Genomic DNA, 51,680 nt, shown 5'->3' on the forward strand with positions numbered 1-51,680 from the left:
GCGGCGGACATCAACCGGGTTCCGCTGCAGGTGCTGCAGAACCGCCCGCAGTTCGACCAGTTCCTGTCCGATCAGGTGGCGGCCCGAAACCTCAGCGAAGCCGTGGTTCTGGACAGTTCGCAGCGGGTGATTGCCCGCTCCAACCTCAGCTTTGTGCTGGATTTTGACCGCCTGCCACCCGCCATGATCGGCGAGGCCGCGCTGAACGATGTGGTCATTTCAACCAATGAATCTGACGACCGGGTCCGGGCCCTTGTGCGGCTGGACCGGCTGTTTGACGGGTATCTTTATGTGGGCCGCTATATTGAACCGCGAGTTCTGGAGCATCTGGAACGGACCCGCAAGGCCCACGCGGAATATCAGGACCTGAAAGAGCAGGGGCTGGGCATCCAGATCCAGTTTGCGGCCATCTTCATCCTTGTGTCCCTGATGGTGGTGCTGGCGGCGGTCTGGTTTGGCCTTGCCATTTCCTCCCGTCTGGTGGCACCGATTGAGGGGTTGGTCAACGCGGCGGAACGCATTCGCGACGGTGACCTGAAGGTCAAGGTCGATGAAAGTCAGGCCTATGACGAAATGGGCACCCTGACGCGGGCGTTCAACCAGATGACCGGTGAATTGGAAGCCCAGCAACAGGAACTGGTCAAGACCAACCGCCAGCTTGATGAGCGCCGCCGCTTCACGGAAACGGTTCTCTCCGGCGTGACAGCAGGGGTGATCGGTCTGGACAGGGACGGTATTGTGACCCTGCCAAACCGGACGGCATCGAAACTTCTGGAACGGCCGGAACATGAACTGACCGGCCAAAAACTTGAAGATACGTTTCCGCAATTTTCGGAAATTTTCCAAGAGGTTAGGGAGCGCCCCTACCGGATTGCACAAAGTCAAATTCACCTGAATACCGCCGCGACGGTTCGCCATCTTCTGGTCCGTGTGGCGGCGGAAATCTCCGAGGAAGGGGTGCAGGGCTACGTGGTGACCATGGACGAAATCACCGAACTGGTCTCGGCCCAACGCATGGCCGCGTGGGGTGATATTGCCCGCCGGATCGCCCATGAAATCAAGAACCCGCTGACCCCGATCCAGCTTTCTGCGGAACGGATCAAGCGGAAATATGGCAAGGAAATCACCTCCGATATCGATACCTTCCACAAATGTACGGATACCATTATCCGGCAGGTGGGCGACATCGGCCAGATGGTGGACGAATTTTCCTCCTTTGCCCGGATGCCCGCGCCCGACTTCAAGGCAGAGGTTCCGTCCTCGCTTCTGGAAGAGGCGGTTTTCCTGCAAAAGGTGGCCCATCCTGAAATTGAGTATGTGATCGAGGAGCCGCTGAGCCGGGCCGTCTGCCAGATTGATGCGCCGCAGGTTAACCGTGTTTTTACCAATCTGCTGCAAAACAGCGCCGATGCCATTCAGGGCCGGGAAGGCGATCCCGCCGCCCTTGCGCCCGGAAAGATCATCGTGCGGGCGACAACAGTCAAGGACCAACTGGTCATCGAGGTGGTGGACAATGGCCGTGGCCTGCCCACGGAAGACCGCAACCGCCTGACGGAACCCTATGTGACGCATCGGGAAAAAGGCACGGGGCTGGGTCTGGCCATCGTCAACAAGATCATGGAAGAACATGGCGGCACGCTCGCCCTGTTCGATGTCGAGGAGGGGACCGGCGCCCGGGCGCAGGTCTCGTTCGTAACTTTGGACAACAACTTGGAAACTGGGGTGGGGTAAGCCATGTCTGCGGACATTCTGATAGTGGATGACGAAGCCGATATCCGGGACCTGATTGCAGGGGTTCTGGAAGATGAAGGCTATGAAACACGCGAGGCCGCCAACAGCGACGAATGCCTTGCCGCCGTTTCGAACCGCTGCCCGAACCTGATCGTCCTGGACATCTGGTTACGGGGCAGTCGTCTGGACGGCATCGAGATTTTGCAGGAAATCAAGAAAATCGCGCCAACCGTGCCGGTGATCATGATTTCCGGCCACGGGAATATTGAGACCGCGGTCAACACGATCAAGCTGGGCGCCTATGATTTCATCGAGAAACCCTTCAAGGCGGATCGCCTGATGCAGGTGGTGGAACGGGCGTTGGAGGCAGACCGCCTGAAACGGGAAAACCATGAACTGCGCACCAAGGGCGGAGAGGTGACCAGCGAACTGGTCTACCGGTCCAATGCCATGCAGCAACTGGAACAGGCCATCATGCGGGTGGCCCCCACCAACAGCCGGGTCATGATCACCGGGCCGTCCGGGTCCGGCAAGGAAATCGTCGCCCGGATGATCCACGCCCATTCCCACCGCGCCAACGGCCCGTTTGTGGTGCTGAACGCGGCGACCATGGCGCCCGATCTTCTGGAAATCCAGCTTTTCGGGGTCGAGGAAGGGCGCATGATCTCCAACAAGGGTAACCGGCGCGGCCTTTTGGAACAGGCCCATGGCGGCACCATCTTTCTGGATGAAGTGGTGGACATGCCGCTGGAAACACAGGGGAAAATCCTGCGGGTTCTGGTTGATCAGTCGTTCCAGCGGGTCGGCGGCAGCGAAAAGGTCAAGGTGGATGTGCGCGTCACCTCGTCCTCCAGCCACGATCTGCAGGCGGCCATGGAAAGCGGGCGCCTGCGCGAGGATCTTTTCCACCGCTTGAGTGTGGTGCCGCTGTCCGTACCGCCGCTGAAAGATCGGCCCGAGGATATTGCGCCCCTTGCCCGGTTTTTCATTGAAAGGTTCGCCAAAAGCACGGGCCTCTCCGTCCGCAAGATAACCGAGGATGCCATCGCCACGCTTCAGGCCTCGATGTGGCCGGGCAACGTGCGGCAACTGAAAAACGTTATCGAACAGATCATGATTCTGGCGACCGGGGATCGGGATGCGCCCATCACGGCGGACATGATCCCGTCCGAGGCCAGCCTTGCCAGTTCCGTTCTGACCGGCAAGAAGGATCAGACAGAAATCATGGCCCTTCCACTGCGGGAGGCGCGAGAAAGATTTGAAAAGGAGTATCTGGAGGCGCAGGTTAACCGTTTTGGTGGTAATATCTCCAGAACAGCCTCTTTTGTGGGGATGGAACGGTCAGCCTTGCACCGAAAACTTAAATCTCTTGGCGTTCACAATGGAGAACGTGCTAAAGAGCAGGGCTGAAACAACGTCCAGACAAACCGGGGTGGGGGCCCCTGACAACGATGAAAGTAATTGTTTGCGGAGCCGGGCAGGTTGGATCGAACATCGCGCGTCAATTGGCCCGCGAGAACAATGATGTAACCATCATTGACAACAATGCCGATCTGGTTCGGAAAATCGGTGAGGAACTTGACGTTCAGGCCATGGTTGGCCACGCCTCTCACCCGGAAGTCCTTGAGGCTGCGGGCGCAGGTGATGCCGACATGCTGATTGCCGTCACCTATAGTGACGAGGTCAACATGGTTGCCTGTCAGGTGGCCCATTCCCTGTTCGACTTGCCGAAAAAGGTGGCCCGTATCCGGGCACAGCAATATCTGTCCCCCCTCTGGGCCGATCTCTACAGCCGGGAAAACCTGCCGATTGACGTGATCATCTCCCCGGAAGTGGAGGTGGCGCAGGCAATCTCCCGCCGCCTGAAAGTGCCGGGGGCGTTTGATACGGTGTCCTTTGCCAATGGCAAGGTTCAGGTCATCGGTGTGCGGCTGGATGAAAGCTGCCCGATCGTCAATACGGCCCTGCGGCAGTTGACTGAACTGTTCCCCAACCTGAATATCTTTGTGGTCGGCATCTATCGCAACGGCAAGATGATTGTACCAAGCGGCGACGACCAGATGTATCCGGGGGACGAGGTCTATTTCGCCGCCGATGCCAGTCACGTGGCCCGCGCCATGCCGCTGTTCGGTCACGAGGAACAGGAAGCACGCAGCATCATCATTGTCGGCGGGGGCAATATTGGCCTGCATCTGGCAAAATCGATCGAGGAGGAGATGAAGAATGTCTCCCTCAAGATGATCGAGTGGAACCGGGAGCGGGCCGAGTTCATCTCGGAACAACTGGACGGCACCGTTGTGCTTCACGGTGATGCCCTTGACCCTGAAATCCTGAACGAGGCCAACGTCAACCGGGCCGAGACAATCGTGGCCCTGACCAATGATGACGAGGTCAACATCCTGTCCTCGCTGCTGGCCAAGGGGCTTGGCAGTGAAACCGCCATCACGCTGATCAACAACCCGGTCTTTTCCGGCCTGATGACATCGCTTGGCGTGGATGTGGTGGTTGATCCGCGGGCGACCACGGTATCGGAAATCCTCCGCCATGTGCGCCGGGGCCGTATTCGCGGCCTGCATTCCTTCAAGGACGGCGCCGCCGAAGTGGTGGAAGGCGAGGCCCTTGAAACCTCCAAGCTGGTAGGCAAGCCGCTGAAGGATGTGCGCATGCCAAAAGGCACCATCATCGGGGCCATCCTGCGGGACGACAAGGTTCTTATTCCCCGCGGCGACACCATCATTTCCCCCAATGACCGGGTTGTGATCTTCGCGCTCAGCAATGCCGTGCGCAAGGTCGAGGAAATGTTCTCCGTCAGCCTGGAATTCTTCTGATCCCATGCTGTTTTCGCCTGTCATGACCATCCTGGGATGGTGCCTGTCCATGCTAGCCGCCCTGATGGTCGTGCCCGGCCTTCTGTCGCTGGCAGAGCAGGGGGTAGGGACTGCCTCGGCGTTTTTCGGGGCGGCCATCATCACCATGTTTCTGGGGATCGGCCTGATTTTTGCGACCCGCATGGAAACCACAAGCCTTGGACGCCGGGAAACCTTTCTGGCGGCCATCCTTGTCTGGACCATTGTGCCGGGATTTGCCGCCCTGCCATTTATCCTGAGCGGTGCGCTGCCGGACTTCATCAACGCCTATTTCGAAGCCCTGTCCGGCTTTACCACCAACGGGGCGTCGGTCATGGGCAACCTGCCGGACCAGCCGAAATCAATTTTGCTGTGGCGCAGCCTGACCCAGTGGGTTGGCGGTTTCGCCATCATCATTTTTGTGTCCTCGCTGGCCTCCACCTTCAACATGCCTGGCAATAACCCGCTGAACCGCGCCATCGCCAAAAGCTCGCGGCGGCGACTGTCCCGCCGGGTCCGGGATGCGGTACTGTCCCTGCTTCGGATTTATGCCCTGTTGACGGCCATCTGTTTTGCCCTGTTATGGCTGTCCGGCATGCCGTTCTTTCATGCTCTTTGCTATGCGTTCAGCACCATCTCCACGGGGGGCTTCATGGTGACCCCGGTCGAGGCGGCGGAATTCGGCAACCGGTTCACGGAAACGGTCCTGATCATTTTCATGGTGATCGGTGCCATCAACTTCACCCTGCACTGGTCCTATTTCAACGGCAACCGCCGGTCCTATTTCACCAACCCGGAATACCGCTATCTAATGCTGGTTGTGGTGTTCGGCAGTCTGGGGCTGTTCATGCTGCTGAGTGTGGAAACGGACATGAGTGCGCTCGACAGTATCCGCATCGCCATTTTCAACACGGTTTCGGCCCTGACCACAACGGGATATACGCTGCCGCCCCTGTCCGAAAGCGGCGAGATTTACTGGCCGGTGGGCATTCTGTTCGCGCTGCTGTTCCTCATGACCATCGGCGGCTCCTCCTGTTCGACTGCCGGGGGCGTCAAGCTGATGCGGGTTCTGCTGCTGTTCAAGCAATCCGGGGCGGAAATCAAGCGCCTCAGCTTTCCAAACGGGGTCATTGTCCTGAAATATGGCGATATTTCCCTGACCCGTGAACATATCCTGTCCGCATGGGGCTTTTTTACGGTCTATTGCTTCACCATTGTTATTGTTGCCAGTGGTCTTGCCCTGTATGACCTGAACTTTCAGGCAGCCCTTTCGCTGGCTGTCAGTAACATCGCCAATGCCGGCGCGGTGATCGATCCGACGCTGACCGGCCTCAATTCCAGTGGAATGGATTTTACCTCATATGGCAGCTTGCCTGATGGGGCAAAACTACTACTATGTATCGCTATGCTCGTGGGACGGCTTGAGTTTTTTGCCATCCTGTCACTTTTCAATCCCGCCCTGTGGCGCCGCTAAAGGTAAGGCAATGTCCAGAATTGCGTATGTAAATGGCCAGTATGTTCCGCACCAGCATGCCTGTGTGCATATCGAGGATCGGGGCTATCAGTTCGCCGATGGCGTTTATGAGGTGGTTCCCATTGTCGGCGGCAAGCTGATTGACGAAAAAGGACATCTGGACCGTCTCTGGCGCAGCATGAACGAGTTGAAGATGGACGCGCCCATGAAGCGCCGCCCCATGCAACTGGTCATGGCCGAGGTGATCCGCCGCAATGGCATTGAAAACGGCCTGATCTATATGCAGGTGACCCGAGGGGTTGCACCGCGGGACCATCCGTTCCCCAAAAACGCTCAGCCTGCCCTTGTCATGACGGCCAAGCGCCTGTCCATGGAAAAGGCCGCCCAGAAAGCCGAAAAAGGGGTCACCGTCATTACGGTGCCGGATATTCGCTGGCAGCGCTGCGACATCAAGTCCGTTTCCTTGCTGCCCAACATTCTGGCCAAGCAGGAAGCGGTCGAGAAGGGGGCCTATGAAGCCTTCCAGTTCGATGGCGAGGGCAATATCACCGAAGGCAGTTCAACCAACGCCTGGATCATCGATCAGGACGGAACGCTGATCACCCGCCCGACCAGCAACTCCATCCTTGCCGGCATTACTCGTGCCGCGCTGATCGAATTGCTGAAAGAAAAGGGCATCAAGCTGGAACTGCGGTCCTTTACAGTCGATGAATTGCGCAATGCGCGGGAAGTTTTCCTGACCAGCAGTTCATCTTATGTGCAACCTGTGGTACAAGTTGACGACAAGGTTATCGGGAATGGCAAGCCGGGGAGCGTCTCTCTGGAACTGCGAACGATTTTCAAGGACTATATGGACCGTTAGGGGGCCGGGGCACCGCTAATTCAGTAAAGTCGAAAGTTGTTTTTTGAAAAAACCGGACTTTATTGTATTATTGGCGCTAAAAGGCTTGTGTTTTCTGTAGTAAGTCCTTATTTGAGGGGAACTTTTTTGCCTTTCGGTGAAAAAGCCTTATTTGTTAAGCTACAGTTGGCTCAATATAGTCAAAACAACAGGAATAAAGAAGAAAGAGATTGCCAAATGGCCTCTGAGAAATCGCAGAACGTACAGGACGTCTTCCTGAACAAAGTTCGCAAAGATAAAGTTCCAGTGACAGTATTTCTTGTCAATGGTGTAAAACTTCAGGGATCAATCAGTTGGTTTGACAACTTCAGTGTGCTTTTGCGCCGCGATGGCCACGAGCAACTGGTATACAAGCATGCCATTTCGACGGTTATGCCAACTGTTGCAGTCCAACTCTTTGATCCGTCTGCCCAGTAAAGCAGACGGCATTCATTTAAAGAGCCAGAACACCTGAATATGGACAATGATAATGAGCGCGCATCTCCGCGTTCTGGGGACAGGGCACTTGTCCTGCACCCGTTTATTAAAAAAAGCGATAAATTAAAAATACGGGACCCTGAGGGATGCCTGGCTGAAGCTGTGTCTCTGACCGCAGCCATCGAGCTGGATGTAGTCCATTCCGAAGTGGTCCCTTTATCGTCCCCCAAGCCGGGCAAGCTGTTTGGCGAGGGAAGGCTGGATGACTTCGCCCACTTTGTTGAGCAGAACGAAATTCAAGTCGTCGTGATCGACGGACCTGTAACGCCGGTCCAGCAGCGCAATCTTGAAAAAAGACTGCAAACCAAGGTCATCGACCGGACCGGTCTGATCCTTGAAATTTTCGGGGATCGCGCCCAGACCCGTGAAGGCGTGCTTCAGGTGGAACTGGCGCATCTCTCCTATCAGCGGACCCGTCTGGTTCGTTCCTGGACCCACCTTGAACGTCAGCGCGGTGCGCTCGGCTTTGTTGGTGGTCCCGGCGAATCCCAGCTTGAAATCGACCGCCGCCTGATTGACGAGCGGATCACCAAGATCAAGCGCCAGCTTGAAACCGTCGTCCGTACCCGCGAATTGCACCGCTCAAAGCGGAAAAAGGTCCCGTATCCCATTGTTGCCCTTGTCGGCTATACCAACGCCGGGAAATCGACCCTGTTCAACCGTCTGACCCAATCGGACGTGTTCGCCAAGGACCTGTTGTTTGCGACCCTTGACCCGACCATGCGCAAGATCGACCTACCGGGCGGGCAGACCGTTATCCTGTCCGATACGGTGGGGTTCATTTCTGACTTGCCGACCGAACTGGTCGCCGCCTTCCGCGCCACACTGGAAGAGGTGCTTGAGGCGGACCTGATTGTGCATGTGCGCGATATCACCCATCCTGACAGCGAGGCCCAGAAAAAAGACGTCTTTGATGTCATGGAACGGCTGGGGGTCGATGTGGATGATACGGACCATTATCTGGAAGTCCTGAACAAGATTGATCTTGCCGACCCGGAAACTGCGGCCTTTTTCAAGAACGAGGCTGACCGCAAGGAAGAACTGGTGGTCATGTCCGCCGTCACCGGGGAGGGGGTTCCCACCTTTCTGGCCGCGGTTGAGGAAAAGCTGACCAAGAACCAGAAGGTCCTTCGGGTTTCCGTCCCCGTGGAAGATGGTGCCACCGTTTCCTGGATTTACCGGAACGGCACCGTTCTCACACGGAAAGACGAGGAGGATGCCGTAATTCTGGAGGTCAAGTTCGCCCCGGAGAAACTGGGTCGGCTGGAAAAACTCCCCCTCGATATCCTGTGATCAGGTTTCTTCCTTTTTAACCTGATCCCAAAGGTTGTCCATTTCCTGAAGGCTGCTTTCGGAAGGGGTTTTGCCGCGCGCCCTCAGTTTGCTTTCCACGCCCTTGAAGCGGCGGGTAAATTTGTGATTTGCCTGCCGCAGAACTGTTTCCGGCTCCAAATTCAGGTGGCGACCAAGATTGGCCATCACGAACATCAGGTCCCCATATTCCTCTGCCACCCGGGCAGGCCCGCCGTCCTGCTTCACTTCCTCTTTCAACTCATCCAGTTCTTCGTGAATCTTGTCAAAAACCGGTTCGATATCGGGCCAGTCAAAACCGACGCGGGCGGCCCGGTTCTGCAATTTCACGGCACGGGTCAGGGCGGGCAGGGTGATCGCAACCCCATCCAGGGCGGAAACCGTCTCATGGTTGTTATTCTCGGCCTTCTGGCGACGTTCTTCCGCTTTTGTCTCCTCCCACGCGACAACTTGCGCATCGGCGCTTTCGATATCCTTGCTGCCAAAAACATGGGGGTGGCGACTGATCATCTTGTCACTAATGGCCGTGATCACGTCATTGAAATCGAAATGGCCTTCCTCTCGCGCCATTTGGGCGTAGAACACCACCTGAAACATCAGGTCGCCCAGTTCTGATTTCAGCTCCTCCATATCCTGTTCATGGATCGCTTCCGCCACCTCATAGGCTTCCTCGATCGTATGCGGGGCGATGGTCGCGTAACTTTGCTCAAGATCCCACGGGCAGCCCCCGTCCGGATCGCGCAGTCTGGCCATGATTTCAAGCAGTCGATCAATGGGGGCAGGAGCATTTTCGGACACAATATCAATCCCTTGAATACATCAGAATGGAACGGTGAGGGGGGCAGTGTACCCCTGTCTGCAATCTTCCGCAAAGGTAAGTTCCGAAATCACCTTTTCTCTTGAAAAGCCGACATGCCACCTCAGTTAGAATATTTTAAAGTAGAAAAGTTGGTTGTTTGTAATGAATAAGGAAAACAAGAAATTTATTGAGGACCCCCTCAAGTTCATGGAAGAGAATATCGTCCTTCTAGAGAGCTCCAGAGGAATGGGATGCTATAATTTCACTCTGGTCCGGGATGAAAGCTATAAAGGTTTTGATATTGTCCCCGGTAAAAAGAAAAAAAGGAAACGGGACGTTTACTTCTTGAAACTCTGCGGCCCAGCAAAAAATGAGGAACAAAAGGAAGACCAGTCAGACAATTCCCCATTGATCCGGGCCTACTGGCACCCGGAAGATATCTGCGAAGGCCGCCCCTCCATTATGGACCTAGGCCAACAAGAGCAAGACGCTGACATTTATTTCACGGTGACATTAAACGGTTGTTCCATGGCCTATAGCCCGTGGCATCCCCCGAAACTCCTGCATATCAATACAGCGAAATCGGAATATGTCCACAAAGCGGCTTTCAAGGTATTCGGGGGACACCCCTATGTCGGCTTGCTCTATCCAGCAGGTGACTATGCGTTGGTCGTAGACGAGAAAACCCAGCCTGAGCCAGATAATATGATTTTCTTTGGTCTGAAAAACAAGAAAGACGGCCTCTGGCGCTTTTATAGACACGGTCTGGACATCCGTGATGACAAGACAGTCAACCGCTTATACTACAATAGGTTAATCGATAGCTGCGAGCATCTGTATCCCTCCTTACCGGACAAAATTTAGGGAGGTTCCCCATGACTGGAAAACTGAACAAGGAATTTAACAGAGATCCGCTCGCCTTTTTCAGACGGTATATCGTCACTCCTTCAACCTGTTTGGACACTGCAGAATCAGGACTGATTGAGGTTTCAGCGGTACAGATGAAAAAGAAACGCTTAGGAACAAAGAACAAAAAGGAGAAGGTGCTGGCCGTTCATCACCCTGCCGGTCTATCTCCTGAAGTCAAGCGGGTTACTTTACTAACCCTTTATGACAACTCCCACGAACCTTTACCGGAAACGGTTCGAAAAAAGAGAAGGTCGAATCCGATTGAGGCCTATTGGCTTCCCTATCGGGAAAATCGCGTCACAGAAACAATCTTGGGGCCAAGGGCTGACTTCTTCATATCCAGCACACTGACTGGCTGCGAGATTTGTATCGGCCACGGTCGCAATCCCAAGGTCTTGCATATTCCACCGCTACGGGGAGGTGCCCAAAGGATAGAGGAAATAAAGAACGAAGCCTTCCCAAATGGGTATAGCGCTCAAGTCGGCCTTCCTAACAACGAAAGCGAGGAATTCGTGTTCGGCATACGGGAACCGGATTTTGGAGATTGGACCTTTTACAAACAAGTGTTCAAGATCAATATCGGCACATATGCCCCACTAGGCAGTGCTGGAAAATATGCCCAAAAGCGGATGCAATTCGTGAGGCAAGGGATCCAAGAAATTACCAGACAAATGCCTCAATAAATCGGTTATCATGGCCGTATGACTGAAACGGATTCCCATACAGCTAACACAGGAAAACCCCGAAAGGAGCGCCAGCCCCGAGAGATCAGTAACGGCTGGTTGCGGGATCAGGCGCTCCGTTATCTCAACCGTTTTGCGGCCACAACCCGGAAGCTGGAACAGCATCTTTTGCGGAAATCCGCTCCGGCGATGGAGCATTTCAGCCTGGACCCGGAAACCGTTCGGGACATGATCCGCACTGAAATTGGCAAACTTGAAACGGCCGGCATCCTCAATGATCGGGATTACGCCAACAGCAAGGCCCGCAGTATGGCCCGGCAAGGGAAATCTGACCTCCAGATCCGCCTGAAATTGTCGTCTCTCGGATTTGAAGAGCCAGAGGTCGAGACCGTCATGACCCATCTGCGAGAAGAGGAGGGGCACAGCAACCGCATTGCCGCCGCCAAATATATTCGCAAGCGTCGTTTTGGGGCCTTTCGCACGAACCTGAACGCCGAGGACCGGCTAGAAAAAGAGAAAGCCTCGCTGGTCAGGAACGGCTTTCCGTTCACGCTGGCTGAACAACTCCTGCAGGCCAGCAAGGACGAGCTGGAGGATATTATCTATTCCTCAAACAGTTTTTAAATCAATAACTTGGGCAGAAAGTCTGAACCAGAACAAAAACCCTTCCTCAGAGCGAGCAGAAGGACATAAGGCCGATCACAGGTTCACGAGCGGCCTGAAAATCAGGGTCCATATAGCGGTGATCAAAAGCGGGCGTGACCTTACGACCAAAGAAAACAATCTTGTAGCACATTGCAGAACGGCCAACGCCATAAGCGGCGTCACATGGACTTATAGGGAACGACATTTGGGGAAGACGGCGCAGATATTAGGGATTGAACGCATATAAGGGATGGAAAAGAAACAATGGGGACACAGACTAAAACCCATGAGGCGATAATATAAAAGGGCCTCTCTGTCTGTCTCCATTTTTGCGCATAATTTAGATTATGACAAAAATAAATATCATAAACCGCAGAACACAAGGGTTTTTCCAAACATTATGGAAAATGGTTCGGTTTTGCGCAAAACTGGAAACCACCATTCTGTCATTGGCCAATCATACCGGGACAGCGCCATGTGCCGTCCCGGTGCGATTGTTTTCCTTATTCCTGCACGAAGCCGGCCCAACCGGACATGTAGGTAATAAAATCAGGACCAAGCCCTTCCTTGGCAAGATAGTCTTTCGAGACCGGCAGGCTTGTTGACGCAAAGTCCGGGTCTGCCTGTATTCGGTTCGGGAAATCATGATGCAGGATCGCGGCACGCCCGATCAGCACATAATCGGCCCCGTTTTCAAGGCACTGCCGGGCATCTTCACCGGTCATGATCTTTCCGGCGACGCCCAGATGGACATTGCCCCGGTCCAGTTCCGTGAAATATGACATCAGTGACCGGCCCTGGAATTCTTCTTCCTCCGGTTCTTTTCGGACATCCCACAAGGACATATCCAGAAAATCGATTTTACCTTCCTTCATCAGCCGTTGGGATACCTCAATGACCTCGCCGAGTTTCATGCCGAACCGTTCCGGCGACAACCGGACCCCCAGAATGAAATCCTTGCCGCAGCGCTCCCGGATGCCATCGATGATATCGAAAATGGGCCGCGCCCGGTTTTCAAGGCTACCGCCGAAGCGATCGGTTCTCTGGTTGATTTCCGGGCTCAGGAACTGGCACAGAATATACCCGTGGGCGCCGTGAATCTCGACCCCGTCAAAGCCGGCCTTTTCCGACCGCACTGCGGCGGCAATGAAATCCTCGATCAGTTGTTCCGTTTCCGCCGTTGTCAGGCCCCGGGCATTATGTTTTTCAACATCGGACGCCGAAACCGGCTGCCCGCCAATCAGGTCTTCCGGGGATCGCATACCGGCGTGATGCAATTGCACCATGGCAAGGCTATCGTTTTTCTTGATCCCTTCGGCCAGTCGCTGCAGGCCTTCCAGATGATCATCGGAAAACACACCCAGTTGCCCCGGAAATCCCTGACCATTGGGCTGCACATGAGCAGCGCAGGTCATCGTCAGGCCAAAACCACCTTCCGCCCGCATGGTCAGCCATTTATATTCATCTTCCGACAAGCGGCCGTCTTTATGGCTTTGGGTATTGGTCAGCGGCGCCAGCATGAAGCGGTTTTTCATGGCGGGTCCACGGGTGAAGGTCATTTCATCAAAAAGACTTAGCATCCAATTATTCTTTCTTTCATTTTACTGATCTGTTTAGGCTCGGCCTACACATGTAGGTCATTCCCGAAGCCGTTCAAATCTTCGCTCCCAATTGTCCCGGCTTTTGTGATCACGGCCACGAAGGTGCCGGATCACCGGTTGCATCCCCAGGCTCTTCTTTGCCATTGAAAGCCCTTGGTTTAAACATTAGACTTAAAAAAAACAGAAAAACAACCGAGTTTGTCCCGTTATGCTTTCAGGCCCCACACACAAGTTCTTTCAGTCACCGGATATTCGCATTTCCTATTATGAATGGGGAAATCCGTCCGACCAGACCGTCCTTCTGGTGCATGCCACCGGGATGCATGCCCGTTGCTGGGACAAAACCATTGCGGCCCTGAAAGGCGCTTATCACATCATCGCCGTGGATCAACGCGGCCATGGATTGAGCGACAAACCCGGCCCCATCTATGACTGGAGCCTGCCCGCAGAGGACATTTCCGCCCTTGTGCTGGGGTTGGACCTGAACCATGTGATTGCCGTGGGTCATTCCATGGGCGGACACTGCCTGACCCAAGTCGTTCACCGGAACCCGGACCGGTTTGACAGGCTGATCCTTGTTGATCCGGTTATTTTCGACCCTGATTTCTATCGGGACGCCCCTGCCCTTGAAACGCTGGACGCAACCGATCATCCCATCGCCCGCCGGCGCAATGAATGGCAGGACTGGCAGCAGATGTTTGATGCCTTCAAGAACCGTCACCCATATGACAAGTGGCGGCCGGAAGTCCTTGAAGATTATTGTAAATATGGGCTTCTGCCCATCGCCGGGTCGGACCGGTTTGAACTGGCCTGCCCGCCGTTTATTGAGGCATCCGTCTATACGGGGCACCGTACGGTGAATGTGAACACACTGGTCCGGGACATCTCCCTCCCCGTGCTTGTCCTTCGGGCCCAGAGCAGAAAAGAAGAGGAGAATGGCAAGATGGATTTTGCCGTCTCCCCCACCTGCCCCGCGCTTGCCAGCCGGTTCCCGAATGCAACGGACATTCATCTTTCTGAAATGACCCACTTCATCCCCATGGAAGACCCGGAACGCATGGCCGCCTATATCGACGGTCTGGAAGGCTGAGTTGGACCTTTTTACATTTTCCTGATTTACTGGGGGTTCGGGGCCTTTGAAATAACCATACGGAACGGAAAGGAAATCACCCCATGACCGTTGATATCGGCCTGACCCATGTGGCCCTTGCGGCCACTCATCTGGACGACAGTATCCGTTTCTATCACAAATATGCCCGAATGCAGGTCATCCATCAGCGGACCGACCCCGTAAGTGGCCACCGGGTTGTCTGGCTGTCCGACAGGACACGTCCCTTTGTCCTTGTGCTGATCGAGGCGGAAAGCCCCGAACCTGTCCTGACCCCGTTTGCCCATCTGGGGGTCGGATGCGCCACCCGCAGGGAGGTCGATCAACTGGCCGAGGAAGCCCGGAAAGACGGCATCCTGATCCGCGAACCGGTCGATGAAGGATATCCCGTCGGCTATTATATATTCGTGAAAGACCCTAACGGGCATTCCCTTGAACTGTCTTACGGGCAGGAAGTGGGACTGGCCGTTGAGGAAGCCAACTGATCCCCCTCACCCCCTTTTTCAACACAGCAATGCAAAGATCACGAAACCATGATACACTCTCCATGATTGAGGGAGATGTCTGGTCATGCTTACACCACTTCAAAAAAAGACAGCGCAAGCAATCGTCAACCTGTTCGAAACGGGGGCCGTTTCCGGTGACTATGGCCACGTCACCGTTGCCAGCGGGGATGCAGGGCATCTCAGCTATGGCCGCTCGCAGGTCACGCTGGCCAGTGGCAATCTCTGTTCGCTGATTGAAAACTACATACAGACAGCGAACTGTGCTTATGGATCTGCTTTCGAGAAATACCATAAGCCATTGGAAAAAAAAGACTTTGCGCTTGATTTTGATGAGGGGTTCAGGGCCCTGCTCCGACAAGCAGGGACCGATCCCGTCATGCAGGCCGTTCAGGACCGGTTCTTTGATGAGGCCTTTTGGCGCCCTGCCCTCAGATCCGCGGATTATATCTCGGCCACAACCGCGCTTGGGGTGGCCATCATCTATGACAGTCGGATCCACGGCAACTGGCATGCCTTGCGGGATCAGGTGATCGAGACCAGCGGGTCGCTTGAAAGCATGGGCGAGGAGGCGTGGTTTGCCTCCTATGTGGCGCATCGCCGCAACTGGCTTGCCACCCACAGCAACGACCTGTTGCAAAAAACCGTGTACAGAATGGAGAGTTTCCGGGACCTGATTATGGACGAGAACTGGTCCCTTGCCCTGCCCCTTCATATACGGGGCGTCAAACTCAGCGAGGATTTATTGTCCGAAGTCGCCTAGGCGGCATCGCCGGGTTCGGGCCAGCCGCCAGCCACCAGCACGGCTTACTTCCCCGTCAGGTCCAGCTTCATACCCACATGAGAGGGTTCAAAGCCCAGTTTCTCGTAAAAACGGTGTGCGTCTTCCCGGGTTTTGTCGGTTGTCAGTTGGACAAGGCCGCACCCGGCCTGTTTCGCCAACCTGATGGCATATTTTATCATATGCCGCCCCACCCCGGCGGACCGGCAATCAGAGGCGATCCTGACCCCTTCGATCTGGCAGCGGGTCATGCCCTTGCGGGACAGGCCGGCAATCATGGTCACCTGCATACATCCCAAAATCTGCCCGTCTTCCTCGGCAATGTAATAATCATTCCCTTCCTGACGTTCCATTTTCGCAAAGGCATCCCGATAGAAAAGGGCCAAAGGCTCCGTCGCGGTTTCCCGCTGAGCCCCCAACGGATCATCTGCCAACAGGCGGACAATCCCCAGAATATCCTGTTCCCTTGCTTTTCTAATCGTTATTTTTTCGCTTAACATCAGACAGTTATAACCATTCCATCATAGGCGGGCTCAACCCCGTCCGGCAGTTCCCGTTTCAGGGTTTGATAATCCAGATCCACATGCATATTGGTCAGGATCGCCCGGCGGGGTTTCAACCGCTCGATCCATTTCAGGGCCGTTTCCACATTCACATGGGTTGGATGCGGTTTATAGCGCATGGCATCCACAATCCATGTATCGATGCCTTCCAGAATTTCAAACCCCCGATCGTCCAGATTGACCAGATCGTTGGAATAGCCGATATCGCCCATGCGGAATCCCAGACTGTGGATGGAGCCATGATCCTGACGGAACGGGATGAAATCGATGTTGCCGACGCTGAACGGCCCCTCAATCCAGTGGGGTTTCAGGATCGCCGGATAGGGACTGCCATCCAGTTGCTTAAAACAGTAATCAAACCGGTCCATCAGCACATTCAGGGTGGCGTCATCCCCCCATACATCCATGCGGCGGCGATTGCGAATGGTCAGGACCCGGATTTCATCAATACCGTGGCACTGGTCCGCATGTTCGTGGGTCCAAACGACCCCGTCCAGATCGGTAACTCCCGCATCCAGAAGCTGTTCACGAATATCCGGTGAGGTATCAATCAGAACCTGTGTCCCCTTGTCCTCTACCAGAATGCTGCAGCGGCGACGGCGGTTCTTCGGCTCGTTCGGATCGCAGGCGCCCCATTCATTGCCGATCCGCGGAACCCCACCAGAGGTCCCGCACCCAAGAATTGTTACTTTCATCAGTCTTCCCGCCGAATTTTGTCAAACAAGGTAAAGAAATTGCGGGTGGTCACCTCGGCAACTTCGTCTGCGCTCACGTCTTTCAGGTCCGCAACCCGGGCCGCCGTATGGGCCACGAAAGACGGCTCGTTGGTTTTGCCCCGATTGGGGACCGGCGCCAGATAGGGACTGTCCGTTTCCACCAGAAGCCGGTCCAGCGGAATGCGGCGCACATGATCCCGAAGTTCATCCGCCGCCTTGAAGGTGACAATCCCGGATATGGAAATTGAAAATCCAATTTCCATTGATTTTTCAGCAACTTCCCAGCCAGAACTAAAGCAATGAATAAGCCCTTTGAACGGGCCTTTCTTGTATTCTTCGGTCAGGATATCAATGGTATCCTGATCCGCATTCCGGGTATGAACAATCAGCGGAAGGCCGGTTTTGCGGGCGGCTTCGATATGAATTCGGAAGGATCGTTTCTGCACATCCCGCGGGGCATGTTCATAAAAATAATCAAGACCGGTTTCCCCGATCCCGACCACACGCGGATGGTCCGCCAGCGACACCAGTTTTTCAACCGTCACATCGGCGCCCTCGACCTCTGCCTCATGGGGGTGAATGCCGACAGAACAATGAATATTGCTGTATGTCTCGGCGATGGAACGAACCGCTTCAAATTCCCTCAGCTTGGTGCCGATCGTCAGCATATGTCCCACACCGGCCAGTTCGGCCCGGCGGACAACATCATCCAGTTGTGAGGATAATTGTTCGAAATTAAGATGACAATGGCTGTCAACCAGCATAACTAACCTACTGTAATAACTTTAATTTTCACCGAACTGAATTGAGGAAAAGATTGAGAACGATCTGCTTCCGGTCCAGATTGATACTATCGGCTCTCTCAATCAGATGATTTGACTTCTCCCAGATTTCAACCCAGAAATCAACCGGTCGCTGCCCGGCAAGGTTTTCCATCACGGCCTGCTCCCCCTCAATCAGGGATACGCCGTGAAAACCAACGGACACGCTTCGGACCATTCTGGCCAGCCACCACGGGAACAATTCACAGACAATCCGGTAAGTCCCTTCCCCTTCCTTGCGGCCCGCCAGATCGGCCAGCCCGTGCAATCGGTCAGGATCAAATCGCGGATACCGCCCGAACAGGTCAAGTATGGCCCGGAAGACATCCAGCCCACCGGATTGCATCAGGCTGATGGCCTTCCCGGGGCTGCCTTCCGCCAGATTGGCCAGCATGGCGATATCCTGATCGGATGCCTGAATGCCATTGGCCCGGATGACCTCAGCCACCTCGGTCTCGCGTAAGGGTTTCAGGGGCATCATCCGGCACCGCGACCGGATGGTCTGAAGCAGGCCCGCCGGGGTATGGGACAGCAGAAAGAAGACGGTCCGCACCGGCGGCTCTTCCAGAATTTTCAAAAAGGCGTTGGCCGCCGCGATATTCATGTCATCGACGCAATCGACAATCACCACGCGCCAGCCCCCGTCCGAAGCCGTCAGCCCGAAAAAATTCCCGAGCTTGCGCACATCGTCCACCCGGATGACCGAGAAATACTTGCTGGTCTTGCTGTCATACCGGCGCCGCAGAACGGTCAACCCCGGATGGGCGTCCGCACGGATCTGGGCCAGTGTGGTGCTATCTTCCGCCACATCCAGACTGTCCGGCGGGCCAAACAGTCCGCCGCCGCCATCGCCCTGGGACAACAGGAACTTGGCCGCGCGATAGGCAAAGGTCGCCTTGCCGACACCCTTGGGACCCGTAACCAGCCAGGCATGATGAAACCGCCCACTGTTAAAACTGTCCAGAAATTCCTTTTCTGCCCCGGCATGCCCGATAAGGCGGCCCCCTTCCCGTGGATGGGCAAAGCCTTCAAGGCAATCTATGGGGGCGACCTCACTCACAATGAGAACCGCTCAATCAAGACCTGCTGCATGGCGGCCTGAATGTCCTCGACACTCTGTTCCGCATTGATAACAACACAGCGATGCTTATAGAGCTCGGCAAGGGTCAGGAACCCTTGCCGCAGGCGCTCATGAAAAGACAGGTCCATTTTCTCGAACCGGTCTTCATTATGGGCGCGTCCCTGCGTCCGCCCAATGCCCGTCGCCGGATCGATATCCAGAACGAAGGTGAGGTCAGGTTCAAACGATCCAACCGCGAATTCATGAATGGGCTTTACGGCGTCAAGGCCAAGCTGATTGCCAAACCCCTGATAGGCCAGCGTAGAGTCGGCAAATCGGTCGCAAATCACCCATTGCCCTGCCTCCAGAGCCGGCCAGATGGTCAGGCGCAGGTTATTCCGCCGCGACGCATAGAAAAGCAGGGTCTCCCCCACCGCATCCCAGCGATCCGGCTCCCCGGTCAGCAGCAATTCACGAATTTCATTGGCGCCCGGCGCCCCGCCCGGTTCGCGGGTCATGACGGGATCAATACTACGGGATTTCAGAAATTCCTGCAGCAGGGCGGCTTGGGTGGATTTCCCCGTGCCATCCCCGCCTTCAAGGGTAATGAACATGCCGGTTGATACTTCGGACTTCCCCATGTGGGTTCCTGACACTCAGAATTAATTGGCGGAAGCGCCGAACAGAACATACTTGATGGCCGATGTCACCCGCCGGAACATACCCGGACGCTCGATATTCTCGGTGGCCACCAGCGGCACTTCGATAGAGTCCATATCCGGGGCCGAAATCACAAGCCGCGCCACCGGCGTTCCCTGCAGGATCGGCGCCGGGATCGGCTCATTATACACCAGCTTGACCTGCATGGAGCGACGATCCTTGCGGGACATGGTCACTGTCAGGTCCTTTTCCACGGCCAAAGGCACCAGATCCTTGGCCCCAAGCCAGACGCGGGCTTCTGCCACTTCCTGACCGGCGGTGAACAATTCATAATTGCCGAACTCGCGGAAGCCCCATTCCAGAAGGCGTTCGGCTTCGCGACCACGGGACTTGGCGTTTTCCAGTCCGTTGACAACCAAAATCAACCGCCGTCCGTCCCGCTCGGCAGACCCGACCAATCCGTAACCGGACTCTTCCGTATGACCGGTCTTCAGGCCATCCCCGCCGCCATTGTCATAGAGAAGCGGGTTGCGGTTGCCCTGCTTGATCTTTCCGTATTTGAAGCTTTTCTCGGCAAAAATCTCGTAATAATCCGGGAAGTTGCGGATGATATATTCCGCAAGTTCGGCCAGTTCATGGGGCGTCATCAGGTGGTTGGGGTCCGGCCAACCGGTGGCGTTGGCAAAGGTGCTTTGCTCCAGCCCGATAGTGCGAGCATGTTCCGTCATGTTCCGGGCGAATTCCTCTTCCGATCCGGCAAGGGCTTCGGCCACCACGATACAGGCATCGTTCCCGGACTGGACAATGATGCCCCGCAACAGGTCAGATACGCTAACGCGCGAGTTTACCTCGACAAACATCTTGGAGCCGCCCTTGCGCCAGGCCCTTTCACTGACCGGGAAGGTATCATCCAGCTTCAGGGAGCCTTCCTTCAGGCGCTCAAACACCATGGTCGCCGTCATCAGCTTGCTCATGGACGCGGGCGGCATCAATTCATTGCCCTTCTTGTCCAACAGGACCGCGCCAGTTTCCATATCGACCAGATAGGCCTGCTTCGCTGCTGTCTCAATCGCGTGGGCATAGGGCGCGGTAAAGGCGGCCGAAACCACAACAGGAATGACAAGCGCCAGCCGCTTCAGTGAACCAACGGAAATCGGTTTATTCTTTAAAATCATAATCTTTTCTATCTCTATCGACAGATATACTTAAAATAAAGGGTTTGTATGGGTTCCTAATGCCCAAACTTGCCCGAATTGTGGCAGTCTTGCAGGCATTATTCAACCCGTCACTCAATAACGATCCGGGCCTCTGTATGTCCGGAATTCAGCAGCCTTGCCAGCAACTGGTCGGCGTCGGCCACATTATCAACGGGACCGATACGAACCCGGTAAAAATCCTGCCCGTTGACAAGCACCTGCGTTACCTTGGTCGCCGCAAGGGAGGACAGGCGTGCGCTCAATTTGTTGGCGTTGTCAAAATCAACAAAGGCACCGGCCTGAATGAAAATTTCAGTCGGCTGAACCGGAGCGACTTCAAGACTGTTCACACCGGTGGCCGGCGGGGCAACGGCGGCGGTGTCCCCTTGCGGGGCGGGCAAGGCCTCAACGGCCGTGCCGGATTGTGTGGCCGGGGGTGTTTGTGCGGCCCGTCCCGGCGGCGGGTTCAGGCTGGCGGTCTGCACCTCCCCCATGGGCGCGGCGGTTACGTTTCTTTTTTCTTCCGCGCTTGTCTCGGTCTTGGCAATGAAGCGGGTGTCATTTCCGCCCGGATTGGCCATTTCCACACGTACCTTGGCCGTCCCTTTCTGGATGATCCCCAAAAGCTGGGCCGAGCGACGGGACAGATCGATAATCCGGCCATGGACAAACGGGCCGCGATCGTTGACCGTCACAACAATCGAGCGGCCATTTTCAAGGTTCGTCACCCGAACGTCCGTTGGCATGGGCAGCGTCTTGTGCGCAGCAGTCAGTTGGTTCATGTCATAAACGGCGCCATTGGCGGTCCGCCGACCATGAAACGGCTCTCCATACCACGAGGCGATCCCCGTTTCCGAATACCCCGGATCCTCTTTCGGGTAGTACCAGATATTGTCCACCTGATAGGGCTTCCCGACCTTGTGCCGGCCCCGGTTCACCGTACCGCTCCCCTCTGATCCGCTCATGTCCTTGACCTCTGAGGCGGCATGACTCAGCAGGCTGACTTCGGCACAGCCCGTAAGAAGAGAGGCTCCGGACACAATCAGGAGCGGAAGAAGAACATTTTTCATGGTTTTCCCTGTCACGTCAGTAGCCCGCAATGCGATCTGCCAGATGCCCGACGGACATGGCGAAATAGGTGGAACGGTTCCATTTCAGGATGGTGCGGTAGTTATTATAGATGAGGAATGTCTGGCCGTTGCCGCCTTTCGGCTGCACCAGTGATCCCATAAGCTGGCGGGTCGGAAGATCACGGCCATCGGCCCGGCGCACACCAATTTCCTGCCATTCGGCCATGGGCTTTTCCACATCCAGACTGACAAGGGATGTATCGAAACCGGCGGGAAGGCTAACCTCCCGCCCCCAGGTCTGATCCCCTTTCCAGCCGGAACGGGACAGGTAGTTGGCAGCCGATGCAAAGACATCGGGCTTGGTGGTCCAGATGTCGCGGCGGCCATCGCCATCATGATCAACGGCAAAATTGATGAAGCTGGACGGCATGAACTGGGCCTGCCCCATGGCACCGGCCCACGATCCCTTCATATTGTCGGGGGTGATGTGGCGCTCTTCAAGAATTTGCAGCGCCAGCAAAAGCTCTTTTCGGAAATAGTCGGCCCGCCGGTCATCATAGGCAAGGGTGGACAGGGCCTCCGGCACATGGAAACCGCCGGTATATTTACCGAACCGGGTTTCCACCCCCCACAGGGCCACGATGAAGCGCGGCTGAACACCGTATTTTGCGCCCACTTCCTCAAGAACGGCGCGGTGCGCCTGCAACTGCTTGCGGCCCTGATCAACCAGGGACTGTGGCAGGCGGGTTTCCATATACTGCTGGAAGGTCTGGGTGACTTCCGGCTGTTTCCGGTCCAGTGAAACAACCTTTTTCCGGAATTTGATGTCCTTCAGGGCGCCATCAAGTATCTCGTCGCTGATTCCTTTTTCCCGAGCCTCCTGCCGCAATTCCAGCAACCACTCATCGAAGCTCTTTTTCTCGGCCATGGCAGCGGTCGCACCCGACATTACCATCATGCCTGCGACACCGGACAATAAGAGCTTTTTAGTAAAATTCAGCATACGCGCCCCCTCACAAAACCATACCCTTTCCTTTTGCCACAGAGGGCCTTGCGGCGCAACGGTCTGGACCAGCAAAAAAAGAACAGGGAAAGCCGTTTTACGACTTTATTTTCAATCTAGCCTATTGACAGGACGGAAAGGGAACTTTAAACGGTCTCCCCAGCACAAGGAAACGATCCTTTGTGCCCGGGCAATGATCCATTGCCCCTTGCGGAGGGATGGCTGAGCGGTTTAAAGCGGCGGTCTTGAAAACCGTTGTAGGGCAACCTACCGGGGGTTCGAATCCCTCTCCCTCCGCCACCTTATACTTCCTGAACAAAGTCAACCCATACCCCAGCAACCTGCGTTGCGCGTAATCGGCCGCATGGTTTTCGCCTTCCCTTGCCAGCGCCTTCCCGTTATATTTATTGTTTACTAATATAAATAAACATCTGGGGGTTGATGATGAAAATAACGGCCTTTCTCTTTCTGCTTTCCGCCCTCCTCCCCGCCTCAGCCACGGCCGCAACCATGACCTTCAGCGGCCTGACCAGCGAACATGACGTGTGGACCGAAGACGGGATCACCGCAACCGGATTGGATGGTGCCACCGCCAGCGTGCTGCGGGGTGAAGTCGGTCACCTTGATGACGGCTCCACCCAGTTTGCCACCACCATCGAATTCACCATGGCCGGTGATTTTTCGGCGAACGCCTTCGATCTTATTCCCTTGGGTCAGTCGGCCATTGACTGCAACCCGGACCTTCGAAGCTGCGCCTTTCCCTTCACAGATGCGGTGTGGGACAATGTGGTTGTTGAAGGCTGGAAAGACGGTGTTCTTGTAGCCTCCGACAGTTTTTGGATGGGGGAAACAGCCAGCACCTACAGCTTCGACAGCAGCTTTTCCCTGCTGGATACCCTTCTGATAAAGAACCTTCGCCTGCCGGAAGGGGCGGATTTCTATTGCCTTATTGATTACTGCTCCCACTTCAATATCGACAATGTCCAACTGACGGTAGTACCACTTCCCGCCGCCCTGCCCCTGTTTGCCTCTGGCGCGGTTGGGTTATGGGTCTTTCTTTTCCGCCGAGGGCGAAAGCGGAAAAACACACCCATTTGACCTAGATCAACTTAAAATTGGGATAATTCCCTTTTTTAATAATTTAACAACCGCGCAATGCTAGCATTCCGATCAAGTAATAATAATGAAAATTGATTTTGCGATATGTTGAATTGTAGCAGGGCTAGGGGTCGCATGAGGGGCAACATTGAGTCGCTGACCGAGTTCGTTTTGGGGGAAACGTCGGAGTGGGTCTGGGAAACGGGAGAGGATCATCAGATCATCTTCTCCAACCACAGGCTGGAGCCATTTCTGGGCTCATCCTATGAGGATGTGTCTGGCACCAACCTTATTACCATCCTCGACACCCTCAGCGAAAACGGTGAGAGTGTTAACACCATCCGGGCCCATATGAACGGGCACCGGACCTTTTCCGGTATTTCCGTTACCCTGACGCCCGGCAACGGGGACAGGATTGTCCTGACCCTATGCGGCGACCCGAAATTTGACGGCACCACCTTCCAGGGCTTTGTCGGCATCGGGAAATGGGTTATCGAACAGGGGTTTCAAAAGGTCTGCCGCCCGAACCTTGAAAAATTGTTCACAGCGGTGGAGCATTCCCCCAACAGCATCCTGATCACCGACCGGGCCGGCATTATTGAGTATGTCAATCCGGGCTTCGAAAGCATCACCGGCTATACCCGCGAGGAAGTGTACGGCAAGACCCCCCGTGTCCTCAAATCCGGCCTGACAGAGCGCAATACCTATACCAAGATGTGGGGCGATATTCTGGCCGGGCGCAGTTGGAAGGGAACGGTCTGCAACCGCAAGAAAAACGGCGAGATTTACTGGAGCGAGGAAACCGTCTCCCCCGTTCGGGACGAAACCGGCCATATCTCCCATTTCATTGCCATTCAGCAGGATGTGACAGAGCGGGTCCGAACCCAGCTTGAACTTCGTCTCAGCGAGGAAAAATTCAAGGATTATTCCGAGGTCGCCTCCGACTGGTACTGGGCCATTGACGAGGACTACCGGTTCACCGAACTGTCGGACTCGGTGGCCAGTTATTCCGGTCTCAACATGTATGAAATGCTGGGCCGCACCCGGTTTGACAACATTTCCGAACCGGAGGATATGGAAAAATGGCAACGGCACCTTGACGACCTGAGAGCCAAGCGACCGTTCAGAAACTTTCAGTATACCTTTATACGCCCCGATGGAGAGCGCCGCCTGTGGCAGATTTCCGGCAAGCCGATCTTTGACGAGGATGGGAATTTCAAGGGGTACCGAGGGGTTGGCCGGGATGTGACAAAACAGAAATCCCTGGAGGAACAGCTTCACCAATCCCAGAAAATGGAGGTCGTCGGCCAATTGGCGGGCGGCTTTGCCCATGACTTCAACAATCTGCTGGCGATCATTAGCGGCAATACGGAACTGATGCTGGAATCCCTGTCCAACGGACAGCCCATCGACGCTGACAAGCTGCAGAAGATCATGGAGGTGGTCGACAAGGGAACCGCCCTGACCCAGCAGATCCTGGCCTTTTCCCGGAAACAGATGCTGCTTCCCGACTATACCAATATCGGTGAGCATATTACGCATATGCAGGACATGCTGAAAAGCAGTCTGGGAGAAGGCATTGACCTGCAAATTCAGGACAACGCACACGACCGCCGCTGTTTTGTCGATCCCAACCAGCTTGCCAGTGCCATCCTCAACGCGGTTATCAATGCCCGCGACGCCATGCGGGGAACAGGCACCCTTCACCTTCGTGTTGACGTTCAGGACGTCCCCTTCCCCTCTCCCTACCCGGAAGTGAGGCCCGGCAGCTATATCGTCCTGTCCATTCAGGATACGGGCGACGGGATTGAGGAAGACCATATGAGCAAGGTGATTGAGCCCTTCTTCACCACCAAGGAGCCCGGCAAGGGAACCGGTCTTGGCCTCAGCATGATTTTCGGCTTCGCCAAGCAGTCCGGCGGCGGGATCACACTGGAAAGCAGCAAGGGGGTTGGAACCACCCTCAGCATCTATCTGCCCTGCCAGCCGGTCGAGGAAGAGCTGAACTGGCCGGACTAGAAAAGAATTTCTGACTTTGAAATGGGAAACGGCCCGTAAGCGGTAAGCGGACCTAGATCAGGTTCAGATGGTTTGCGATATTCACCGCTTGTGTGCGGTTTTTCGCTTTCAGGTCCCGCATCAGGCTTGCCATATGCGCCTTGACCGTACCGGGCGCGATATTCAACTCCCGCGCAATCGCCTTGTTTGATTTTCCTTTTGCAAGGGCTTTCAACACATCCAGTTGCCGGCCGGTCAGTCGGGGGGACCAGCCGGTCCCGGCCCCAAAATCTTCTGTTTCCGGGGTGTCTCCATATAATCTCAGATATTCCGGGTGCAGATGCGGCGGATAATACTGTCCCCCGGCCCGCACCATATTGATCGCGGCAATCACGATTTCCTTGCGGGACTGTTTTTCGATAAAACCGGAGAATTTCAACTCGAACGCCAGATAGAGGCATTGCTGGGACGTATTCAGGGACACCCCGATGACCGGGATTGTCTCTGCCAGTTCACGCAGGCGGGCACGGGCCTCCATATCGTCTTTTGAAATATCATCGATATCCACCAGCACAAGATCAAAGGCAACCTCGTCCATAAAGGTTAACCCCTGCTCAACGGTTTCCGCCCCGAAAACAAGGCTGTCCGTGTAGGCTTCCTGCAACAGCAGTTTAAAGCCACTTCGGCAAATCTCAATCTGATCGATGACCAGCACGCGCATATTCAAAACTGCCCAACTTGTTACAATAAAGTTACGTAACGATACGATAACATATTTTTTGTCACAAACTGTTTGAAATCAACATAAATATTATGGGCTAAGACATATTGTCGCACCCACCCATTTCTCCTATAACCTATTGCCATAATTGTTAAAATTTTCTTTCAAATTTATGTGATTTCTATTTCGGGCCACGAAGTTCCCCTTTTTCTCGCCGCCCTAAAAAACTCGCTTTTTCAGCCCCTTCCGCTGCTAAAATACCCGTCTCGCCTGTGTTGAGCCTCACGCCCCGCCAATCCCGACCCGGAACGAAAAGACCTATTCATCTGTTGTTTTCATGGGGGATACGGCTATGATCTCGGATCAAAATTTCAGATATTCCAAAATTCAACAGGGGTTCACACATGAACAAACGTTCCCTCCTTCTTGCTGCAGTCCTGACAATGGCCGCCTCGCCGGCGCTGGCCCATACAGCGGTTGGCCACACATCCGGCCTGATGTCCGGTTTCACCCATCCCATTGGCGGGCTGGATCACATCCTGGCCATGGTTGCGGTTGGTATTCTGGCCATCCAGCTTGGCGGCAAGTCCCTGTGGACGGTTCCGGCGGCCTTTGTCGGCATGATGATCGTTGGTGGCCTTCTGGGGATTAGCGGCTTGGCCCTTCCGTTCGTGGAACTGGGAATTGCAGGCTCTGTTGTAATCCTCGGCTTTGTTGTGGCACTGGGCCGCAAAATGCCCATGGCGGCGGCCATGACCCTCGTTGGTGCCCTTGCCATCTTCCACGGTCACGCCCACGGTACGGAAATGCCGGTTGATGCAAACGGTATCGGGTATGGCCTTGGCTTTGCGGCGGCAACGGTCCTGCTGCATCTGGCCGGTATTGTTCTTGGCAAGGCCGCCGGGCGCGCCAGTGCGGCTTACGCCCCGCTTGCTGTTCGGGTTGCCGGTGGCTTTATTGGCGGCATGGGTCTTTCCCTGCTCGCTGCATAAAAGCGAATACATTGATTTTCACGGGGCGGCAGGCAGTTGTCGCCCCGTTTTTTTTTGCGGGCCTTATCCCGACCTTCCCGCACCCGGCCCTTTCAGGGGCTTGTCAGTCCTTCCCATCTTCCGATAAACAATCCCTTGGCCGCCACGGACAGGAGTTGAGTTATCATGAGCAAAATCGGCATCATTATTGGCAGTGTCCGGGACAAGTCCCAGTCTGCCCGCATCGCCCATCACATTCAGGACCGCCTTGCCCGGCAGCCGGAGCAACCGGAAACCGTACTCTTTTCCCTGAAAGACCTTGCCCTTCCCCTGTGGAGCGAAGAAAAATGGCAGGCCGACAGCCCCCTGTCCCGCGATTGGGCCCCGGTATCCGCTTCACTGGCACGCTGTGACGGCTTTGTTTTTGTGGTTCCCGAATGGGCCGGTATGGCACCGCCCCATCTCAAGAATTTCCTGCTGATGTGTGATCAGGGGGAACTGGCCCACAAGCCCTGCCAGTTGATCGGGGTCAGCGCCGGTATGGGCGGGGCCTATCCTGTCGCCGAACTCAGGATGAGCGGCTACAAGAACAATTTCCTCATGTGGTTGCCCGACCACATGATCCTGAGGCAGGTCAACGACCTGTTCACCAGTGATCCGGCCACCCCGCTGGATGATCGCCTGAACCAGCGGCTGGATTATTGCCTGCGCTTCCTGACGGAAACCGCCCGGGCCCTGACCCCGGTGCGGCAGACATGTCAGGACCTCAGCACCTACAAAAACGGCATGTAGGCCGGGACCAACCAAAAACCAATCTTGCCGGGGCCGAAAGCCTTTCCGCCCCGGCCCCGCTCTTTTCTAGGCGGTACGGGCGCCCTGCCCTTTCAGGCTTTCCTTGTCGAACCCGGCCAGTTTTTTTATAGGCCGTCGCCACATCTTCCAGAACCTCCGGTGCGATACAGGTATGGCGGTCCCCGCATTGCCCGCCGCATGTATCACGAACCATCTGCATGACCTTTTCCGGTCCGGTTTCCCGGTTCGCAAGCTGGATCTTTTTCGTGGGTTCAAGCCGGACCGCCTCATATTCCGCCAGCACCTCCGGCACATCCAGACCCGACGCCATCAGTTCTGTAAAAGTCATGGCATCCAGAACCCCTTGCGACACACCGTTGGACCCGTTGGGATACATGGCGTGGGCCGCATCCCCCATCAACGTCACCCGGCCAAACGTCCATTTCGGGATCGGGTTCCGGTCGATCATGGGGAAGCGATGCACGGACAGGGCATTCTGGAACAGGGCGTGAATATCCAGCCACCCCAGGTTCCAGTCCTTGAAGGCGTCCGCGAATTCCTCCAGCCCGCCGGTCTGGTTCCAGTCGGCCTGATGGGCGTTCAGGTCGGATGGAATGCGGCGCTCTGCAATCCAGTTGATATAGGTCAGCCCCCGCCGGGCACTTTCCGCCCGAATGGGATAGGCCACCAGCTTCACATCGTTGTGGCCCGCCATGAACATGGATCGCCCATCCAGATAGGGCGGCATTTCGGTCACCCCGCGCCACAGCATCTGGCCGGAATAATGGGGCGGCCCTTCATCGGGATAGAAAATCCGGCGTAACCGCGAATTGATGCCGTCAGCCCCCACCAGAAAATCGGCTGTGACACTGCCCTGCGGACGGTCCCCGGCGTGGTTGGTGAAAAAGGCCGTCACCTGATCCGCGTTCTGTTCAAACCGGTCAAGGCGCCAGTCGGTGACAACCGCATCCTCGCCAAGGCGCTCTTTCACCGCGTTCAGCAGGATCATGTGAAAATCGCCGCGATGGATGGAAAATTGCGGAACCTCATATCCCGCTTCAATCCCTCTTGGCTCTTTCCAGATTTCCTTGCCGTCCTCGCTGTAATATCCAAGGCTGGATGTGCGGATGGCAACCTTGTCCAATTCCGCCATCAGCCCAAGCCGGGCCAGATTGCGAACCGAATGGGGCAACAGGTTGATCCCGACCCCGAGCGGCTTTATCTCCGGCACGGTCTCGAACACTCGCACCTTTATTCCCTGCTCATGCAGGGCAAGGGCCAGTGTCAGGCCAACCAGTCCCCCGCCTGCAATAATCCCTTCAGGCATATTCCCCCCTTCTGTCAGTCAATACCGACCGCGCGGCGGGCAGGCTGCCAGCACCCTTTTCCTTGTTTTTTTCTGGGTGCCAGCATCCCGCCCTGACATGTCTTTTGCGCGGTCTTTGATTTAAAATCCGGTGGCGACCAAACCGTCATCCACCTCAATCATGCTGCCGTTCATGAAATCCGAACCCGGCCCGGCCAACAGCAGCAAGGCCCCGTCCAGATCTTCCGGCTGGCCGACCCGGCGGCCCGGCAAACGGGCGATCAGGCGCTTGCCCGGTTCCGTTTCCCAGTATTCGCGGTTAATGTTGGTGACGATATATCCGGGATTGATGCCGTTCACATGAATCTTGTATCGGCCCCATTCATCGGCAAGCGCACGGGTCATATGCTGCACCGCCGCCTTGGACATGCAATAGGCGATATTCTGCTTCAGGACCCGCGATGCCGCGACCGAGGCAATATTGATCATTTTTCCGCCGTGCCCGTGACGGATCATGCTTTGCGCCACGGCCTGTGCCACGAAAAAAGCGCCCTTGGCGTTGGTGTCCATAACCGCGTCGAAATCCTCTTCCGAGATTTTCTCGGACGGGCTCAGGCGGCTGATCCCGGAATTGTTGACCAAAATATTGATCGGCCCCAATTCGGTTTCCGCCACATTGACCGCTTCGCTGATGCTGCTGACATCCGTCACATCCATGCGAACCGGCAAGGCGCGCCCGTCAAATCCCTCGATCTCGCGGGCCAGTTCCTCCAGCTTGTCCGTGCTTCTGGCGGCAAGGGACACTTTCGCCCCGGCCCGCGCCAGTGTCAGCGCGAATTGCCATCCCAGACCGGACGAAGCCCCGGTTACCAAAGCATGTTTTCCTTCCAAAAAGGTCGGTGTTGTCAAAATCTTTCTCCCAAACAGATATTACTTTTTGCGATTATGATCTTCTTCTCAGCCTTCGAAATCAAGCGGTTAAAAATCAATTCTTCGATCAGGCATGAAACGCGGCGGCCCGCCTTGAAACAATTGACCGGTGTGTAATTAAAATTTTAATAAAATCATGAAATAACACCCCTTCCAAACGCCCATGGGAGCGCATCATGCCGGTTTCCGCCTCTATCCAGATCATTTCCAACCACCCGGAAGAACGCCTGATCCGGCTTCTTGCAGACGCCGGTCACAAGGCCCATCCCATTGCGCCCGACACAGTTTCAGGGGACATGGTGGCGGATTTTCCGGACAAGCCGGATGTGTTGTTCTTCTGCCCAAGCGAGGCGGAAGACCTCTCCCTTCCCCCGGCCCTTGCCGCCGATTGTCCGCCCCTGATTACGATCGGCGGTACCACCCTTGATGAGCAGGCTCATTCCCTGCCACGCAATTTCACGGATATCGAACTTCTGGAACGTCTGTCCTCCCTCCTCCGCCTGCAAACAATGAAAGAGGAATTTACCCGGCGCAAGCGCACCCTTGGCCAATACGGACTGAAGGAAACCGCCCTTGATCTTCCCGACCGGGAAATGGGCAAGGCAAGGATATTGCTGATCGGGGATCGGGCGGACCTGCTGGGGGATATTCTGCTGCGGCTGGAAAACAAGGCCCAGCCCCATATTTGCCGGATTGCCGCCACCGCCCCCCAGCAACTTCGCGAGAACCATTTCGACGGCGTTGTCATTCTGGGGGTGGCGCCCGGTGACAGTCACTTGCGACTGGTCAATGATTTGCGGGCCGACAGCCGGCTGTTCTCGTTGCCGGTGGTGTTTGTGCTGGAACATGAAAGCAACCGCGAGGCGGCCTATGTTCACGGGGCGTCTGACGCGGTAGTCACCCCAAATGAAATGGACAGCCTGTTCCCAAGGCTTTCCCTGCATATCCAGCTTTCCCGCTATCGCCGGACCCTTCAAACCCTACTTCGGATTGCCACACCGCTACGGGTGGCGGATGGGCCTTCGGGCCTTTATTCCTTTGGTTTCATGCAGGCCCATCTTGGCCGCATGATCAAGGACCACAAGGCGCGCAACCGATATCTGTCCGTCGCCAGCCTGCATCTGTCTAATCTGGACGACTTGAATACCGCATACGGATACCCGGCGGGCGATCAGGTTCTGCGGCAAACCGGGTCCCTCCTTTCCACCCTTCTGCGGGGCGAGGATTTCTGCTGCCGTCATTCCGGGGGGCGGTTCATCATTGCCATGCCCCACACCATGGAACAATCGGCCCGGACGGCGCTGGACCGGATTTGCAGTGTGGCCCGGCACACGGAATTCTCGGTGTTTGGACATGACGGCCCGGTTCTGCCCATTTTCACGCCGGGACTGGCCGAAATGAAGCCGGATGACACCCTTGAAAGCCTGCTGGAACGCAGCCTGCCCCCCCTTTCCGCCAGCCGGGATGCCGCAGAATGATCATGCGCTGCCCAAACCCCGGACTTGTCTCATGATCAATCGCCGCTTATCTTGATGGTATGAAAATAGATATTGTCTCCGATACCGTCTGCCCGTGGTGCTACATCGGCAAACGCAAACTTGAAGCCGCCCTTGCCCAGCGTCCCGATCTTGACGTGGAAATTACGTGGCATCCGTTCCAGCTTCACCCCGACATGCCCACTGAGGGGGCGGACCGGAAATCCTTCATCGCCGCCAAGTTTGGCAGCCCTGAACGCGCGCGGGAACTGTATGACACGGTTCAGCAGGCGGGCGCGGCCGTGGGGCTTGACCTTAATTTCGAAAAGATCGAACGCAGCCCCAACACCCTCAATTCCCACCGGGTCATTCGCTGGGCGGAAAGCGCGGGGGTACAGGATGCGCTGGTGGAAATCCTGTTCCGCAGCTTCTTTATGGACGGCAAGGACCTTGGGAATGACGAAACCCTTATCGCCGCTGCGGTAGAGGCCGGTATGGACGGCGACATCGTCAAGGACCTGCTGGACAGCGGGGCCGACCTTGACCTTGTCCGGGCCGAGGACATGCGGGCCCGCGAAATGGGCATTTCCGGTGTCCCCTTCTTCATTCTGGACAACAAATACGCCCTGTCCGGTGCGCAAGACCCGGCTGTCATCCTTGAGGTCATCGCGAAAATCGAGGCTGAAGCTGAGGCCGCAACCGAAGCCGACCCTTCACAATCCTGAAGTCAGTATCAGGCCGATTGTGACCGGCGGGATCACACTATCCCGCCGATGCAATCCTTGCCAGGTTCTGGACCAGTGACAGAACCCCTTTCAAGCGGTCTTCCGGGTGATCCCATGCCCGGGTATAGACCATCTTGTGATCCGCCCGCAATTTGGCCGCCCCCGGCTGGCGCGAGATAAACTCGACCAATCCGCCCGGATTGACGAACTCGTTGTTGCGGAAACCAAGCACGGCCCCTTTTGGCCCGGCCTCCACCTTCTCGATATTGGCAACCCGGCAATGCTGCTTGATTGTCATGATCTCGATCAGGTGCTTGACCTCGTCAGGCAACGGCCCGAACCGGTCAACCATTTCAACCGCAAAGGCATTGATATCGGCCTCGGTCTCCTGCGCGGCAATCCGGCGGTAAAGCTCCATCCGCAAGGTCAGGTCCGTAACATAGGTTTCCGGGATCAGAACGGATGTCCCGATATTAATGCTGGGCGACCATTTGTCCCCGGCGTCATCGGTGATACCGAGTTCCTGATCCTTGGCGGCGGCAACCGCCTCTTCCAGCATTTCCTGATACAGCTCGAACCCGACTTCCTTGATATGCCCGGACTGTTCATCCCCAAGCAGGTTACCCGCCCCGCGAATATCAAGGTCATGACTGGCCAGCGTAAAGCCCGCCCCCAGCGTATCCAATGATTGCAGGACACGCAGGCGCCGTTCTGCCGCCTCGGTCGGTTGCTTGCGCGGTGGCAGGGTCAGATAGGCATAGGCCCGGGTTTTCGAACGACCGATCCGGCCCCGGATCTGGTAAAGCTGGGCCAGCCCGAACATGTCGGCCCGCCATGTCACAAGGGTATTGGCGGTCGGGATATCCAGACCGGATTCCACAATATTCGTCGCCACCAGAACATCATACGCCCCGTCATAGAAGGCATTCATGGTGGCATCCAGATCTTTCGCCGCCATCTGCCCGTGGGCCGCAACGTATTTAACTTCCGGCACATGTTCCGCAAGATAGCGCCCGACCTCTGCCAGATCACTGACACGCGGACAGACAAAGAAACTCTGTCCGCCGCGATAATGTTCCCGCAACAGGGCTTCACGGATCACGATCGGATCGAACGGCAGTACAAAGGTACGCACCGCCAACCGGTCAACCGGCGGGGTCGCAATGATGGACAGGTCGCGAATACCCGTCATGGCCAGTTGCAGGGTGCGCGGAATGGGCGTCGCCGTCAGGGTCAGCACATGCAGATCGGTCCGCATTTCCTTCAGGCGTTCCTTGTGGACCACACCGAAATGTTGTTCCTCGTCCACAATAACCAGACCCAAATCCTTGAAATTTATGGTTTTTCCAAGAAGGGCATGAGTTCCCACAACAATATCGACCTGCCCTTCGGCAAGGCCTTTCTTGGTCAGGTTCGCTTCCTTGGTTGTCACCATGCGGGACAGTTGGGCAACCCGAACCGGCAGCCCGGCGAACCGCTGGCTGAAGGTTTTGTAATGCTGCCGGGCCAGCAAGGTGGTCGGTGTGACCACGGCCACCTGTTTCCCGGACAAGGCCGCCACAAAGGCGGCCCGCAGCGCCACTTCCGTTTTCCCGAAGCCAACATCGCCGCACACCAGCCTGTCCATGGGACGGCCCTTGATCATGTCATCCATGGTGTCGGCAATGGCGGAAAGCTGATCCTCGGTTTCCTCAAACGGGAACCCGGCGCAGAATTCCTCATACGCCCCTTCCGGGGGCTGCAACCGTTCGGCAGAGCGCAATTGCCGGGCGGCGGCAATCTTGATCAACTGATCGGCCATTTCCATGACCCGCTTTTTCAGCTTGGCCTTGCGGGATTGCCATCCGGCCCCGCCGAGCCTGTCCAGCGTTGCCGCAGATTCCACACCGCCATAGCGGGACAGCATCTCGATATTTTCCACCGGCAGGTAAATCCGGTCGCCGCCGTCATACAGCAGGCTGACACAGTCACGGGGCGCGCCGGAAATATCAATTACCTTCAGGCCCTCATACTGGGCGATCCCGTGATCCAGATGCACCACATAATCCCCCACACTGAGCTGCGAGGCCTCGGCGATGAAATTCTCATGACGGCGGGATGTCTTTCTGGGCCGGGCCAACCGGTCGCCAAGAACGTCCTGCTCCCCGACAATGGCGAAATCCGGGGTTTCAAATCCTTTTTCAAGCGGGAAAACCGACAGCGCAATAACGGCTTTTCGTTTCGGCAGGTCCTTGAAACTGGGTGTCCGACTGAGCGGGCCAATCCCGTGATCCTTCAAAACGCCTTCATTGCGCGACAGGGACCCTTCCGAGAAATGCGAGATAATGACCCGTTTTCCAGCCCGGACCAGATCGTCGGTGTGGATTTTCAGATGCTCGTAGATATTGGAGCCCGGCTGTTTCCGTTCCGGGCCGAAATCCCGGCCGGGGCGACCGTGGGCATCAAGAACATGCGCGCCTTCCGCGCCGCTTCGATAAGGGGACACCGTCACCGTGTTCCGTGTTGCCAGCAAGGCGGCCCAGCCCTGTTCATCCAGATACAGCTGATCCGGTGGCAAGGGGCGATAATCCACAACCCGCCCTTCGGCGGCCACCTTGCGGCTGTCAAAATAATCATCGATGGTATCAAGACGGGCCTCGCGGGCCTCGTCCACCAGATGATCGAGAAAGACGACCGAATGGGGCAAATAATCGGTCAGGACAGACATTTTTTCATGGAACAGGGGCAGCCAGTGCTCCATGCCTGCATGTTTGCGCCGTTCGCTGACCGCCTCATACAAGGGGTCATCGCGGACAACCGCGCCGAAATTTTCGCGGTATCCGCTGCGGAAGCGGCTGACCGATGCCTCATTCAGCAGAAATTCGGTTGCCGCCAGAAAATCGATGCCCGGCATTTTGCCGGTGGATTTCTGGGACAAGGGGTCGAAGGTTCGAATGCCTTCCACCTGATTGCCGAAGAAATCAAGACGGACCGGTTCTTCGGCGCCCGGCGGGAAGATATCGATCAATCCACCGCGCACGGCAAATTCCCCCGGCTCCATGACACTGCCGATGCGGGAAAAGCCGTTGGCAACCAGAAAGGCCTTCAGGTCTTCCGGGTCGAACTTGTCCCCCACCTTGATCGGGAAACAGGCGGTCTTGACCATGTCCGGCGGCGGCACCTTCTGCAGCAGAGCGTTGACCGTGGTCAGCACAACCCGCGGCCGGCCCCAGTCCCGCGTCAGCAGGGACAGCGTATTCATCCGGTGGGCGACGATTTCCGCGTTCGGGGACACCCTGTCATAGGGCAGGCAATCCCATGCGGGGAAGGTCAGGACCTCAAGGTCCGGGTCAAAGAAATTGAGCGCCGCCTCCGTCGCGGCCATCCGCACATCTTCCCGAAGCACAAACAGCACATCGTGGCTGGCCTGCCGCGCAAAAGCGGCAAGAAGATAGGCGTCATAGCCTTCCGGGACGGCTTCCAACTGGAAACTGTCGGCGGAACGTTCTGTGGCGGCCAGCCTGTCAATCAGGCTGGCAGTCAGGTCTTTAGTCATCTTGCTCGACTTGTGCGGGGTCATGTTCATACAGCGCAAAATTCTTCAATTGATTCATGACGCTTGTATCGTACTCTTCGGGAATTTCCTCCCGCCCGACAGCCCACGCATAGATGCTGGGATCCCCTGCCTTCAGCAGCGTTTCATAAATATCCAGTTCCTCGTCGGAATATGTTTTGAGATATTTGTTGGCAAACCGGCCCAGCATCAGGTCGGTTTCCTTCATTCCGGTATAGCGGGACCGGTGAAGAAGGCGCTTGCGACGAATGATGGTATCTTCTGACATCTTGAAACCCTTTGTTTGAAGTGCAACAGGGTATACCCTTTTTGTTTTTGCCTGTCAGCATCTCAGGTAGACAAGATCATAAAAACTGTCCTATTCCATTGACGAGCACCGTCGTCACATTTCACAATCGGCCCCCTGTTTGCTGAGGAAAACCGTTGCGCCCTGAAAGTCTGTTTCCGCTTTTCAAATCCGTTTCCACCCTGAAAGGGATCGGTCCGCGCCTTCAGGCCCTGATCGGCAAGGTGGCCGGTGACCACATCATTGACCTTGCCTTCCATCTTCCGGCTGGGCTGGTCAGCCGGGTCCGGCTGGAACAGTTGAGCGAGACCGCCCTCACCCGTCAGGTCATCGTCAAGGCCCTTGTCCGCCAGCATACCCCGTCCCGTAACCGGCGGATTCCCTATCGGGTTGTCTGTCAGGTTGGCGATGACCTTTTGACCCTGACCTTCTTCAACGGGCGCGAGGATTACCTGCGCCGCCAGTTGCCCGAAGGCTCCCTCCGCCTGATCAGCGGAAAGTTGGAACAATATTCCGGTGAGTTTCAGATCACCCATCCCGATCACATCCTCAGCCCGGACGAGGAAGACCTGATCCCCGTACACGAACCGGTCTATCCGCTGACGGCGGGACTGACCAACGGCGCCCTGATCAAGGCGTCGCGCCAGTATATGGAAACCGTCCCTCAACTGCCGGAATGGATTGACCCTGCCCTTCTTCAGCGAGAGAAATGGGAAAGCTGGAAAGCCTGCCTTGAAAAGGCTCATACCCCGGAAGGCGAAGGCGACCTGTCCCCCAATGCCCCGGCGCGCCAGCGTCTTGCCTATGACGAGTTACTCTCCAACCAGTTGGCGCTGGAACTTGTCCGGCGCAGCATGAAGCGCAAACCCGGCCGGGCGCTGGTCGGCAACGGCTCGCTTCGCGACGCGATCGAACGCTCCCTGCCCTTCAAGCTGACCCACGCCCAGAATGTGGCGCTGTCGGAAATCTTTGCGGACCTGTCCGCCCCGCACCGCATGTTGCGCCTGTTGCAGGGCGATGTGGGAAGCGGCAAGACCGTTGTGGCCGTCATGGCCATTGCACAGGCAATCGAGGCTGGCGCACAGGCCGCCCTGATGGCACCGACGGAAATTCTGGCCCGTCAGCACATGGCCGCTATCACCCCGCTGGCCGAGGCCGTGGGCCTGAAAACCGCCCTGCTGACCGGACGGTTGAAAGGCAAGAAACGCGACGCCGTGTTGCAACAACTGGCCAGCGGCGAAATTCATATCGCCATCGGGACCCACGCCCTGTTTCAGGATGACGTGATCTATCACGATCTGGGCCTTGCCATCATCGACGAACAACACCGGTTTGGCGTTCACCAGCGTCTGGCCCTCAGTTCAAAAGGCCGGGATGGCAACGGCGGCGTGGATGTGCTGGTCATGACCGCAACCCCGATCCCCAGAACCCTCGCCCTCACGGCCTATGGGGATATGGATGTTTCCATCATCGCCGAAAAACCGCCGGGACGAAAACCCGTTGATACCCGCGCCATCGAGGTCGAGCGCCTGGATGATGTGGCAGGCAGTCTGGGGCGCAAGCTCAAGGATGGGGAGCGGATTTACTGGGTCTGCCCGCTGGTCGAGGAAAGCGAGGTCAGCGATCTTGCTGCCGCAGAAGATCGGTTCGGCTATCTGGAGCGGCTGTATCCGGGACAGGTTGGTCTGGTCCACGGCAAGATGAAGGCCGATGAAAAGGATACGGCCATGGAACGGTTCGTGTCCGGTGAAACCCGCATTCTTGTCGCCACAACGGTGATCGAGGTCGGCGTTGATGTGCCCGAAGCCACGGTCATGATTATCGAACATGCGGAACGGTTTGGGTTGGCCCAGCTTCACCAGTTGCGGGGCCGTGTCGGACGGGGCGGTCTGCACGGGGCCTGCCTGCTTCTGTATGCCGGTCCCCTTGGTGAAACCCAGAAGGCCCGCCTCAATATCATGCGCGAAACCGAGGATGGCTTCCGCATCGCCGAGGAAGACCTTCGCCTGCGCGGTGCCGGTGAACTTCTGGGAACCCGTCAAAGCGGATTGCCCGTCTTCAAGATGGCCGATTTACAGGAACACGGACGGCTGCTGTCCATTGCGCGGGATGATGCGCGTGTTTTTCTGGAAAATGACAAGGCTCTGGCCACCCCTCGCGGACAAGCGGTTAGAACCCTTCTCTACCTGTTCGAGCGGGACAGCGCCATCAAGTATCTTCAGTCAGGCTAGGACGGACGGCACCCCTAAAAGAACAGCCGTCTCCGTCTCGCCCCTGATCCTTTTTACAGGCTCAGGCTTAGACGCAGGCACAGGTTCAAGCCCCGGCCTTTGTTGGCTTCTTTTTTGAATCGTCACTGTCCCCAGCGGATTTCTTGCCGTTCGTGCTGCCGCCGGGCCCCTGCTTTACTGCGGCAGGCTCTTTGCCATCCGGCCAGATCATACCGGCGGAAATAACCAGCTTGACCCCTTCCTCAACAGACATGTCCAGATATTTCAGATCATGCTTGGGCACAAACAACAAAAAGCCGGATGTGGGGTTGGGTGTGGTGGGCAGAAAGACGCTGATCATGTCCCCTTCATCAAGGGATGACACCTCGCCTTCCGCGGTGCTGGTCACAAAGGCGATCGCCCACAGGCCTTTTCTGGGATATTCCACCAGAACCACTTCACGGAACGACGTGCCGGACTGGGCCAGTACGGTTTCCATGATCTGTTTCAGGGCGTTATAGATTGTCCGCACCACCGGCATCCGGGCGACAATCCGCTCTCCGTAATGCAGCAAGGACCGGCCAAGGAAGTTTGCCGTCAGAAACCCAATCAGAATCAGCCCCAGGACCACCAAAAACACGCCAAGCCCGGGCACACCGAACGGCAGATAGGTTTCGGGATTATACCGCGCTGGAATAAGCGGGGTAATATTGGCGTCCACAAAGGTCACGAACGCGTAGGTCAGATAGATTGTAATGGTGATGGGCGCGGCAATGACAATCCCTGTCAGGAAATAGGTCCTGACCCGTGCCCAGAACCCGGCCTTCGGGGCGGGCTCAACCAGAATGCTTTTGACGCCGGACGGGTCCTGCGTCTTCCCGGCTTGCTTCTTCTTCATGAACACGTCACCTTACAAATACCTGATATATGTGTGAAATTCGGGATTTTATTTATACAGACCATAGCATTGAACCGATGTGACGTCTTTTACAAAATTTTGTGAATTCAAGATCGCTTGTAAACCTGTCGTTAATCACTGGTCGTATACGATCGCACTAATTCGACAAACTTTTGTCTTTGAGTCAGTACCCACCCTGAAAGCAGAGAATAAAGGTCAAAAGAGTAGCGTCCATGTACAACACAAACAAGATTTTATACCTGCTTACAGGTCTGTTTGGGGCGTCTCTTGCTGCCTTTCTGCTTCTTCATGTAAATGACCATCCGCAAGCCGGAATTGCCCTTGGCGCCTCTCTTGCCCTGATGGCCGCTTGCACCATCCTTGTCTCTTTCCAGCCGACACAAACAGACAGTTCAAACTCTGAATCTTCAAAATATTACAGCACCTTAAACGATGCCATTAACAAGCTGGACGAAGGTTTCGTTCTTTACGATCAGGACAATCGGCTGACATTCTTCAACGACAGACTGCAAGACATGTTCGACGGCATGGATCCGCCCTTGAGGGTCGGGATGAAGCGCGAAGAGGTGTTCCTGTCCCTGCTTGACTGGCTTGAAAATCCTGAAGACAAGGCCATGCTGGAAAAGCGGCTTGAACGGCTCCGGGCGGGGAAATTGCCCCACAGCCTTGGCAATCGCGACTGGAACCTTCCCAATGGCCGGATCATTCAGGCCAAGGAAAGCATGATCAGCGACAACAACCTGATCGCCATCTTCCAGGACGTCACAAACATCCGCCAGAACCAGCAAAACCTGCTGATCAAGTCCGAACTTCTGAAAACGGTCTTCAACAACATCCAGACCGGCATTTCCGCCTTTGATGAAGACAACCGATTGCTGGCCTGGAACGAGGCCTATTTGCGGACCATGGAGTTGAAGCACGAAACCGTCCATTTCGGGGCCAGCCTGCACGATATTCTGGTTCGGAATTTCGATGCCTACAAGTTAGAGCCGGGCAAGGACGAGGATCTAACCGCCGAGAGCTTTGCCCAATCCATTCTTGAAACCACCCGGACCAACCTTCATGCCCGGCAGGAACGCATGACCAAATCCGGCAGGATCATCGAGGTGGTCAACTCCCCGCTTCCCACAGGGGGGCATATTTCGACCTATACGGATATCACCCTCAAGAAATCCGCCCATATGATGCTGGAGGAAAGCGAGAGCCGGTACCGGAAGATGGTGGACCTGTCACCCGATGCCATTCTGGCGCAAAAGGACGGCCTGATCATCTTTGCCAATGTGGCGGCGGTGAAACTGCTGGGGGCCCGCACCCTGCATGACCTGATCGGGACACCGGTCAAGCGCTACATCCCCCTGTCCGATCTGGATGAACTGGCCAGCCACCTTGGCAGCGCGGAAGATCTGGAACCCGGCCACACCCTCCCGTCCAGCATGACCGAGGTTATCGGACTGGAGGGCACACGCATCGACGTGGAAATAGAGGCGACCGCCCTGATGTATGGGGACCGGCCGGTGATGCAGTTGATTGTCCGGGATATCTCCGCCCAGAAACTGTTGCAGAAGGCCAAGGATGAAGCCGAATACGCCTCTCAGCTCAAGGGTGCCTTCCTCGCCAACATGAGCCACGAACTCAGGACCCCCCTTAACGCGGTTATCGGGTTTTCCGAGGTGATCATGGACGAGATTTTCGGCAAGGTTGGCTCGAAAAAATATATTGAATACGCCCATGACATCCATGCCAGTGGCCTGCATCTGATGGACCTGATCAACGATATTCTGGACCTGTCGAAGATTGAGGCCGGAACGCAGCAACTGTTTGAAGAGGATGTGGATGTCAAGCAGTTGATCGAGGAATGCCTGCGCCTGACCGGCCATCAGGCCCGGACCAACAAGATCGATATCGAGCTGAATATCTCTTCCAAGGTCGATCAGGTTCACGCCGATATGAAGATGCTGAAACAGGTCTTGATCAATCTGGTGACCAATGCCATCAAATTCACACCAGCGGGCGGTCAGGTCTCCATCGAAAGTTCCCTGTGCCCCAATGGCGATCTGCTTCTGACCGTCAGCGATACAGGCATTGGCATCCGCGAGGAAGATATCCCGAAAGCCCTGACCCCGTTCGTTCAGGTAGACAGTGAATTGTCCCGCCGCTATCAGGGGACCGGGCTGGGCCTGCCCCTGTCGCGGGATCTTGTGTCCCTGCATGGGGGGGAGTTGACCCTTGAAAGCGATTATGGAAGCGGCACCACCGTCACGGTCCGGTTGCCCGGCAAACGGGTTCTCAGAACCGCCGCTTGATCTGATCCGCGCACTTTTATATTGTTTGCCCCCAATCAAATTAGAACTGTTCTTCGGTCTCCGGATAAGGGACAATAGCTGAGAACATAAAAACTGCCTTGAGGAGAGGAAAAGTGAGACTTCAAGATAAAGTCGCCATCATAACAGGGGCTGGCTCCGGATTCGGTGAAGGCATGGCCATCCGTTTCGCGGAAGAAGGCGCCAAGGTCGTTGTCAGTGACATTAACGAGGCCGCCGCCAAGCGCGTCGCCGACGATATCATTGCCAAGGGGGGCACCGCCCTTGTGGATGTTACCGACGTCTCACAGGCCAGCGACGTTGCCGCCATGGCCAAGAACACCGTCGATGCCTATGGCCGCATTGACATTCTGGTCAACAACGCCGGCATGCCGCAGCGGAACGGCTCCCTGTTCGATGTGGACGAGGAAACCTTCCAGAAAATTTATGACGTCAACGTCAAAAGCGTGTTCCTGACCACCAAGGCCATTGTTCCGATCATGCTGGAACAGGGTGGCGGCAACATCATCAACATTTCCTCCACGGCGGCCCTCAGCCCCCGTCCGGGCCTTGTCTGGTACAACTCCAGCAAGGGCGCTGTCCTCACCATGACCAAGGCCATGGCCGTTGAACTGGCCCCGCAGCAGGTCCGGGTCAACGCTCTCTGCCCCGTGATTGCCCAGACCGGCATGACCGTTGAATTCATGGGCGGCACCGACACCCAGGAAATCCGCGACAAGTTTGTCTCTACCATTCCGCTCGGCCGCATGAATACACCGCGTGACCTTGCCAATGCCGCCCTGTGGCTGGCATCTGACGAAGCGTCCTTCATCACCGGCGTTGCGCTGGAAGTGGACGGCGGTCGCTGCATCTGATCCGGTTCAACCCGATCCGAAATTCTGAAAAGCCGCCCTACCGGGGCGGCTTTTTTTGTGGGCGCCTTGTCCACGTACAAAGGGCCGGAAACAAAAAAAGCGGCTCGAAACCGAACCGCTTTTTCCAAACGGGGATATCCCCGATGCCCGATGGGGCTTAGTTCACATCGGCGGCGATGCGCATCTTGACGATGATATCAGGGTTACGAACCGTACCGCCCTGACCATATCCCTTGCGGATCATGTCCACATATTCCATGCCTTCCAGCACCCGGCCCCAGACGGTATATTTGCCATCCAGATGGTGGGAATCCTCAAGCACGATAAAGAACTGGCTGTCGGCGCTGTTCTGGGAGCGCGCACGGGCCATGGAGACAATCCCCCGAACATGCGGAATGTTGGAGAACTCCGCCCGGATCTTTTTACCGGAACCACCGGTACCATCCCCCTTGGGGTCGCCGGTCTGGGCCATGAAGCCATCGATCACGCGGTGAAATTTCAGGCCATCATAAAATTCCTGCCGGACCAGTTCCTTAATCCGCTCCACATGGCGGGGGGCGGTACGCGGGTACATCTCGATCACAACCCGCCCATATTGCAGGTCAAGATAAAGAATATTTTCAGGATTCAGGTTTTCCTGCGCCCGCAACGGTAACGCGGACAGACATAAAATGAAAAATGCCAGTATCGAACGCATAACAAATGACGAAGGCATGTATTTCCTCGCTTTATTCTAATTCAAAGGTGCAGACCGCAAGAAACGGCCCTTTTTCAAGGCTCTTCCCTCCTATACCATTTCCATCGAAATAAAGAAAATTCACTTCCGTAAAAAAAATGAAAAAACGCGCTTGACCAATCCGAAAGACGCCCCTATGTTCCGCCCCATCGCGACGCTGTGACGCTCCAAACACAACAGCCCAGCGGTAAAATTGAAATGGGGGCCCGTAGCTCAGTTGGTAGAGCAGCTGACTTTTAATCAGCGGGTCACAGGTTCGAATCCTGTCGGGCTCACCATATCAACCCCTTGAAAACATTCCGGTTTTCTTGGGGTTTTTTATTGCCCGAATTCACCCTTCCGGCCCCTTCGCGAATTATTCCCCTTCCAAACATGCCTTGGATTATTCAACAGCGGGCCTGCCGCGCCGCTCTGGCATGGGTTTATATTCTTCCGCCAGCTTGACCGCCCTGACCACCTGTTCCGTTTTCAGGCGCGCAGCCAGACGGGCCTTGACGGTTTCGGCACCGGGAATGCGCTGTGCTGCGGCAATGATCGCCCATTGAAGGGCCTCTACCTTTCTTTCGTCCAGCATCGCAGACCTATTTGCCGGATCATCAGCCAGTTCGCCTTCCGACAGGCCGATTTCTGCCAGCCGAAGCTGCGCCCGGCCATAGCCTTGCCGAGCCGCCCGCAGGAACCACTGCCGAGCCTGCTCCGGGTCTTCCCGGCCGCCATAGCCATCCCGATACATTTTCCCGGCACCATACTGGGCTTTTGGATATCCGCCTGCGGCGGCCTTCAGAATATGAAAAAGCGCCTGATCGGGGGCTTCATCCACCCCCAGTCCATATTCATACATTTTTCCCAGTGTATATTGTGAGGCGGCGAACCCTTTTTCATCCGCCTGCCGAAGAAGGTTGACGGCGGCCTCACCCTCCCCCTGCTCCAGCAGTCCAAGCGCCATGTTGTGAAGCGCCGGGGGATAACCGCCCGATGCGGCCTTGCCAAGCCACGACAGGGCCGCCTCCAAGTCCCGATCAACGCCCCGCCCCCGTTCCAGCAACACCGACAGGTTAAACTGCGCTTCCGGGTCTCCGGCCTCTGCCTGTTGCTGCCAGATGGCGTAGGCCCTTGCAAAATATCCCTGACTGTAAAGCTCCATGGCGCTGCGCCCAACCTCGGCGGCCCGTGCCCCTGGCGGCCCCGCCAGAACCACGGCGCCCGTAACCGCACAGAGCAGCCCGACCACCATTCCCCAGATCTTGCTGCCGCCGCGTAGTCCCATCACCCTTCCCCCGATCCGGTTGATTGCGGAGAAAGGCGTTCCGCCCGCATCCGCAGGATGTTTAAAAGCCCCTCCACGCTGCCGCGTACAAGTTGGTTATGAAAACTTTTTCTGTGGGCCGTGATCACGCTGGTTCCCGAAATCTCCACATCCACTATTCGAAGCCCGTCCGCACTCTCTCGCAGGCGCCAGCGGGACACCACCCGCTTTCGGTTGGGACGAAACAACTGGGTCAGGACGAACAGGTCCCCATCCCCATTTGCCTTGACCTCCAGAATTTCAAAACGGTCTTCCGGATATCCGCCAAACTGAAAGGAATAGGATTGCAGGAAGAATTCCGAGAACAAATCGGTAAATTCCTCCTTCTGGCGCGGCTCAAGTCTGTCCCATTTCGGCCCGACCACAAAGGCGCTGATGAAATCGAAATCAAAGGCCGGGCGGATATCCTGACGGAACAGGCTTTCCCGTCGATCGATGGGCAGGGTGTCATTGGACAGGCGGCTTTTGGCCTGCTCCGCCATGGACTGGATCAGCTTGTAGGCGGGATCAACCCGCCCCTCAGCCTGAACGGAACCAACCGTCATCAGGCAGAAGATCATCACCAGAAGTGCGAAACCATTTCCAGGCATCTGCGGCACCCCATCACCCTACGGATTTTCAACAGGGTTCATATTACCTTCATAAGGGTAGTCCAATTTCAGAAAAAAGAAATCTATTGACCGGAAAGCACGCCATTACAATACTCGAATATGAAGTTTTTCGCGTTTAACGGGCAACAAACAAGGATGCAGGACCATGACACAGGAACGCTGGACAGTGCTGATCGACAAGGACGACATTTCCTCCTGCCAACTCCGTTCCCTGACATCGCCGCCCGCCGATCTGCAAGACGGCGAAATCGAGGTGCGCCTTGGCAGTTTCGCCCTGACGGCCAACAATGTCACCTATGCCACCCTTGGGAAATCCTTTGGAAGCTGGACCGACATGCCCGGTTACTGGGCCTTCTTTCCCTTTGGAGAGAGCGCCTATGGCCAGTTACCCGTCTGGGGATATGCCACAGTGACCCGATCCGCCCATCCTGACATTCCGGTGGGCGAGGAACTCTACGGCTATTTCCCGCTCGCCAGTCACCTAACCTTGCGGCCTGCTGTTGTCAGTGCCGGCTCCCTCCACGACCAGATGCCCCACCGGGCCAAGCTGGCGCCGGTCTATAACCAGTATAACAGGATCGCAAAAACACCGGATTTTACGCCCGCCGAAAAAGACCTCTGGCCGGTCTTTCGACCCCTGCTGGTCACCGCCTATATGATTGCGGATCAGTTTTCCGATGCCGGATATTATGGGGCCGAGCAGCTCCTGATCAGCAGTGCGTCCAGCAAGACCGCGTTGCTGACCGCCCGCTGTCTGCGGCTCCTTGGCGCCGGACCGGCCCTGATTGGCCTCACCTCCCCCTCAAACCGGGAATTTGTCGAGAATACAGGCCTCTATGACACGGTTATTCCGTACGAGGATATCAACTATCTTGATCCGTCCATACCAACCGCCCTTATCGACATGTCAGGCAACGGCACCGTCATCGACACGATCCACTGCCATTTTTCCGACAATCTTTCCTATAGCTGTCTGGTTGGGCTGTCCCACTGGGACAGCTCCCGCCCCTCGCGCACCCTGCCCGGCGCCGCAGCAACGCCGTTCTTTGCCCCGGGCCGCATAAAGCAACGCACAGAAGAATGGGGCCGCAAGGAATTTCAGGACCGGCTGGCAGGGGCATGGGCCGCCTTTGCCGATCTGGCCCCCGATTTGACCCGCTTTGAAACCGTCACCGGACCAGAAGCCGCGCTCGCCACCTACAAGGAGATCGTGGCCGGACACATCGACCCGCAACAATCGCTGATCATCCGGCTGTAGTCAGGATAAAAAAGATAGTCTGGAGGGGGGAAGCATCAAATGGTGCCCGCACCCGGACTTGAACCGGGAAGCCCATACGGGCGGCAGATTTTAAGTCTACTGTGTTTACCAATTTCACCATGCGGGCGGCGCAGCTAACCTAATGGTAGTTGGGTTGTGAAACAAGCTATGAATTTGAAAAAGTGAAGGCCGGGAAAAACCCGGCCTCAAGCTGGCGCCCCCCTCGCATCCGCGAAAGGGCGATGTTTTCTTTCGGTCCCGGTCAGGTTGTTTCCGTTCCTGTCACACCAAGCCCGTCCAGAATGACCCGCAGGTCCGAAAATGCGGCATCCAGCTTATCCCCGTGGATGGACCGCAAGACAAGGTTGGTTCCCACTTCCCCCTGCCTGAAATAAGGGTAGGAGCCGATGGAAACCTCGGGATACTTGTCCTGCAACAGGCCCAGATCCTGCGCCACCTTGCCTTCCGCCAGCGGCACGCCAATGGTGCGGCTGATCATTCTGGCACCACCTGACAGAAGCGGCAGAACCCCCGCCATCATCGCCTGCAGGATGGAAGGAACACCGGCCATCACAAAGACATTCTCAAGACGGAAGCCCGGCGCCTTGCTGACCGGGTTCTCGATCAGGTCCGCCCCGTCCGGGATCCGTGCCATGCGTTTTCGGGCATCGTTGAACTCGATACCGCTGGTCTCATAATGACGGGTCAGGATCTCCATGGCTTCCGGGTGATGATCAATCCCAACCCCGAACGCGGCGGCAACGGAATCCGCTGTGATGTCGTCATGGGTCGGGCCAATCCCGCCGCTGGTGAAGACATAGTCGTATTTTTTCCGGAAATGGTTGATGGCATCGACAATTTCCTGCTCCACATCCGGGATAATGCGCACCTCGCGAAGCTGAATACCGATTTCCCCAAGGGCGGTCGCCACAAAAGATACATTTTTATCCTGGGTCCGCCCGGACAGTATTTCATCGCCGATCACCAGCATGGCGGCGGTCACAAGTTTCAAATCAGAATGAGAGTCGGATGACATTCGGAACCGGTTCCTGTTTTCTTGGTGGTCTTGACCGGGGAAGACGGCCTATACTCGCCCTTCCCCGATTTGCTATTGTGTCCCCTAACCTCGAAGAATACAAAGGGTTTTGCACGCCCTGTTAAGAATTACAAAAAGGCCGACAAGACCATGGATTTTCCAAGCCCCCTGATCCGCGGCACACTGATCAAGCGATACAAGCGGTTTCTGTCCGACATCGAACTTGCGGACGGCACAACCGTAACGGCGCATTGTGCCAATTCCGGTTCCATGATGGGGTTGAAGGAGCCGGGATATGGGGTTTGGCTGTCCCCGGCCAACAACCCGAAACGCAAGCTGCAATATAGCTGGGAACTGGTTGATACGGGCACCTCGCTGGTGGGGATCAACACCTCCCTGCCCAACCGCATTGTCACCGAGGCCATCCGGGATGGGCATGTCCCCGAACTGACCGGGTATGAAACCATCCGCAATGAAGTGAAATACGGCCAGAATTCCCGGATCGACATTCTGCTTCAGGACAGTGCCAATGACAGGCCGGATGCGTATGTTGAGGTGAAGAACGTCACCCTGAAACGGCGGGACGGTGCAGCGGAATTTCCCGATGCGGTCACCGCCCGCGGTACCAAGCATCTCAAGGAACTTTCCGACATGGTGGCCGCCGGTCACCGGGCGGTCATGTTCTATCTGGTACAGCGCGAGGATTGCCAGAGTTTTGAAATCGCCCGCGACATTGACCCCGCCTATGGGGAGGCTTTTGACACCGCGCGAAAATCAGGCGTTGAAGTTTATGTCTATGACTGCCAAATAACCCCTGAATACATAAGAATGAGGGGCCCGGTCCCGCTGGTTGAATAGAAAGCACATGTCTTTCCTTTCAAGTAATTATGTTTTACGATAAACTGATAGAAAACCCGAACAGTCCTATGAAATATGTAAACAGCAAAGACGCTCCTCTGGAAAACACGGGCGCAATCAAACTCCATGGCCCCGAAGGATTTGAAGGCATGCGCGCCGCAGGACGGCTGGCGGCCGAAACCCTCGACATGATCACCGAACATGTGGTGCCCGGCGTCACTACGGACGAGTTGAACACCCTCTGTCATGACTTTATCACCGAGCGCGGCGGCACCTGTGCGCCGCTCGGCTATCGCGGTTTTCCAAAATCAGTCTGTACATCCATCAATCATGTGGTTTGTCACGGTATTCCCGGCCCGAAAAAACTGCAGAACGGGGATGCAATCAATATTGACGTCACCACCATTGTTGACGGCTGGCATGGGGATACAAGCCGCATGTTTGTGGCGGGCAAGCCTCCGGTCAAGGCGCGGCGGCTGATCGATATCACCTATGAATGCCTGATGCGCGGGATCGAAGTGGTCAAGCCCGGCGCGACCACGGGCGACATTGGTCACGCGATCCAGACCTACGCCGAAAAACACCGCTGTTCTGTCGTTCGCGACTTCTGCGGCCATGGCCTTGGCCAGATTTTCCATGATGCCCCCAATATCGTGCATTACGGCAAACCGGGAGAAGGCGTGGAACTGCGCCCCGGCATGATTTTCACGATCGAACCGATGATCAATCTGGGCACATGGGAAGTGAAGGTACTGGACGACGGCTGGACCGCTGTCACACGGGATCGGCAGTTATCCGCTCAGTTTGAGCATTCCCTTGCCGTCACGGAAACCGGGTACGAGATCTTCACCCTGTCTCCCAAAGGACTCAATTGCCCGCCCTATGACATCTGACGACACCGAGAACAAAAACAAGAACACCAACACCACACTCCCCCTGTCAGACATCAGGGACGGTCCGGGCCTGCATGACATGCGGCCCGGTGCCACGGGGTTTCGACCGGCGCCCACCCTCTCTGGTGCATCTGCCCCGATCCCTCCCTCTCAGGATACATCCCCTGAAGACCTGTTCCCCTTTGACAGCGACCTGCCCCCGCGCCTATCAGGGTTGAACGAACTCACCAGTTCTCCTGTCATGACCTCCGCATTTGATGATGGCAAGAAAGGCCACCGGGAACGGCTGCGCCAACGGGTCCTGACAAAGGGCGCCGACAGCATTGCCGATTATGAACTTCTGGAAATGCTGCTGTTTGCGGCCTCGCCGCGCGGCGACACCAAGCCGTTGGCCAAGATGCTGTTGAGGGAATTCGGCTCCCTTCCCAGAATTTTTGCCGCATCACCGGAACAGCTGAAAGCGGTCCCCAAGGTCGGCGAAGCGGCCATTGCCATCCTGAAAGTGGCCGAGGTTCTGGGCCAGAAACTGCTCCGGGAAAAAGTGGAGCGCTCCAATATCCTCGGATCGTGGCAGGCGCTTCTGGAATATTGTCAGGGGGTCATGGGGCAGAAACAGGTCGAGCATTTTCGCGTTCTGTTCCTCAATAACAAGAATCATCTCATCGCCGACGAGGTTCAGCAAACCGGAACTGTCAATCACACGGCGGTTTATCCACGCGAGGTAGTAAAACGCGCCCTTGAGCTGGGTGCAACTGCGCTAATTCTTGTGCACAACCACCCTTCCGGTGATACTACGCCCTCGAAAGCGGACATTTCCATGACCGGAGAGATCATGTCGGCGGCAACGGCGTTAAATATCAGGGTTCACGATCATATTATCGTCAGTGCCAGCGAAAGCACCAGTATGAAATCTCTTGGTCTGCTATGAGGTTCGCTTGGGGTCAGAGCGGGGTGTTCCCCCTGACCGATTTGGGAATATGCGACAACCGAAAAGACTGTCCCTTTGGACAGAAAACAGGGTAAAGGGATTTCGGGCACACAATGATAGACTTCAAGACTGACGATCCTCATGGCAGGGCCAATCCCGTGGATGTCCATGTGGGGCAACAACTTCGCATCAAACGAACATTGCTCGGCATGACACAATCGGAACTGGGGGATGCCATGGGCCTGACCTTCCAGCAAATCCAGAAATATGAACAGGGCAGCAATCGGATCGGCTCCAGCAAACTGTATCAACTCAGTCGGGTTCTTGAGGTTCCCATCGGCTATTTCTTCGAAGGCCTGTCAGACGACCCTACGGTGGCGTCGCTTCCCTCGCACGCACAGCACCTGCAAAAAGACCCCGCTGCAAAACGGGAAACCCTGGAACTGGTGCGCGCCTTTTCACGGATCGAGGATCACCAGATTAGGGATTCTATCGTGGCTATGGTAAAATCCGTCTCTAGAAGTCCGCAGAAAGACATATAGTTTCCTTATTTCAGTCTATTTTCAAAACTAGTTATGGGTGCTGGAGTTCATACGGACTCCGAGAATAATTGTGATCCCTCATAATTTCAGGAATAAGAAAATGAAAAAAGTTGCTATCTCAACCTTGTTCGCCGTTCCCCTTGCTCTCGGTCTGGCTCTCAGCCCGGTTGCCCTGAACGGTTCTCTTTTCCCGACCGAAAAAGCTGCTTTCGCCCAGAGCGAAAAAGCGCAGGAAAAAGCTGGCGAAATGAAGGAGCAGAAAGAAAAGATGGAAAAGGAATGCTCCAAGGAAGACATCAAATGCAACGACCAGAACGAGCACCGCAAGGATGCTGAAAAATCCATGAAGGATGCCAAGGAAAAAGCAAAAGACTAATCTTTTGCGCATCCCCGACCTCAAGGCTGTCTTGAGGTCGGGACCCGATCAACAAGGCCCGACGGCCTGACAAAATACCCCCTTAAAACGCCCAGCGAATGGTCGCGGCCACCGCGTGG

General features: G+C 56.0%; 48 protein-coding genes and 3 tRNA genes (1 of these 51 only partly in view). 30 read left to right on the forward strand and 21 right to left on the reverse strand.

Annotated elements, in window-relative coordinates; all coding sequences use genetic code 11:
- The 7 genes from FQB27_RS12160 to hflX all read left to right on the forward strand — a co-directional run.
- Positions 1–1,731, forward strand: the 3' portion of a protein-coding gene (locus tag FQB27_RS12160) for a sensor histidine kinase NtrY-like (RefSeq protein ID WP_240953507.1). 471 nt of this gene lie to the left of the window's left edge; only the last 1,731 of its 2,202 coding nucleotides appear in the window; its start codon lies beyond the left edge, outside the window; it ends in the stop codon at positions 1,729–1,731.
- A gap of 3 nt (positions 1,732–1,734) precedes the next feature.
- Positions 1,735–3,141 (forward strand): nitrogen assimilation response regulator NtrX, encoded by a 1,407-nt coding sequence (ntrX, locus tag FQB27_RS12165; RefSeq protein WP_169561306.1) that lies wholly within the window; start codon positions 1,735–1,737, stop codon positions 3,139–3,141.
- Positions 3,142–3,182: 41 nt separating this feature from the next.
- Positions 3,183–4,559 (forward strand): Trk system potassium transporter TrkA, encoded by a 1,377-nt coding sequence (gene trkA, locus FQB27_RS12170; RefSeq protein ID WP_169561307.1) that lies wholly within the window; start codon positions 3,183–3,185, stop codon positions 4,557–4,559.
- 4 nt (positions 4,560–4,563) lie between these two features.
- Positions 4,564–6,051 (forward strand): TrkH family potassium uptake protein, encoded by a 1,488-nt coding sequence (locus FQB27_RS12175; RefSeq protein WP_169561308.1) that lies wholly within the window; start codon positions 4,564–4,566, stop codon positions 6,049–6,051.
- A 10-nt stretch (positions 6,052–6,061) separates the two neighbouring features.
- Complete coding sequence (gene dat, locus FQB27_RS12180; protein WP_169561309.1) at positions 6,062–6,913, forward strand: D-amino-acid transaminase; 852 nt, start codon at positions 6,062–6,064, stop codon at positions 6,911–6,913.
- 216 nt (positions 6,914–7,129) lie between these two features.
- Positions 7,130–7,369, forward strand: a complete 240-nt coding sequence (gene hfq / locus FQB27_RS12185) for an RNA chaperone Hfq (RefSeq protein ID WP_169561380.1) — start codon at positions 7,130–7,132, stop codon at positions 7,367–7,369.
- Between the two features lie 39 nt (positions 7,370–7,408).
- Entirely contained in the window at positions 7,409–8,722 is a 1,314-nt protein-coding gene (hflX, locus tag FQB27_RS12190; RefSeq protein WP_169561310.1) for a GTPase HflX, read from the forward strand.
- Here the strand turns inward: hflX and mazG are convergent, their stop codons facing one another.
- Complete coding sequence (gene mazG / locus FQB27_RS12195) at positions 8,723–9,541, reverse strand: nucleoside triphosphate pyrophosphohydrolase (RefSeq protein WP_169561381.1); 819 nt, start codon at positions 9,539–9,541, stop codon at positions 8,723–8,725.
- A gap of 160 nt (positions 9,542–9,701) precedes the next feature.
- On the opposite strand from mazG, the gene FQB27_RS12200 reads away from it, so the two are divergent.
- Genes FQB27_RS12200 through FQB27_RS12210 form a run of 3 tightly spaced genes read left to right on the forward strand, consistent with a single transcriptional unit; the run spans position 9,702 to position 11,755 of the window.
- Complete coding sequence (locus tag FQB27_RS12200) at positions 9,702–10,403, forward strand: hypothetical protein (RefSeq protein ID WP_169561311.1); 702 nt, start codon at positions 9,702–9,704, stop codon at positions 10,401–10,403.
- An 11-nt stretch (positions 10,404–10,414) separates the two neighbouring features.
- Entirely contained in the window at positions 10,415–11,131 is a 717-nt protein-coding gene (locus FQB27_RS12205; protein ID WP_169561312.1) for a hypothetical protein, read from the forward strand.
- A gap of 18 nt (positions 11,132–11,149) precedes the next feature.
- Positions 11,150–11,755, forward strand: coding sequence for a regulatory protein RecX (locus FQB27_RS12210; RefSeq protein ID WP_169561313.1), 606 nt, complete (start codon positions 11,150–11,152; stop codon positions 11,753–11,755).
- A gap of 524 nt (positions 11,756–12,279) precedes the next feature.
- Here FQB27_RS12210 and FQB27_RS12215 read toward each other — a convergent pair.
- Complete coding sequence (locus tag FQB27_RS12215) at positions 12,280–13,356, reverse strand: NADH:flavin oxidoreductase (protein WP_169561314.1); 1,077 nt, start codon at positions 13,354–13,356, stop codon at positions 12,280–12,282.
- A 229-nt stretch (positions 13,357–13,585) separates the two neighbouring features.
- Here FQB27_RS12215 and FQB27_RS12220 point away from each other — a divergent pair, with 229 nt between their 5' ends.
- The 3 genes from FQB27_RS12220 to FQB27_RS12230 all read left to right on the forward strand — a co-directional run bounded on the left by FQB27_RS12220 (position 13,586) and on the right by FQB27_RS12230 (position 15,751).
- Entirely contained in the window at positions 13,586–14,467 is an 882-nt protein-coding gene (locus FQB27_RS12220; RefSeq protein ID WP_169561315.1) for an alpha/beta fold hydrolase, read from the forward strand.
- A gap of 83 nt (positions 14,468–14,550) precedes the next feature.
- Positions 14,551–14,970 (forward strand): VOC family protein, encoded by a 420-nt coding sequence (locus FQB27_RS12225; protein ID WP_169561316.1) that lies wholly within the window; start codon positions 14,551–14,553, stop codon positions 14,968–14,970.
- An 85-nt stretch (positions 14,971–15,055) separates the two neighbouring features.
- Positions 15,056–15,751 carry a chitosanase gene (locus tag FQB27_RS12230; protein WP_169561317.1) on the forward strand — a complete coding sequence of 232 codons (696 nt, stop codon included), beginning with the start codon at positions 15,056–15,058 and terminating at the stop codon, positions 15,749–15,751.
- 44 nt (positions 15,752–15,795) lie between these two features.
- On the opposite strand, the gene FQB27_RS12235 is transcribed toward FQB27_RS12230, so the two are convergent.
- The 8 genes from FQB27_RS12235 to FQB27_RS12270 form a co-directional block, all read right to left on the reverse strand.
- Positions 15,796–16,269, reverse strand: coding sequence for a GNAT family N-acetyltransferase (locus FQB27_RS12235; protein WP_169561318.1), 474 nt, complete (start codon positions 16,267–16,269; stop codon positions 15,796–15,798).
- Positions 16,269–17,027: an MBL fold metallo-hydrolase gene (locus FQB27_RS12240; RefSeq protein ID WP_169561319.1), complete on the reverse strand. Its 759-nt coding sequence runs from the start codon at positions 17,025–17,027 to the stop codon at positions 16,269–16,271. The genes FQB27_RS12235 and FQB27_RS12240 overlap by 1 nt, the downstream gene beginning before the upstream one ends.
- The gene (locus FQB27_RS12245; protein WP_169561320.1) at positions 17,027–17,812 is read right to left on the reverse strand and encodes a TatD family hydrolase; all 786 of its coding nucleotides are present in this window, start codon (positions 17,810–17,812) and stop codon (positions 17,027–17,029) included. The genes FQB27_RS12240 and FQB27_RS12245 overlap by 1 nt, the downstream gene beginning before the upstream one ends.
- Positions 17,813–17,840: 28 nt before the next feature.
- On the reverse strand, positions 17,841–18,929 hold the full coding sequence (locus FQB27_RS12250; RefSeq protein ID WP_169561321.1) for a DNA polymerase III subunit delta': 1,089 nt from the start codon (positions 18,927–18,929) through the stop codon (positions 17,841–17,843).
- The gene (gene tmk, locus FQB27_RS12255) at positions 18,926–19,570 is read right to left on the reverse strand and encodes a dTMP kinase (RefSeq protein ID WP_169561322.1); all 645 of its coding nucleotides are present in this window, start codon (positions 19,568–19,570) and stop codon (positions 18,926–18,928) included. The genes FQB27_RS12250 and tmk overlap by 4 nt, the downstream gene beginning before the upstream one ends.
- Before the next feature lie 21 nt (positions 19,571–19,591).
- Complete coding sequence (locus FQB27_RS12260) at positions 19,592–20,764, reverse strand: D-alanyl-D-alanine carboxypeptidase family protein (RefSeq protein WP_169561323.1); 1,173 nt, start codon at positions 20,762–20,764, stop codon at positions 19,592–19,594.
- 110 nt (positions 20,765–20,874) lie between these two features.
- Positions 20,875–21,855: a septal ring lytic transglycosylase RlpA family protein gene (locus tag FQB27_RS16820; protein WP_169561324.1), complete on the reverse strand. Its 981-nt coding sequence runs from the start codon at positions 21,853–21,855 to the stop codon at positions 20,875–20,877.
- Positions 21,856–21,871: 16 nt separating this feature from the next.
- Entirely contained in the window at positions 21,872–22,813 is a 942-nt protein-coding gene (locus FQB27_RS12270) for a lytic murein transglycosylase (protein ID WP_206374617.1), read from the reverse strand.
- 257 nt (positions 22,814–23,070) lie between these two features.
- Here FQB27_RS12270 and FQB27_RS12275 point away from each other — a divergent pair.
- The 3 genes from FQB27_RS12275 (at position 23,071) to FQB27_RS12285 (ending at position 25,975) form a co-directional block, all read left to right on the forward strand.
- A tRNA-Ser gene (locus FQB27_RS12275) sits at positions 23,071–23,158 on the forward strand.
- Between the two features lie 141 nt (positions 23,159–23,299).
- Positions 23,300–23,956 carry a hypothetical protein gene (locus FQB27_RS12280; protein WP_169561326.1) on the forward strand — a complete coding sequence of 219 codons (657 nt, stop codon included), beginning with the start codon at positions 23,300–23,302 and terminating at the stop codon, positions 23,954–23,956.
- Between the two features lie 135 nt (positions 23,957–24,091).
- Positions 24,092–25,975, forward strand: coding sequence for a hybrid sensor histidine kinase/response regulator (locus FQB27_RS12285; RefSeq protein WP_169561327.1), 1,884 nt, complete (start codon positions 24,092–24,094; stop codon positions 25,973–25,975).
- A gap of 52 nt (positions 25,976–26,027) precedes the next feature.
- Here FQB27_RS12285 and FQB27_RS12290 read toward each other — a convergent pair whose 3' ends face one another.
- The gene (locus FQB27_RS12290) at positions 26,028–26,675 is read right to left on the reverse strand and encodes a LuxR C-terminal-related transcriptional regulator (protein WP_169561328.1); all 648 of its coding nucleotides are present in this window, start codon (positions 26,673–26,675) and stop codon (positions 26,028–26,030) included.
- A gap of 404 nt (positions 26,676–27,079) precedes the next feature.
- On the opposite strand from FQB27_RS12290, the gene FQB27_RS12295 reads away from it, so the two are divergent.
- Positions 27,080–27,667: a HupE/UreJ family protein gene (locus FQB27_RS12295; RefSeq protein ID WP_169561329.1), complete on the forward strand. Its 588-nt coding sequence runs from the start codon at positions 27,080–27,082 to the stop codon at positions 27,665–27,667.
- Between the two features lie 165 nt (positions 27,668–27,832).
- Positions 27,833–28,438 carry an NADPH-dependent FMN reductase gene (locus tag FQB27_RS12300; RefSeq protein ID WP_169561330.1) on the forward strand — a complete coding sequence of 202 codons (606 nt, stop codon included), beginning with the start codon at positions 27,833–27,835 and terminating at the stop codon, positions 28,436–28,438.
- On the opposite strand, the gene FQB27_RS12305 is transcribed toward FQB27_RS12300, so the two are convergent.
- Both FQB27_RS12305 and FQB27_RS12310 read right to left on the reverse strand, forming a co-directional pair.
- Positions 28,413–29,765, reverse strand: coding sequence for a flavin-dependent oxidoreductase (locus FQB27_RS12305; protein WP_169561331.1), 1,353 nt, complete (start codon positions 29,763–29,765; stop codon positions 28,413–28,415). The two genes, FQB27_RS12300 and FQB27_RS12305, sit on opposite strands and share 26 nt — an antisense overlap.
- A 120-nt stretch (positions 29,766–29,885) precedes the next feature.
- Positions 29,886–30,653 (reverse strand): SDR family NAD(P)-dependent oxidoreductase, encoded by a 768-nt coding sequence (locus FQB27_RS12310; RefSeq protein WP_169561332.1) that lies wholly within the window; start codon positions 30,651–30,653, stop codon positions 29,886–29,888.
- Positions 30,654–30,850: 197 nt separating this feature from the next.
- On the opposite strand from FQB27_RS12310, the gene FQB27_RS12315 reads away from it, so the two are divergent.
- Complete coding sequence (locus FQB27_RS12315; RefSeq protein WP_169561333.1) at positions 30,851–32,152, forward strand: GGDEF domain-containing protein; 1,302 nt, start codon at positions 30,851–30,853, stop codon at positions 32,150–32,152.
- Between the two features lie 59 nt (positions 32,153–32,211).
- Entirely contained in the window at positions 32,212–32,874 is a 663-nt protein-coding gene (locus FQB27_RS12320; protein WP_169561334.1) for a DsbA family oxidoreductase, read from the forward strand.
- 37 nt (positions 32,875–32,911) lie between these two features.
- Here FQB27_RS12320 and mfd read toward each other — a convergent pair whose 3' ends face one another.
- Together mfd and FQB27_RS12330 are read right to left on the reverse strand one after the other, a co-directional pair.
- Positions 32,912–36,409: a transcription-repair coupling factor gene (gene mfd, locus FQB27_RS12325; protein WP_169561335.1), complete on the reverse strand. Its 3,498-nt coding sequence runs from the start codon at positions 36,407–36,409 to the stop codon at positions 32,912–32,914.
- Positions 36,402–36,695: an FAD assembly factor SdhE gene (locus FQB27_RS12330; protein WP_169561336.1), complete on the reverse strand. Its 294-nt coding sequence runs from the start codon at positions 36,693–36,695 to the stop codon at positions 36,402–36,404. The genes mfd and FQB27_RS12330 overlap by 8 nt, the downstream gene beginning before the upstream one ends.
- Positions 36,696–36,850: 155 nt before the next feature.
- Here FQB27_RS12330 and recG point away from each other — a divergent pair, with 155 nt between their 5' ends.
- A complete protein-coding gene (gene recG / locus FQB27_RS12335; protein ID WP_169561337.1) occupies positions 36,851–38,944 on the forward strand; it encodes an ATP-dependent DNA helicase RecG in 2,094 nt (697 codons plus the stop codon).
- 85 nt (positions 38,945–39,029) lie between these two features.
- Here the strand turns inward: recG and FQB27_RS12340 are convergent, their stop codons facing one another.
- Positions 39,030–39,821 carry a DUF502 domain-containing protein gene (locus FQB27_RS12340; protein WP_169561338.1) on the reverse strand — a complete coding sequence of 264 codons (792 nt, stop codon included), beginning with the start codon at positions 39,819–39,821 and terminating at the stop codon, positions 39,030–39,032.
- A 233-nt stretch (positions 39,822–40,054) separates the two neighbouring features.
- Between FQB27_RS12340 and FQB27_RS12345 the strand changes: the two genes are divergently transcribed.
- Both FQB27_RS12345 and FQB27_RS12350 read left to right on the forward strand, forming a co-directional pair.
- Positions 40,055–42,145, forward strand: a complete 2,091-nt coding sequence (locus tag FQB27_RS12345; protein WP_169561339.1) for a PAS-domain containing protein — start codon at positions 40,055–40,057, stop codon at positions 42,143–42,145.
- A 113-nt stretch (positions 42,146–42,258) separates the two neighbouring features.
- Positions 42,259–43,017, forward strand: coding sequence for a glucose 1-dehydrogenase (locus FQB27_RS12350; protein WP_169561340.1), 759 nt, complete (start codon positions 42,259–42,261; stop codon positions 43,015–43,017).
- 157 nt (positions 43,018–43,174) lie between these two features.
- On the opposite strand, the gene FQB27_RS12355 is transcribed toward FQB27_RS12350, so the two are convergent.
- Positions 43,175–43,714: a peptidylprolyl isomerase gene (locus tag FQB27_RS12355; protein WP_169561341.1), complete on the reverse strand. Its 540-nt coding sequence runs from the start codon at positions 43,712–43,714 to the stop codon at positions 43,175–43,177.
- 241 nt (positions 43,715–43,955) lie between these two features.
- On the opposite strand from FQB27_RS12355, the gene FQB27_RS12360 reads away from it, so the two are divergent.
- Positions 43,956–44,031, forward strand: a tRNA-Lys gene (locus FQB27_RS12360).
- A gap of 104 nt (positions 44,032–44,135) precedes the next feature.
- Here FQB27_RS12360 and FQB27_RS12365 read toward each other — a convergent pair.
- Positions 44,136–45,020, reverse strand: coding sequence for a tetratricopeptide repeat protein (locus FQB27_RS12365; protein WP_169561342.1), 885 nt, complete (start codon positions 45,018–45,020; stop codon positions 44,136–44,138).
- A complete protein-coding gene (locus FQB27_RS12370) occupies positions 45,020–45,649 on the reverse strand; it encodes an MlaC/ttg2D family ABC transporter substrate-binding protein (protein ID WP_169561343.1) in 630 nt (209 codons plus the stop codon). The genes FQB27_RS12365 and FQB27_RS12370 overlap by 1 nt, the downstream gene beginning before the upstream one ends.
- Before the next feature lie 166 nt (positions 45,650–45,815).
- Between FQB27_RS12370 and FQB27_RS12375 the strand changes: the two genes are divergently transcribed.
- Positions 45,816–46,928 (forward strand): DUF2855 family protein, encoded by a 1,113-nt coding sequence (locus FQB27_RS12375; protein ID WP_169561344.1) that lies wholly within the window; start codon positions 45,816–45,818, stop codon positions 46,926–46,928.
- Positions 46,929–46,968: 40 nt separating this feature from the next.
- On the opposite strand, the gene FQB27_RS12380 is transcribed toward FQB27_RS12375, so the two are convergent.
- Both FQB27_RS12380 and FQB27_RS12385 read right to left on the reverse strand, forming a co-directional pair.
- Positions 46,969–47,055 (reverse strand) — tRNA-Leu (locus FQB27_RS12380).
- A gap of 135 nt (positions 47,056–47,190) precedes the next feature.
- Entirely contained in the window at positions 47,191–47,964 is a 774-nt protein-coding gene (locus tag FQB27_RS12385; RefSeq protein WP_169561345.1) for a competence/damage-inducible protein A, read from the reverse strand.
- Between the two features lie 150 nt (positions 47,965–48,114).
- Between FQB27_RS12385 and sfsA the strand changes: the two genes are divergently transcribed.
- The 5 genes from sfsA to FQB27_RS12410 all read left to right on the forward strand — a co-directional run bounded on the left by sfsA (position 48,115) and on the right by FQB27_RS12410 (position 51,561).
- Positions 48,115–48,822: a DNA/RNA nuclease SfsA gene (gene sfsA, locus FQB27_RS12390; RefSeq protein ID WP_169561346.1), complete on the forward strand. Its 708-nt coding sequence runs from the start codon at positions 48,115–48,117 to the stop codon at positions 48,820–48,822.
- Positions 48,823–48,890: 68 nt separating this feature from the next.
- A complete protein-coding gene (gene map / locus FQB27_RS12395) occupies positions 48,891–49,715 on the forward strand; it encodes a type I methionyl aminopeptidase (RefSeq protein ID WP_169561347.1) in 825 nt (274 codons plus the stop codon).
- Complete coding sequence (gene radC, locus FQB27_RS12400; protein ID WP_206374619.1) at positions 49,705–50,643, forward strand: RadC family protein; 939 nt, start codon at positions 49,705–49,707, stop codon at positions 50,641–50,643. The genes map and radC overlap by 11 nt, the downstream gene beginning before the upstream one ends.
- A 113-nt stretch (positions 50,644–50,756) precedes the next feature.
- On the forward strand, positions 50,757–51,185 hold the full coding sequence (locus tag FQB27_RS12405; protein WP_169561348.1) for a helix-turn-helix domain-containing protein: 429 nt from the start codon (positions 50,757–50,759) through the stop codon (positions 51,183–51,185).
- 100 nt (positions 51,186–51,285) lie between these two features.
- The gene (locus FQB27_RS12410; protein ID WP_169561349.1) at positions 51,286–51,561 is read left to right on the forward strand and encodes a hypothetical protein; all 276 of its coding nucleotides are present in this window, start codon (positions 51,286–51,288) and stop codon (positions 51,559–51,561) included.
- The last annotated feature ends 119 nt before the right edge of the window (positions 51,562–51,680 follow it).

It is taken from the genome of Sneathiella chinensis (assembly GCF_012720115.1).
Taxonomy (GTDB): domain Bacteria; phylum Pseudomonadota; class Alphaproteobacteria; order Sneathiellales; family Sneathiellaceae; genus Sneathiella; species Sneathiella chinensis.

Coding starts and splice junctions, on each gene's coding strand:
- FQB27_RS12270 (WP_206374617.1), bottom strand. CDS start 22,813: ATGATGGTAATGTCGGGTGCGACCGCTGCCATGGCCGAGAAAAAGAGC.
- ntrX (WP_169561306.1), top strand. CDS start 1,735: ATGTCTGCGGACATTCTGATAGTGGATGACGAAGCCGATATCCGGGAC.
- FQB27_RS12375 (WP_169561344.1), top strand. CDS start 45,816: ATGACACAGGAACGCTGGACAGTGCTGATCGACAAGGACGACATTTCC.
- FQB27_RS12240 (WP_169561319.1), bottom strand. CDS start 17,027: ATGAAAGTAACAATTCTTGGGTGCGGGACCTCTGGTGGGGTTCCGCGG.
- FQB27_RS12345 (WP_169561339.1), top strand. CDS start 40,055: ATGTACAACACAAACAAGATTTTATACCTGCTTACAGGTCTGTTTGGG.
- FQB27_RS12220 (WP_169561315.1), top strand. CDS start 13,586: ATGCTTTCAGGCCCCACACACAAGTTCTTTCAGTCACCGGATATTCGC.
- FQB27_RS12215 (WP_169561314.1), bottom strand. CDS start 13,356: ATGCTAAGTCTTTTTGATGAAATGACCTTCACCCGTGGACCCGCCATG.
- FQB27_RS12405 (WP_169561348.1), top strand. CDS start 50,757: ATGATAGACTTCAAGACTGACGATCCTCATGGCAGGGCCAATCCCGTG.
- mfd (WP_169561335.1), bottom strand. CDS start 36,409: ATGACTAAAGACCTGACTGCCAGCCTGATTGACAGGCTGGCCGCCACA.
- FQB27_RS12385 (WP_169561345.1), bottom strand. CDS start 47,964: ATGTCATCCGACTCTCATTCTGATTTGAAACTTGTGACCGCCGCCATG.
- FQB27_RS12235 (WP_169561318.1), bottom strand. CDS start 16,269: ATGTTAAGCGAAAAAATAACGATTAGAAAAGCAAGGGAACAGGATATT.
- FQB27_RS12340 (WP_169561338.1), bottom strand. CDS start 39,821: ATGAAGAAGAAGCAAGCCGGGAAGACGCAGGACCCGTCCGGCGTCAAA.
- FQB27_RS12410 (WP_169561349.1), top strand. CDS start 51,286: ATGAAAAAAGTTGCTATCTCAACCTTGTTCGCCGTTCCCCTTGCTCTC.
- FQB27_RS12210 (WP_169561313.1), top strand. CDS start 11,150: ATGACTGAAACGGATTCCCATACAGCTAACACAGGAAAACCCCGAAAG.
- FQB27_RS12290 (WP_169561328.1), bottom strand. CDS start 26,675: ATGCGCGTGCTGGTCATCGATCAGATTGAGATTTGCCGAAGTGGCTTT.
- FQB27_RS12285 (WP_169561327.1), top strand. CDS start 24,092: ATGAGGGGCAACATTGAGTCGCTGACCGAGTTCGTTTTGGGGGAAACG.
- FQB27_RS12280 (WP_169561326.1), top strand. CDS start 23,300: ATGATGAAAATAACGGCCTTTCTCTTTCTGCTTTCCGCCCTCCTCCCC.
- FQB27_RS12230 (WP_169561317.1), top strand. CDS start 15,056: ATGCTTACACCACTTCAAAAAAAGACAGCGCAAGCAATCGTCAACCTG.
- FQB27_RS12200 (WP_169561311.1), top strand. CDS start 9,702: ATGAATAAGGAAAACAAGAAATTTATTGAGGACCCCCTCAAGTTCATG.
- radC (WP_206374619.1), top strand. CDS start 49,705: ATGACATCTGACGACACCGAGAACAAAAACAAGAACACCAACACCACA.
- FQB27_RS12295 (WP_169561329.1), top strand. CDS start 27,080: ATGAACAAACGTTCCCTCCTTCTTGCTGCAGTCCTGACAATGGCCGCC.
- trkA (WP_169561307.1), top strand. CDS start 3,183: ATGAAAGTAATTGTTTGCGGAGCCGGGCAGGTTGGATCGAACATCGCG.
- FQB27_RS12355 (WP_169561341.1), bottom strand. CDS start 43,714: ATGCGTTCGATACTGGCATTTTTCATTTTATGTCTGTCCGCGTTACCG.
- FQB27_RS12315 (WP_169561333.1), top strand. CDS start 30,851: ATGCCGGTTTCCGCCTCTATCCAGATCATTTCCAACCACCCGGAAGAA.
- FQB27_RS12320 (WP_169561334.1), top strand. CDS start 32,212: ATGAAAATAGATATTGTCTCCGATACCGTCTGCCCGTGGTGCTACATC.
- FQB27_RS12260 (WP_169561323.1), bottom strand. CDS start 20,764: ATGATTTTAAAGAATAAACCGATTTCCGTTGGTTCACTGAAGCGGCTG.
- map (WP_169561347.1), top strand. CDS start 48,891: ATGAAATATGTAAACAGCAAAGACGCTCCTCTGGAAAACACGGGCGCA.
- FQB27_RS12225 (WP_169561316.1), top strand. CDS start 14,551: ATGACCGTTGATATCGGCCTGACCCATGTGGCCCTTGCGGCCACTCAT.
- hfq (WP_169561380.1), top strand. CDS start 7,130: ATGGCCTCTGAGAAATCGCAGAACGTACAGGACGTCTTCCTGAACAAA.
- FQB27_RS12205 (WP_169561312.1), top strand. CDS start 10,415: ATGACTGGAAAACTGAACAAGGAATTTAACAGAGATCCGCTCGCCTTT.
- FQB27_RS12175 (WP_169561308.1), top strand. CDS start 4,564: ATGCTGTTTTCGCCTGTCATGACCATCCTGGGATGGTGCCTGTCCATG.
- dat (WP_169561309.1), top strand. CDS start 6,062: ATGTCCAGAATTGCGTATGTAAATGGCCAGTATGTTCCGCACCAGCAT.
- FQB27_RS12370 (WP_169561343.1), bottom strand. CDS start 45,649: ATGCCTGGAAATGGTTTCGCACTTCTGGTGATGATCTTCTGCCTGATG.
- FQB27_RS12365 (WP_169561342.1), bottom strand. CDS start 45,020: ATGGGACTACGCGGCGGCAGCAAGATCTGGGGAATGGTGGTCGGGCTG.
- FQB27_RS12330 (WP_169561336.1), bottom strand. CDS start 36,695: ATGTCAGAAGATACCATCATTCGTCGCAAGCGCCTTCTTCACCGGTCC.
- hflX (WP_169561310.1), top strand. CDS start 7,409: ATGGACAATGATAATGAGCGCGCATCTCCGCGTTCTGGGGACAGGGCA.
- FQB27_RS12300 (WP_169561330.1), top strand. CDS start 27,833: ATGAGCAAAATCGGCATCATTATTGGCAGTGTCCGGGACAAGTCCCAG.
- FQB27_RS12305 (WP_169561331.1), bottom strand. CDS start 29,765: ATGCCTGAAGGGATTATTGCAGGCGGGGGACTGGTTGGCCTGACACTG.
- sfsA (WP_169561346.1), top strand. CDS start 48,115: ATGGATTTTCCAAGCCCCCTGATCCGCGGCACACTGATCAAGCGATAC.
- FQB27_RS12245 (WP_169561320.1), bottom strand. CDS start 17,812: ATGCTGGTTGACAGCCATTGTCATCTTAATTTCGAACAATTATCCTCA.
- FQB27_RS16820 (WP_169561324.1), bottom strand. CDS start 21,855: ATGAAAAATGTTCTTCTTCCGCTCCTGATTGTGTCCGGAGCCTCTCTT.
- tmk (WP_169561322.1), bottom strand. CDS start 19,570: ATGGGGAAGTCCGAAGTATCAACCGGCATGTTCATTACCCTTGAAGGC.